This window comes from Paenibacillus sp. 10L310, from assembly GCF_056395745.1.
Genome location: NZ_JBFTKC010000001.1, coordinates 346030 through 403700, shown reverse-complemented (window position 1 = coordinate 403700; position 57671 = coordinate 346030). Strand labels below are relative to the sequence as shown.

Sequence of the window (57671 nt, the reverse complement as noted above, 5' to 3'; positions counted from 1 at the left end):
AGACAGACGCTGAACTTCAGCGGCTGCTTTTTTATAATTAATATTGAGACCCTTCGTTGGTTCAGATCCCAAAATAATGTTCTCTGTTACCGTGAACGGCTGTACAAGCTTAAAGTGCTGATGCACCATGCCGATGCCAAGATCGATCGCTCGGTTAGGACTGTCGATGATGACAGGCTTGCCATTCACTTCAATGGAACCTTCATCTGGCTGATAGAGACCAAAAACAATATTCATCAACGTTGACTTACCAGCGCCGTTTTCGCCCAGTAGCGCATGGATCTCGCCTTTACGAAGCTGAAGGCTGATGGCGTCGTTGGCAACAATGCCTGGGAAACGCTTCGTAATTTGTTTTAACTCAACGACGGGGGTTGCTGCACCCATGTAATCACCCTTATAACTGATATAGTGTGGTTCCGCAAACGTAAAAAAAAACGTCTATCGACGTACTTTCAAAGAAGACAGACCACGCTTAGCTGAAGTTTTTCTTGCGATAATCGAATGGTTCAGCTCCGCTAAGAACGTATAAATTCCATTATCTTAAGAAAAGCTCCTACCGGAGCGTTGGTGCACAGTGACCTTGTACAATTGTTATGATGACTTGATCAAATGTTCCTGTTCTTGCAATCATAAGGCCGGTCAAGACCGGCCCCAATGATTATTCTTTTGCAACGAAGATCAAATTACTCTGTAGGAACTTTGATTTCGCCGCTGATGATTTTTTCTTTGTACTCGTCCACTTTTGCAAGTGTATCAGCAGAAACATTTTTCGTGGAAGTATCAGCGACACCTACACCGTTGTCTTTCAAAGTCAGATTCTCAGCTCCGCCTTTGAAGGTACCATCGATGATTTCTTGGTTTACGCGCTTAACAGCTTCGTCAACTTTTTTGATCATTGAAGTCAAAGTGATTTCATCACCAAACTCAAGAGATTGGTCTTTGTCAACACCGATAACCCATACATCTTGACCTTGTTTCTTGCGAGCACTTGCTTCGATAAACACACCGTTACCTGTTGCGCCAGAAGCGTGGAAGATAATATCTACGCCTTCATTGTAAAGTGTTGCTGCTGCTGCTTTACCCAAGTCAGGTTTATCAAATGCACCTGTGTAGTTAGAAATGAATTTAGCGTCAGGGTTAACTGCTTTAACACCTTCTCTGAATCCAACTTCAAACTTTTTGATCAGTGGGCTTTGCATACCGCCTACAAAACCAATTTTGTTGGATTTTGTTGTCAGACCAGCCACAACACCAACTAGGTAAGATCCTTCTTCTTCAGCAAATGTTACGGATTTAACGTTAGGAGCATCAACAACACTGTCGATGATCGCGAGTTTAGCATCAGGGTTTTGCTCAGCTACAGTTTTGATTGCATCAGCCAATTGGAAACCGATACCCCAAGTCAGATCATATCCACCTTTAACGAATTCGTTCAGGTTAGGAATGTACTCTTCATCGGATTTACTTTGCAGGTATTTAACAGCAGTACCTGTTTCTGTTTCAGTCGCTTGCAAAGCTTCCCAAGCGGATTGGTTAAAGGATTTGTCATTAACTCCACCTACGTCAGTAACCATACCGATATTGAGATCGGATTTCGTTTCAGTGGGTGTGCCACCTGTATCTCCTCCGGCATTTGTTTCTTCTTTCGGTTTGCTACCACAACCTGCGAGCATAACCGATACCGCCAGCAACATTACCAAAGACAAGCTGAGCATCTTTTTCATTTCTCTTTTTCCCCCTTAATGATATATCCCTCATTCCAATCCAGCCTACAATTGAACGGTTAACAGATAGCAGGAATGACTTTTATGCAGAATGTATGGTTTCTTCGACATTACAAGCGCATTCTCACCCTTGAAGCATCCTATCATCTGTCGAAAAACCGAACATTATGACATGGAGAGAAAAATCTAGGACTAGCCTACTAGAGGTGATTATACAATCAACCAGTGTTAAAATCCAGATGTTTCATCACCAAATATCACATATTTTTGTTCTTTTTTTATTGAAAACGCTTAATAATTTAGCGTTTTAACACACTAACGTTACAACGATGTGATGTTATATAACAAAAACATATCGCGAACTTTAGTGATGAGAGGGATTTACCTGTTTTTATTTGTATTATTTCACCGTTCGTATTTTATGTATTCCCATGGACCGTTATTCACCAGTTATCTGGTTTCATTGTTCCCTTCCAGACTACAACCTATTCGCTCTAATCATTCAGAGATCCATCTTCGAATTTCTTCCAAGCCGTAAAAAAAGCCGCCATATAGGTACGGCGGCTTGTATCATACAATTTAAGCGTTGATTTTGCCTTTAGCTACAGTAGCCAAAGAGTTGAACGCATTGATGTCGTTAACGGCCAGATCAGCCAACATTTTGCGGTTCATGTCTACTCCAGCAAGTTTCAAACCATGGATCAGTTTGTTGTAAGACAAACCATTCATACGTGCTGCAGCATTGATACGAACGATCCACAGTCTGCGGAAGTTACGTTTCGTGTTGCGACGGTCACGGTATGCGTATACCAGGGATTTCATTACTTGCTCGTTAGCTGTTTTAAAAATACGGTGTTTGGAACCGAAATAACCTCTTGCCAGTTTCAAAACCTTTTTATGACGACGACGTACTACAAAACCGCCTTTTACTCTTGCCATATTAAAGAACCTCCCAAATAAATATAAATGTATCCGTGGTATGTGTACGGCCGTAGCCGATCCCCCATACGGAATCTACTAATTAGAATTAGCCTTTCAAGTTAGCCAAGCCTTGTTTCAAACGTCTAACATCCCCGGCAGCCATAACTGGGTTACCGTTCAGAACGCGCTTAGCACGTTTGGATTTGTGGGAAAGCAAGTGGTTTTTGTGAGCTTTGTAACGAAGGACCTTACCGGAACCGGTAATTTTGAAGCGTCCTTTCAAACTGCTGTGTGTTTTCATTTTAGGCATTTTGTGTTTCCTCCTCCAATGTTATCAGGCTTTAGGAGCCAAGATCATGATCATACTGCGGCCTTCCAATTTCGGTTGACGTTCAACAGTACAAAGTTCTGCAACTTCTACCTTAACGCGCTCCAAAATCCGTTGACCAATCGCGGCATGTGCAATTTCACGTCCGCGATAACGAACAGAACATTTCACTTTGTCGCCTTCGTTCAAAAACTTAACTACATTACGAAGCTTCGTTTGATAATCGTGCTCCTCAATATTGGAACGGAACCATACTTCTTTAATATCAACAATTTTCTGGTTCTTACGGGCTTCTTTATCTTTCTTTTGTTGCTCATAGCGGAATTTGCCATAGTCCATAATACGACACACCGGCGGTTTAGCCTGTGGTGCCACATTGACCAGATCCAAATTCAGGTCAATCGCCATTTGCAGTGCTTCGCGAATGGGCGTAATCCCAATTTGTTCTCCTTCAGCTCCGACAAGGCGTACTTCCTTCGCCCGAATCTCATCATTAATCATGTGATCTTTACTAATAATCGTCCACCTCCAGGTCATTTTGAATATCCAGTTACACAAAAATAAAAGGGATGCCGGTCAAGCTACCGACATCCCTGTAATCAACACAATTCTTCATGAGTATACACTTCATAAATTATTGGGATCGTTGACCAGCCAACATGTTTGTTGATCAGGTGAGAAGTCGGACTTCTGCTTGTGATTCCATTGCTATTCGCTTTAAGGCACTTGAATACTATATCACCCATGAAATACATTGTCAACATTTTTCACAACTTTTTTTTCGTGAATTACCCATTTGTGATATCAGATGTCAACAAAGTATCGCATGCATGTTCCTTACCCTTGTTTGCTTTGCACCTCATCCAACCGTACAACACGTGTATGTTGAGTGTGGCTCCACTGTTTGTTGTTCTGTGTAAAGAAAGCGTAGAACGTAATCGGGTACCAAGACAGCAGGTAGATCGGGAACAGAATCAAATATAGATAAACTTTGGCAAAGGTAACCTTCTCCAGCGCCATGGACAACAGGAACGTCAGAATGTTCAAACCAATAGCCACGAACCCAACCCATAACGGGAAGTATCCATAAATATTAGCAATGTGCGGACCACTGAATATCGCCATGTCTACCCACATCACAGCCGTCATCAGGAACGTAAGCAACACCACATAGACATTGGCTCCATAGATAGCAAGGTCGAATTTCACCAAGCTTCTTTCCTTAATGGACTGCCATAGCAGCGGGAAGAAGTATCTACGCGCAACTGTAAAGTGACCTTGCATCCAGCGCAGACGTTGTCTCGCTGAAGCTTTGAATGTTAATGGCTTCTCATCAAATACTTTGGCGTCATAGTTGAAAACAGGATACACATTACGTTGCACACTGCGCATCGTAAACTCCAGATCCTCAACCAGACTTGTTGCACCCCAACCAATTTCCTTCAACAGGTTGGTCTCAAAGCACATTCCGGTTCCTCCGAGGAAATTCGCCATATTCAAGTTATGACGAGACAACTGCCACAGACGGTTGATGTACCAGTAAGAAACACCGTAAGCTGCAGTAATCCAGGAATCCTCCGGATTTTTCGTATCAATGTATCCTTGGATAACACGTGAACCATTGTTCAAGTCATCATTCATCTCAAGCAAGAAGTTACGGTCAACCAGGTTATCCGCGTCAAACATAACAACTGCGTCATACTGACGTGGCAATTTCCACAGGTACTTAAGCATCCATTCGATGGCGTACCCTTTACCTCTTAAATCGGCATTGGTACGTACACAGGCGTTTAATCCATGCTCTCTGACAATTTGAGCCGTTCCATCCGTACAGTTGTCACAGATGACAAACACATCGTACAGATCTTCCGGATAATCAAGTTGTTTCAAGTTCTCCATCAAGGCACCAATGACTTGTTCCTCATTGTGTGCTGCGACGAGTACAGCGAATGATTTTGTCGCCGGATAATGTTTCTTTTTCTTTTTCTTAATCAGACCGAACAGCGAAAACGTGAATTGGTACACGGCTAGCAGTGCCAGAATGACCTGCATCGTGACGAATATAGCGTCCAACATCGTTCTCTGTTACCCCCTTTTTTTCAAAACCCAGTTTACTCAAGCATTTCTCTTCCTGATTCTGCAATTTATTTTTTTTTGATCTGCAGAATATGACCCTGTTCTTTTGTGTACTACGTGAATATATCAGGCAATGTTTCAAAGCTTGGTTGCTATCAGTTGGCTGCTTTATCGATTCTGTATCCTTTTCAGTCATTTGTCAAAACCCCAATTTCACTTTTTGAAGCAGAAATGTGATCTTTAAACGCTGAATAGACACTTCGTGATACCACAACCTCGCATTCATGCCTGTTATATCTTATTTTCAGCCGTTTACTTGATTTTTATTTCTAAAGTCCCTGCTTTTTTCATCAGCATGTTATTCTTCGTCAGAGGCTCTATAACAAATAACGCAAACAGACCTCAAAAAGTTTGAAACAGAACTCACATTTTTTTACCTCATTTCAGCCATGTTGAATCATTGTATCTTTTTTGGCTGACCCAAGTCAAAAAGTTAAGATGGGTATATATCCACTCTTTAACATGAATTTCACGTTCTTTACATGGGTTCTCCTTGAAAAGGACAACATTTAAAAATATGATAAACATATACCTGAAATAACCTCAAGTTCATGAAAAACGGTTATATACTAATCAGGACGAAACCGGATGCAGAAAATCACCGGAAATAATGCCGCCATTACGGGCGGCCTGACTGGCAGGAGGCCAATATGAGCCGTTTATTCTTAAAGTTTCAAGATTATGATCGAAATGTTTTTATGTGGATCAACGGCCGACTTCATAATCGTTTTATGAATTTTTGGCTGTATTATTTCACCCATCTGGGTGGAGCAACTTCATCTATTGCAATATCGTTGTTAATCTGGCTGCTTGCTCCAGCTCCATGGAGCACAACAGGACTCCAGGCATGTATCGCCCTTGCGGTCAGCCACATCCCTGTAGCTATCGCGAAAAAATTGTATCCCCGCATTCGACCTTATCTGGCCTTACCGGATACAATTACGTTCCGTAATCCCCTGACGGATCACTCGTTTCCTTCAGGGCACACAACTGCCATTTTTTCGGTCACAGTTCCCTTTATGACCACTGATCCAATCTTATTGCTAATATTGTTGCCTGTGGCCCTTATTGTCGGATTCTCTCGAATTTATCTGGGGTTACACTATCCTTCCGATGTTCTGGCGGGTGCCACAATAGGTACTTTAGTCGCACTTGCAACAGTTGCATTCTGGTCTTAAAGCCGATATGTTAGACTCAGAAAAACCTAGCAGGAACAGGTGAAGCAAGCGTGGAGAAAAAAAGAGTATTACTATTATCTGAAGGCTTTGGTACGGGTCATACTCAAGCCGCCTATGCACTGTCCAGCAATTTGCGAAAGCTCTCGCCAGACGTGCAGACAAAAGTGCTTGAACTGGGAAGTTTCTTAAATCCAAAGGTTGCACCTCTGATTATAACAGCATACAAAAAAACGGTTACCAACCAACCCAAACTTTTCGGATACGTATACAGACACCAATATAAAAAATCATTGAACAGGCTGACAACACTGGCGTTGCATAAACTGTTCTATACACACACACGTAGCGTTGTGCGCCAGTTACGTCCCGATGCGATCGTCTGTACACATCCGATTCCAAGTGCTGTCATATCCAGACTGAAGCGTCTGGGTGTACAGGTTCCCCTATGCACAGTCATCACCGACTATGATGCACATGGGACGTGGATTAACCGTGAAGTAGACCTTTATCTGGTTTCTTCAGATGAGGTTAAGTCCAAACTAATGCTACGAGGCGTACCTGCAGAAAACATTCGAGTCACGGGCATTCCGGTGCATCCAAATTTCTGGGAGCATCCCGGGCGAGAAGAGATCCGAAGCAGATTTAACCTCAAGAACATGCCTACTGTACTGGTGATGGGCGGCGGTTGGGGAATGCTCAGCGACAAGCTGGTCCATCCGCTGCTGACACGCTGGCATGAAGATATTCAAATCATTTTTTGTCTCGGTCGCAACGATAAAACACGGATCAGCATGGAACAGAACCCCATGTATCGCAAAGAAAACATTCACATTATGGGATACACCAACGAAGTGGACAAATTAATGGAAGTATCCGACCTTCTGATTACCAAACCTGGGGGAATGACTTGCAGTGAAGGCTTGGCCAAAGGAATTCCCATGTTGTTCCACAACCCTATTCCTGGTCAGGAAGAAGAAAACGTCCATTATTTTACGGCAAGAGGGTTGGGAGAACCCATAACTTCGCCCGACGTAGTGGTTAAATGGATGAACAAGCTGTTGCATCACTACCCGGATGTTGTACGTAAACGCAAACGTCATCTGGCGGAAATCGCCAAGGTTCATCCAATGCAGAGCGCTCAAAGTATTATTGATCTGCTGGAGGACGTTCGTCCTTCATCCGCAGAAGAGGCCCGTTTATGAATTTATCCCATTAGGATGTCGCTTCCCGCATTCTTCGTCCAATCATGCCTCTAACCAACGGCTTCAAACAAGCCTGCAACCACATTGAAAAGGTGCCTTCGAATCAGAAGGCACCTTTTCTTTATGAAGGAAAGTACAAACTATTGTATGCCTGTAGACTTCAAGTACTCCTGCCACTGCTTGGTGTATTCTGCCTGAATTTTTTCCAATCCTGCTTGTTTAGCCTTCTCCATAAATGTGTTCAATCCAGCCTCTACGTCTGCCACCAAACCTACATTAAGCGGATACAGATATTGTTTTTCCACTTGTTCCAATGCAGCCTTCTCGGCTTGGTACGGTGTCCAGTCTTCAGCAAATCCGGTATAAATATCCGGCTTCTTGATTTTGTCGAGATCTTCAAACATGGTCAGGACATCATCAAAGGTTTTATCATAGAGCATGAATTCCGAATTACGCCAAGCCCAGCCATTCATGCCTTCACGCGGGAAGCCGTTGGTTTGTGCATCTCCGACCATTTTGTAGTATCCATTATCTACCTCGAAGTTTTTGCCTTCAACGCCGTATTCAGTCAACCAATTATATCGTTTGTCTGTCACCAGTTTCTCATAAAATGCCAATGCTTTTTCCGGGTTTTTACTGCTACGCGGAATCGCAAAACCATTGTGGATCGGGTGAACCGGTTGTGCAAACCCTTTCGCATTCGGGTACGGGAAATAAGCCAGTTTCCAATCTGGATGAGTAGACTGCACCTTGATAACATCTGCATTAAATTTGTTCGGGTTCTCCCCGGACAGAACAACAGCCGCTTTTCCATTTTGCAGCAATGAGTTGGAAGTATCCTTTACATTCAGTACGTTTTTCGGGAAAAAGCCTTTATCCATCCAGCGTTTGTATGTTTTCAGGTCTTCCAGGTGTTGCGCGGATCCCCAGTAGGACGTCACGGTCGATGGTGAGTCATACATAATATCCAGTCCATATGGAAGTTGACCTGCCGTATTAACCAGCTTGGATGTCAATTGACGAATACCATGGGTATGGTTGGCATTGCTATCCGCAATCGGAATCATATTGGGTTCGTTGGCTTTGATGCCCTCCAGATACGCTTCGAGCGTCTCCAAGGATTCCGGTTTCGGAAGATTGTACTTCTCGCGCAAGTCCTCACGGTACGCAATCCCCTCGGTTACATACTCAATCCAAGTGGATGGAACAGTATAGATTTTGTCATTGATTTTGACAGCATTCCACATGTCATCAGGTACATGAGCTTTCAGCGCCGGCGCTGCTGTAGGCAGCATTTCATCCAGTGGCAGGAACGCGCCCTTCTTGGCATAGGACTGGTAGAATGTCCAATCCGCTGTGAAGATCAGATCGATCGGCTGTCCGGAAGACAGCAGGAGTTTATATTTTTGATCCCAGTCGGTCCAGGAGGTGTAGTTGAATTTCACATTGACGTTCAGATCAGCCTCCGCCAACTTATTGATCTCGGATTCAATGACAGGCAGATCTTTGGGAGCATCCCCAAGCATGTAAAATTGGAGCGTCACTTTCTCTCCTTTGTTCTCGGATGTTCCTCCCTGCTCGCTTCCTTGCGTCGATCCCCCCGAACCGTTATTACATGCGGCAAGTACCCCGGCGAACAACATCAGGGCAAGTACCAGAGACAGGTGCCGAATTGTTTTGTTACGCATACGCATCCTCCCTTTTTGTGGTGAACCTTTATATGTTAGCGCAGACTCGCCATGCTTCAGACCTGAAATGATGTCAATGGCCTGACGCCCACAGCGCGTTCACGTTCTAACCTTTCACTGCACCAATGGTGAGTCCTTTAACAAAATAACGTTGTACAAACGGATACAGGAACAAAATCGGTCCCGTTACAACGATGGCCATTGCCATCTTGGTTGATTCGGTAGGCACATCCTGACTGAGTGTGATCCCTGTGCCAATCGCCATCTGGTCAATGAATGTAATCGTGTTCATCGTGTTGTAGAGATAAAATTGAAGTTGGTACATATCCGGGTTGTTAATGAAGAGGGATGAGGTAAACCAGTCATTCCAGTAACCGAGTGCCAAGAACAGACCTACGGTGGCGATACCAGGCATCGCCAGTTTCAACACAATGCTGAAATAGATGCGGAAGTCATTCGCTCCATCAATTTTGGCGGACTCAATCAATTCATCCGGCACTGCCGAGCGAATGAAGTTTTTCATCAGGATAATGAGGAATGGCGTCATCAACCCCGGGAAAATAAGTACGGTGTACGTATCTGTGAGATTGAAGTAGTTCGCCAACATAATGTACCAAGGCACAAGTCCCCCACCAAACAGGGTTGTGAAGTAGATAAAAAACGAGAACGTGTTCCGATATTTAAAATCCTTACGCTGGAGCACAAATCCGGCCATCGTGATGAGGAACAGCCCAAGCGTAGTCCCCACCACCGTTGTAAAGACCGTTACCCCATAAGCCTTAAGTACCTTTGTAGGGAATGTAAAAACCATTTTGTAACCTTCCAGGGAAAAGTCCGTTGGAAAGAGGTGATAACCATCCCTCACAATGGACTCGTTGCTGCTGAATGAACCGGATAGAATCAGCAGAAACGGTAGCAGACACATGATCGATAAAATGATGATGAAGCTGTAGGAAATCAGTTGAAACATGAAAGTAAATTCCGAATCTCTGAGACGAGTATTCGTACGAGTGTGAGTATTCATTGGCGTGTTCATGATCGTTCTCCCTCCTGCCCTGCGGGCGTTCTAGAACAAGGCGTAGTCCTCATTTACTTTGCGGATAATATAGTTGACGGTCATGATCAAAATGAATCCAAACAAGGACTGATACAGACCAGCAGCCGTTGCCATCCCGATATCAAACGTTACTTTCAGTGAACGATACACATACGTATCAATAATATCTGTAGCATTGTACAGCACCCCGTTGTTACCGATCAGTTGATAGAACAGGTCAAACTGCCCCTTCATAATGCTGCCGAGCGAGAACAACAGCAGGATGACAAAGGTTGGCTTCAGCATGGGTACCGTAATGTACCAGATCCGCTGAAATATATTCGCCCCGTCGATTCGGGCAGCTTCATAATACTCGTCACTGATACCCGTTATAGCGGCCAGATAGATGACCATGCTGTATCCAAGATTTTTCCATAGATAAAAGATGATGATCAGGAACACCCAGATCCAGGGTGTGTTATAAATGTCGACCGGGCCGGCCTCAAAACGTTTGAGCACCGTGTTCACAAAACCCGACTCGTAGTTGAACATGTTGTAAGCGATTACACTTAATAGTACAAATGAGATGAAATACGGCAAGAACATGACGGATTGCGTGATTTTTTTGAATAACCTGCCCCGGATCTCGCTAAGCATGATCGCACAGAAGATCGCCAGACCGTTTCCTAATATAATGAAGGCGAGATTGTAACCCACGGTATTGGTTGTGAGCTTCAGCAACATTCCGGATTGCCATAGGAACTTAAAGTTCTCCAGACCGACAAATGGACTACCAAATAATCCGCCTTCAAAATCATACCGGGTGAACGCATAATAGATGCCGACCATCGGAAAATACGAGTTAATCAGAAAAAAGATCAGCGTGGGCAACAGCATCAGAAACATGATTTTGTTTTTGTTCAATTCTTTGAGCATGGCTCGATCCCTCCCGAATTTCTTGCGGTGCTGCGTGGTGGAGCTCTCTTTTTATTGTAGATGCTCTCTTCACTCACGGATACTGAAGCTTCCCTTCAGAAAATGAACGATTCTGCGAAATGAACTATGAACAAAATGAACGAACCATGAAATGAACAGACATTCACACACATCCGTTCACAAATGTTGATATCGTGCATAGGCTACACCTAGTGAACAATCCAGCGAAAGTTGAACTTTATGTAGAGAAAACAGGCAAAATGGCCTGTCCAGCATTGATGTAAACGCATACATAATATATAATTCAAGTTACTCTTGCTCTTCTGTACATCGATATATGAAGCCTCACATATGTATATGAAATTCTATGTTGTTCACCCAAAATAGGAGGTCTGAGGGGGAAACAGAATGCGTAAACGTTCAGAGGACAGTCAGAAGGTCTTCACACGGATTCTGATCGGCATTATTATCAGTACCGTCGCTACCTTACTTGTGGCTTCTTCTATTTTGTACGTCAACTATAATCGGATTGCTCTTCGCCAGGTGTATCGTACAGATATGAACAGTCTTACTCAAACCAGCCGTGAAGTGGCCAAAATGACCGAGACTGCGAAATCATTGTCATATCAGATTTATCAGGACTACACCATCTCTTCATTACTGCTTTATTCCAAACCAAATATCTATGAGATCACATCGGCGATGGAGCAGCTAGACAACTACCGTATGTCCCTTCCCTTTATCGAATCCATCTATGTATATAACTCCAAAAGTAATGAATTCTATATCAGTTCCAACGTGCGCAATGGGCAGCAGTCCATCTCGGAGATCGATGATCAGGGGATTACAAGCATCCTCCAACGCTTCCATGACTATAAACCTTTTGTGCCCATCCCGCGTACATATCAGGTCGGCTCTACCGAAGCAACAGAGGTTAACAGCTACACCTATCTCTGTTATGACACAATTAATGATAACGCGAAGCTAAACTATGCTGTCATCGTTAATATCAAGGATGATTGGCTCAGTCCAAATATGAATGCTGTGGATCAACCCGGCAAAACCTTTATCGTGAATGAGAATGGAGACCTTTTATCTGACTTTGGCGACCGTGCATTGATGAAAAATCTCTCCAGCGAAGCTTTTATGAAGCCAATTATGCAGGATACGGAGCAATCAGCTTACTTTACCGAGAAGGTCGACGGAGAAAAATCGCTCATCACCTATACCGCTCCCGATGATCTGGGTTGGCGTTATGTGAGAATAACACCTTATGATCTGATTACCTCAGATATACGGAGTATGCGCACACATACCGTTCTGTTTTGTGTTGGACTTCTCTTCGCAGGCTTGCTGCTCTCTTACCTTGTGTCCCGAAAACTATATCACCCTATTGATAAGGTGCTTGTTCGTTTACGTGTGATGGAAGCAGAGCGACGTGGCAGTCTTCATTTGTTACGGCAGGATTTTCTACGAGGGGCCCTACAGGGCCGCGAAACAGTAACTGGAGGTATGCTGGAAGAACGGATGAAGTTCTACGGCTCCTCCATTGATGTTCAGCGTGCATCCAGACTGGTATTACTGCGTATTGACCATTTTACCGAATTCAGCGAAACGTATCGTGATGAGACCCAACTTGTAAAATACGCCATGATGAACATCTGCACCGAGACAGCCGATCTCCACTACAATGCGGAAGCTGTGGACATGGGCGGTGATCTGATCACACTCATCTTCAATGAAAAAGCGGAAAGCCATGAACTTGAGCAACCTGCTCATAACCGGATCGAAGAGCTGCTACGTATGATGCAGGCAGCTGTAATGACCCATTTGAAATGCTCCATCTCCTGTACGATCGGCACGGAAGAAGATTCATTGGAAGACAGTATTGCATCCTACACCAGATCAGCCGAAGCCTCACTTCATCGTTTGTTCATGGGACCGGGCTGTCTGATCTATACCTCTGACATCATGGCTTATCACACCAAGGAGTACGCATTCCCAGCAGGTAAGGAAAGACAGCTTGTTGATCATCTAATGACAGGTAAGACGCGAGAAGCAAAACAAGTCTATGCAGACATCGTCGGCGAGACAGCCGCATATCCATTTACCGTCTTCCAGCTAGCTTTATCCCATCTGACGATGACACTGAACCATGTACGAAATACCCTCAAGAAGAATAATCAACTCACGCTTGATTCAGTCTCGGATGGTCTAATGCTGCCTGTCAAAGACGCGGAAGACATCAGTGAAGTACATGAACACTTCTATCGGATGTTTGATGAGCTTGGTTCCAAAGTCGAGGAGAAACGTACGCTGAAGCACGAAGAATTGATTCGTAAAATCAATGGCATTATTGAGCGGGACTATGCGGACCCCAATCTATGTCTAACTTCTATCGCAGATGAGTTGGGCATGTCGCCCATCTATGTAAGCAGGCTCTACAAACAGCTCACCCTGAAAGGGCTCACGGACGTGATTAACGAGACCCGAATAGCCAAGGCCCAGCATCTGCTGGTGGAGACGGAGAACTCCGTTGCCGACATTGCCGAGAGAACCGGATTCACCAACAGTTCATACTTCTATCGCATGTTCAAAAAGTTCAATGGTGTTACACCAAACGATTATCGCCGCAAAGAATTTCATTCAGAGAACTTTTGAAATCATACCATACCAGACTTGAGTTTATGGAGTAATGCATATGGATTGTTTATGCAAAAAAAGAGCGACCTATGAGAATGAATCATTCACCTCATGTGTCGCTCTTCTTTAATGAGTTTAAGTTAGATTTCGATTTATTCCTGTTCCTGATCTTCGCCAGACTCATCCGAAGCTTCACGAACTTTATACTTGTCCAGACGTGTCTGCTGATACTCACGCAGGGCCTCTTCACCCACAATCACTTCAACCCGGTGAATGTTCATACCTTTACCCATGAATTTCTGCTCGTACTCCGTCATCACATGTTCTTCATTCAAACCATCACGATGCAGATTCAAAGAAATATTGGTCATTTGCAGGCCGAAGTCGGCAATGGCGTTGAGTGAGAAATCAAACAGCGTCTCCGAATCGGTTTTGAAATGAATCTGACCTTTGGGATTAAGCAATTCCGTGTATTTCTTCAGGAAGCGCGGGTGCGTCAACCGACGACGTGCATGCTTTGCTTTTGGCCAAGGATCACTGAAGTTCAAATAAATGCGCTCCAGTTCTTCCGGTTCAAAAACTTCTTCGATCTGTTCGATATTTGCCAGCGCAAGCTTCAGGTTAGGGGGTGTCTCCACATCAGCCTGACTCCACGCATTACGAGCTTTCTCACTGGCACGACGCACCAGTTCATCATACATATCAATACCGATGAAATTAAATTCCGGATATTTATAACTCATTTGGCTGATAAATTGACCTTTACCCATACCAAATTCCACGAAGATCGGATGGTCATTGCCAAACAGTTCAGACCATTTTCCTTTATGTTGCTTGGGGTCCAGTACAACAAGATCAACTTGTTGCTCCAGATTTTCTCTTATCCCTTTTCTGCCACGTAAACGCATTTTATTCCTCCGTTTGTCCCATACTTGTCTCAGACTTATTTTGCCGAAGAACTGGCAAATTGTAAAGAGCAATGAAAAGGGAATCTTCGGATCTGCCACTTTGGGCAAATCTCAAAGATTCCCTCTTCGATTTATTTGGAATTGGGGTCCAACTACTTTAGTAGTTCATAGTCTACCTTATCTTGGTGTGAAAAATCAAATGTCTTTTCGAAAGCATCGCGAACTTTTTGTCTTGCAGCCGCTTTCACTTTCGGATTTCCATTAAAACGAACACCTGTTAAAGCCAGTGCTTCTTCTGCCGTCAATTCAACAGACACATGATTCAACTCATTGTTTTTAACTTGGGAATTCATTCATATCACCTCACGGTATAGTATGGTCCATGACGTCAACGTTGATTCAAATGCTATGATGAATAATACCCATTAGATGGTGTCTGACGCTGATTTAAATATAACATAAGGTGTAAACTATAGCAAGGAGAAAACCTTGATTTTACGGCCTATTTTTGCGTTTCGATTCCCTTTTTTTTTAGTTTTTTGATACAATGATAAAAGTTCATGAAGACACCTATAATCGCTATCCATCGTCTATGACGGAAATCGCATAGCGCTTCTTCTTTTGTTCACGTATGATTACGGTAATTCGACAGCCAAAGGAGTACCCTGAAGATGAATGCACCTGCATTACAGTCCCCTCTCCTGTGGGGAGATAAACGATTCCATACCTGGAATTATGAGATGCGAGATCAATTTAACAATAAGGTTTTCAAAGTGATGCTGGATGCTGGATTCACCTGTCCCAACCGCGACGGTTCCATTGCCAAAGGTGGTTGCACATTCTGCAGTGCGCGTGGATCAGGCGATTTTGCTGGCAGCAGACGTGAAGATCTGGTCACCCAATTCAATACAATTCGAGATAAACAGCACCTCAAGTGGCCTAAAGCCCATTATATTGGCTACTTCCAAGCCTATACGAATACGTATGCTCCGGTTGAGGAGCTGCGCGAATATTTTGAAGAAATTCTTGAGCAACCCGGTGTTGTTGGTTTGTCCATCGCCACTCGCCCGGACTGTTTGCCAGATGACGTTGTTGATTATTTGGCTGAACTGAACGAGCGCACCTACCTGTGGGTTGAGATGGGGCTTCAAACCATCCATGATTCCACATCAACATTGATTAATCGCGCGCACGACACGAAGTGTTATGAAGAAGCGGTTGAGAAACTGCGCAAACGGAATATACGTGTGTGCACACATATCATATATGGTCTGCCTCAAGAGACACATGAGATGATGCTGGACACTGGACGGGCAGTTGCCAATATGGATGTACAGGGAATCAAGATTCACCTGCTGCATCTGATGCGCAAAACACCAATGGTGAAGCAATACGAAGCTGGTCTTTTACGTTTTCTGGATCAGGACGAGTATATCAAGCTGATCGTAGATACACTGGAGATGCTTCCACCGGAAATGATCGTACACCGTCTTACAGGCGACGCACCACGTGATCTGTTGATTGGACCGATGTGGTCCATGAACAAATGGGAAGTGTTAAACTCCATTGATCGTGAGCTGCGAGAGCGGGATTCATGGCAAGGTAAGTATTGGAGGCGAGCATAGATGGGCTTTCTTTCGGTTCTCAGCTGTGCGCATCAGTGGATTGCTTCCCGTCTGCAGCCAGGTGATCTGGCGATAGATGCAACGGTGGGTACAGGAGCAGACACACTATTTTTGGCACAACAAGTTGGCCGGCGTGGTCAAGTCATTGGATTCGATATTCAAAGTGAAGCCCTCACGCTGGCACAGGCCCGGATTCGAAAACAAAATGATGAAGCCAAGCTTGGCTCCATCTCCATGCTTCAACTAAGCCATGATCGAATGGCAGAAGCAGTTCCTGAGTCATGGCTTGGTACGGTTGGTGCAGTTATGTTCAATCTGGGGTACCTGCCTTCAGAAAGTGCAGATTCCTCCATCATCACCGAGACAGACAGCACAATCGCTGCACTCGAAGCCGCACTCGCTTTATTACGTCCTCGCGGCATCATTACGGTTGTCCTCTACCCTGGTCATGACGGAGGGGCACAGGAAGCAGAAGCTGTATTGGACTGGTCCTCTGCCCTGCCGGTGGAACAGGCACAGGTTGTGATCTATCGCCAATTGCAGCGAGAAACTTCTCCTTTTCTGATCGGAATCGAGAAAAAATAATTTCCTTTGTTCACCAAATACAATAAACTAGACACAATCGCAAGGCGAGCTATTAACGGCTTGTTCTTACTGCGATCTGTGTTCTACATCTACATATGCAAACGTATTCACTTGTTTGCTCATGGCGACTACATGCCCATGACTGATTAAAGCGATCCACCATTTCATATACTAGAGGAGAGATTACTGATGTCTACGCCATACCCATTACAATTCCAACCTGAGTTCAAAGAACGTGTGTGGGGCGGTCGTGCGCTGGAGCAATTCGGCCTTACGCCCCCTGAAGGACATATCGGAGAAGGATGGATGATTGCAGATCATCCCAACGGTACAACCAAGGTATTAAATGGAGCACTGGCTGGCAAGGGTCTGGATGAAGTTCGTGAACAACTGGGCACCGAATGGCTTGGAACCAAAGGTGTCTCTGAAAAAGGCGGCCGTTTCCCCCTTCTGATTAAGCTGCTTGACTGCAACGATGACCTGTCCGTTCAGGTTCATCCAACAGACGAGTATGAGGCACTTCCTCCAGGCGAGCTTGGCAAAACAGAAATGTGGTATGTACTTGATGCAAAACCGGGCGCACACATCATCTATGGCTTGAATGAAGGCGTTGATCGGGCAACATTAAAAGAAGCATTGGAAAACGGCACGGTGATGGATACCCTTCGTCAGGTACCTGTAGAAGCTGGTGATACGTTCTTTATCCCTGCTGGAACAGTGCATGCGCTCTGCGCAGGTGTTGTTGTCGCTGAGATTCAGCAAAACTCGGATACGACCTACCGGATATACGATTATAATCGTCCAGGGCTGGATGGCAAACCACGTGAGTTGCATGTTGAAGACTCATTAAATGTCACCGCCTATGAGGGCGCAGGTGCCTCAACGATGAAAACAAATAACGCTACTCCTGGTGAATGGCTCAAGCTTGCGGAATGCCCTTATTTTGTGGTGGAAAAAGGAATTGTGACTGAACGGTGGGAACTCGCCACCAATCCTGACAGCTTCACGATTCTCGTTGTCTGTGAAGGAGAAGGAACTTTGGAGTGGGCACATGCTGAATCAGACAGCATTGAATTGAAAGCTGGACAATGTTATCTCTTGCCAGCCAATCTGGGTTCTTATACATTGAACGGGAATACCACTGTTCTTCGCTCTTATCTGCCCTAAATCAAGCTTATATGTAACCTGTGAAGGAGGAATTACACGAGATGCAGGAATCTACCTTTGCCTTGGTCGCTAGTGAAGGTACCCGTATTCATGTGTACCGCTGGCTTCCCGATCCGGAACGCAACGTTAAAGGTGTAGTGCAAATTGCACACGGCATGGGCGAGACAGCAGCCCGATACGCCGAATTTGCCGACATCCTTACCCAAAATGGCTATGCGGTTTATGCCAATGACCATCGGGGTCATGGCAAAACTGTGGAGAATGCCAAGTTGCTTGGTAATGCTGGTATCGATGCCTTCCGCTGGATGGCGAGTGATATGATCAATCTGGGCGAAGTAGCCGCCAAAGAGAATCCTGGGGTGCCCCTATTTCTAATGGGACATAGCATGGGCTCATTCTTGGTACAACATCTCATGTACGCTGGTCATGAGCAGTACCATGCCTTTATTTTATCCGGGACAAACGGCAGACGCGGTCTGCTCCGGTTTGGAGAGAAACTCGCCTTTTTACAATGCGGCATTCAGGGGGCTACCCACCCCAGCATGCTGCTCAACGCGATTGTATTTGGTGGATTTAATCGCTCTTTCCGCCCTGCAACGACACCGTTTGATTGGTTGTCCCGGGACTCACAAGAGGTTCAGCGATTCATTGATGACCCCCTGTGCGGAGCAGTCTGTACAGCAGGCTTTTTCCGCGACTTCTTCAAATTGCTGCTTGAAGTCCATCTTCCACACAATATGGAGCGCATACCCAAACACAAACCCGTATACCTGTTCTCAGGTGAGAAGGACCCTGTCGGACTTCATGGCAAAGGCGTTCTTAATCTGGTCTCGCAGTATAAGAAACTTCAGCTGGTGAATATTGAGTATCGCCTGTATCCGGATGGACGCCATGAAATGCTGCATGAGATTAACCGAACAGAAGTAGCCCAGCACGTTGTGAGCTGGCTAGAGCGGAATACCCCTGGCTCGAATACTCACCCTAGTCCGGTGAGCCCTACCGAGACGGCTGACTCTATATAATAGACTCGGAGACATATCAAGAGCAAAAAGAAACCCCTGAATCGGATGTACAGCTCACGCTGCGCTCCAGTTCAGGGGTTTTCTTGTTAAGCGATATGAATAATAGCTATAATCAAACGTTATGGATTAACCTTCAATTAACAGGGATTCCGGGTCTTCAAGCAGTTCTTTCACGGTTACGAGGAAGCGAACAGCCTCACTACCGTCGATAATCCGGTGATCGTAGGACAACGCGATGTACATCATTGGACGGTTCTCCATCCGTTCTGCATCAATCGCCACTGGACGAAGCTGGATCTTATGCATCCCCAGAATACCCACTTGAGGTGTATTCAGAATTGGCGTAGACAACAAGGAACCAAATGTTCCACCATTGGTGATGGTGAACGTTCCACCTTGCAGATCAGATAACGCCAGCGTGTTGGAACGAGCTTTGGATGCCAGGTCCGCAATGCTCTTCTCGATCTCGGCAAAGCCCAGACGATCTGCATCACGCACAACCGGTACAACCAGTCCTTCCTTCGCAGATACGGCGATGCCGATATCATAATACTTTTTGAGTACAACATCTTCGCCATCAATCTCTGCGTTAATTGTAGGGAATTTTTTCAGAGCCCCCACAACCGCTTTGGTGAAGAAGGACATGAAGCCCAGGTTAATCTCATGTTTCTCTTTGAACTTGTCCTTACGGCGTTTACGTACATCCATGATCGCAGTCATATCAACTTCATTAAACGTAGTCAACATGGCTGCTGTCTGCTGAGCCTCTACCAGACGTTTCGCAATGGTTGCACGACGGCGAGACATCCGCTGACGCTCCACTGGTTTGGTATAGGTAGAACTTCCAGCTGCCGGCGCACTTGGTGTTGCTGGAGCTTTACTCGCAGGTGGAGCAGCAGGTGCAGGCGCCTGATTGTTATGGCTCTTCACATCATCCTGGTATACCCGTCCAATCGGATCTTTGCTCTGAACCTGATCCAGTTCGATACCACGTTCACGTGCAAGCTTACGGGCAGACGGTGAAGCCGTCTTGGCACTATCGGATGACTCCGGTGCTGCCGCAACAGGTGCTGGTGGTGGTGTTGGAGCTTCAGGTGCTGGAGTAACGGCCTTTTTCTCTTCAGCTGCTGGTTCGGAAGCGGGTGCACCGCTTCCTCCTCCAGAACCAGCTGAGAGTGTACCGATCGTTTCACCGATCACAACCGTCTCTCCTTCCTGACGAATGATCTTCTCCAGCACGCCACTTTCTTCTGCGCTGATCTCAATATTTACTTTATCCGTTTCCAGTTCAAGAAGCACATCACCCTGATTAACGGTATCCCCTTCTTTAACCATCCATCTGGATACAGTTCCCTCAGTTATTGACTCACCCATTGCAGGTACTTTAATTTCACTCACAGCTGTTACCTCCCCAGTGGAATATTATTCTTCGTCGTTTGTTTCAACGCAGATGTAATAATCTGTTGCTGTTCCATACTATGCACAAGCTGATAACCGCTGGAAGGACTTGCGTGTTCCGGGCGACCTTCGTATCTAACGGTTGTGCCTTCCGGGGCAACTTCACGAAGACGAGGCTCCATGTATGTCCAGGCACCCATGTTTTTGTTTTCTTCCTGTACCCATACCAGTTCTTTTACATTGCTGAAACGTGCGAGTATGCGTTTAATCTCTTCTGCCGGGAACGGATATAGCTGTTCCACTCGAATGATGTGAAGCCATGACCAATCTGCTTTATCTTTTTCAAAAGCATCTTCCAGGTCAATGGCAATCTTGCCACTGCACAAAATAATGCGCTCTACGCGATCCGGCTGTGTACCCAGTCCGGCTTGCTCCAGCACAAGCTCAAACTTGCCTTCACTGAATTCGACTGCCGGTGAAGCAACACGCGGATTCCGAATGAGACTTTTCGGTGACATCATCACAAGTGGACGAGCATCTTCCGTTTCAGTCAACGAAGCTTGACGACGCAACAAGTGGAAGTACTGCGAAGCACTCGACAAGTTGGCAACCGTCATGTTGTCTTCTGCACAAAGCTGCAGGAAGCGTTCCAGACGAGCACTTGTATGCTCAGGTCCCTGACCCTCATTCGCGTGTGGAAGCAACATGACCAGACTGGATTTCTGAGACCACTTGGCACGACCCGCTGATACAAACTGATCAAAGATAACCTGTGCACAGTTGGCAAAGTCACCGAATTGAGCTTCCCAGATGACCAGTGTATCGGGTGAATATACGTTATATCCGTATTCGAATCCAACAACGGATTCTTCAGACAACGGACTGTTATAGATTGCAAAGGATGCTCTTGCCTGTGGCAAGTGATGTAATGGGCAGAACTTTGCTCCATTCTCCGAATCATGCAACACCAGATTCCGATGAGCGAATGTAGCACGCTCGGCATCCTGTCCACTAATCCGAATTGGCTTGCCATCTGCCAGAATGGTTGCAAATGCGAGTGTCTCCGCAAGGCTCCAATCCACTTTTTCCCCTTCGTTCAGGGAAGTGCTCCGGCGTTGCAAAATTCGCTGTAACTTCGGATACACATTGAAGTTCTCAGGCCATTTCAGCAGATCGGCATTAATGCTGCGAAGATTCTCAAGCGGTACCGCAGTCGGAGTAATCGTAACAGCCTCCGGCTCACTGATTTTCCGCTGATAATATTCATGTACTTCATTTTTCTTCATCTGGTCATAAGCTTCTTTTAATTTGTTCGTTACTCCATCGCGAATGCTCGTAATGGATGCATCATCGATAATCGATTCCTCTTTCAACTGATCCTGATACAAGTGGCTTACCGTTGGATGGTTTTTCACCTTGTCATAAACGATAGGTTGAGTTGTTTCGGGATCATCGGTTTCGTTATGGCCGTAGCGACGATAACCGATCAAGTCGATCAGGAAATCCTTTTTGAAGCGATTGCGATACTCGGCTGCCATACGAATGGCTGCAATACAAGCATCCGGATTGTCCGCATTCACGTGTACAATCGGAATTTCGTACCCTTTAGCAAGGTCACTTGCGTAGTACGTTGAACGGGAATCACTGCTATCTGTAGTGAAACCCAGACGATTGTTGACGATAATATGGATGGTTCCGCCATTCTGATATCCTGGCAGAGCTTTGAAGTTAAGCGTCTCTGCAACGATCCCTTCTCCAGGGAATGCTGCATCACCGTGCATCAAAATGGTAGCTGCCTTCGTCACGTCTTGCTTCGGATATCCAGGGTCACGACGGTCATCCTGAGCGGCACGAGCAAACCCTTGTACAACCGGATTAACGTATTCCAGATGGCTCGGGTTATTCGCCAGAGTAAGGCGTGCCTGCACAGTTTCCCCGTCTTTCACAAAACGGTTGGCACCCATATGATATTTGACATCCCCCGTCCAACCGTAGTTGATCCCAGTCGAACCTTCCGATGGAACCAAATCTTTGTTCGGAGCATGATGAAATTCAGAGAAAATCTTGCTGTACGGTTTGCCCAAAACATGAGCCAGTACATTTAACCGTCCACGGTGGGCCATACCCATCAGAATGTGGCTTGATCCGGCTTCTGCCATGATGCGAACAGCTTCATCCAGCATCGGCACAAGCACATCGTTACCTTCGATGGAGAAACGTTTCTGCCCAACAAATGTTTTGTGAAGATAATCTTCAAATTGCTCGACTTCAACCAAACGTTCCAGCAAAGCCTTACGTTCTTTCGGCGTAAGTGGAGCCGGTGATGTCCGAGATTCCGCACGACGATTCAGCCACTCACGCTCTTGAACTTCGTGCACATGACTGAATTCGTATGCCATGGGTCCAGTGTATATCTGACGCAAACGTTGGATTGCATCCCATCCGGTTGCTGTCTGCCCATCTGCACCTTCCCAGATCAGGGAAGCAGGCAAAGCTTTCAGATCTTCTTCGTTTAATTCAAAATGCTGAGGTTCCAGCAAAGATGTGTCTGTATCTTCACTGATTCCAAGCGGATCTATATCTGCAGCAAGATGACCATAGGTGCGGATGTTCCATACCAGTTTACCCGCTGTAACCGCTTTCTGTAATAGTTGAATGTCTACGCTTCCGGAAGCCGATTGGGCGTTGCCGGAATTCAAGGTTGTGCGTGCATCCCTGCCAGACATTGGCGGTGCACCCCATTGTTCAAATAGTTCACGATAAGCCGGTGTAACCGAACCAGGGTCTTGAGTGAATAATTCATATTGTTCCTGTACGTATCCCATATTGGGGCCATAGTAACTTTCCCAGGGCTTCTTGTTGCCTTCCACGATCGTCATCGACGTTCCCTCCGTCTTGATTTAGTCATAAGTTTTTGACGGAAATCATTGACTAAGCCGTAATTTGCGTTCGTTCAACATTTTAAGCGAAATTTTTCATGAAGTCCAATAATCGTGCTGTTGGTGGTAGTAACGTTAGTCCGACGCTCCCGTCAAGGTTTGTCTGCGTTTTCAAAATCAAAGTAAAACAATGATTGTATATACCGTCGCACAGATGTCGAATACTGTCCTGATCCGTTCGAAGGTTACACTTTCTCCACTTCTTCAAGTGAAGTCCATGTTCTACTATCTATTCTATAAACTTTTACGCTCAGGAGCATTTCCTATTTTTAGTTCAATTGATGCATAAATTAGATGAATCGAATAAATCGATCAATTTGGGTAGAACAACGAACGCTTAATTACAACAAAATAGGCATACGATCTACCATTTTACCTCCTTAATTGAATTGTGGTCCATTATGTGCAAAAACAAACCGTCAAGTTAAACATTAACCATTTGACGTCACATTCAACAAATAATTGGGGTTTTGTTCAGGAGACCCACAGCAAAAAGCTGGCCCAGACATAAATTATCCGAGCAGCTTCTTTGGATTCATCAAATTTAAGTTAACAATAAAGTTGAGGATGCACATCAAGATGTACTTTTGCTAATCATATACTCTGCAAACGGCGTTAGGGAAAGATCTCTAACTTGCTCCAGTGTAAACCAGTCCGCGCCCAACGAATCTTCACCATCGGGTTCTTTTTTGACATGATCCGGCTGACTGGCTGCGGTCAAAACAACATCATACAACATCCCGATATGGTGCAACTCTTCCGGCTCACCTTGATACACCCATTCCAGTACCGTAGACTCCGCAGAACGAATCATCACTTGTAGATGGGTCAGGCCCGTCTCCTCTTCAATCTCACGATGAAGAGCAGTCTCTGGCTGCTCGCCAAATTCCAGCCTTCCGCCTGGTAAATCCCATTGCCCCTGATATGCTCCGCGAGCCTTATGAATCAACAGGAATTGGCCCTCCCAAGCTACCAAGCCATATACCCCAATATGTGTATGCCGATTCACTTAAGGACTCTTCCTTTCGTTTTCATCCTCTGTAACAGCATCCAGATCTATGGCCATACGGATCATATCCACACAGCGGATACCATCCTCTATAATCTCTTCCTCATAATGCCTCACAAAGAAGTCACGATCAACCCCGATAATGCGGAAACCGCAACGTTGGTATAACTTCAATTGATGAAAGCTGGAGTTGCCCGTCCCAATCTCGAGAATTCGGCATCCCAATCTACGTGCAGCTTCCATCGCTTCCTTAATCATGTGTTTGCCTACACCTTGTCCCTGCAGTTCTTCCTGTACGGCAATATTAACAATCTCCGCAGTCTCTGGACGAGTCTTCAACAATACGAACTCCCCAACCATCTCTCCTTCATACTCGGCAATAAAACAAACACCCCGACTCAGGTATTCATCCACAATTGCTTTTGAAGGATCAGCCATCAACAAAAGTTCGTAGGGTCTCTCTTCTTCCCAGTCCAAAATCCGGAACGACAATTTCATGCCAATCTCCACCTTTTCATCGTACAATATTCATTTACGTTCTGTTTGCAGAAGCCTATGTATGGCAAATCTACAAATATATCATTCTTCATTTCAACAAACTAGTTTACTCAATCTATTAATCACACACTATTACCCACAGACTAGTCATCTCCTATAAAAATAGTAAACTTCATTATATCATAATATTTGGATATAAATATATAGATATGGATGATACATTATGAGGCATTATTTTTTATCCTAACCCAAGCTTAAATGCTCATGGATTAATTTCCATTCCCCATCAAGCGTATAAACAAACACATTCGTTGCCCGACCCTTGCCATAAGCCAGCTCTCCCTGATAAATTCCCTTCCAGTGGTAGGTATAAATACAAACGGCCTGCTCTTTGCTAGTCGTAATCCACTTAACATCTTCAGCACGATACACTTCTTCCTTGACTGTCTCCCAAGCGTTCTCAAAATACGCCCGAATTTCGTTAGGGGTAGTACAAGACGTTCCCGTAAACCAATATACGGCTTGTGGCGATAACCATTTACTGACTTCATCAAACTGATGTGTATTTGTCGCCGCAATGTATCCTTGCAGGGCATGCTGGTATCCCATGATTTTTCCTCCTTCTGACGGTTTAACTTATCGGGTCCCACTCTGTTCAAGTACGGAATCGCTATACACCATAAATGTTTCTTGCAACGTACGTCCGGATGACTTCTCCCAGATCACACTCCGCTCAAAAGTGCCTTTTTGGAAAAAACGTGGGAAACGTTCAGCGAACCAATCCTGCATAGGCAACTCAAAAACCCGCTTCATCGGCACCCATAACAGCTCGCCTTCGGGCGGATCTTGCAATAACCGACCCTCGAATGAAGTCGCCAAATAGTTAAATACCATGTACCGCAATCCTTGTTCGGGATCACAGAACTCATCAAGCCCTTTATACGTAATCTCATTAACTATTAGCCCCGTCTCCTCCAGAACCTCCCGCACGGCACCATCCACGATACTCTCCGGAAAATCTACCTTCCCCCCAGGAGCGATGTATCCCGGAAATCCTTTGCGGTCCGGCCGATTCATTAACAACACCTGATCATTCATTTTGTCCCATACCATACACATCGTTAATATTTCTATCCTAGTATCCATATTCGTCCTCCTGCTAACATGCGCTTCTCTGCTGTACACTAACATTTCTGGGAATAACCTGTGTTTTCCTTCTTTATTCCCACTCTGATTCATTCGTATTTTCACCGGTCTCACAGTATAGTCTATGATGATATAACTGCATACGAAAGGCGGACGCCCTGTACACCTGTACATCAGAAGCCCGCCTGTTTTGTTATATTCTATGTTGCTATTTCCTCAAGCCTGGAGTTTCCAGTTCTCAGTTCAATTCCGTAATCAACACCCGGCGTTCCTTCCATTCAGCCCGGCGATAAGCCTGTTGCATACCAAATTTGCGGATACTTGCCTTTGGTACCGATTTATATGGTAAAACGATCGTAAAGTCCTCATCAAACGGGAAAAAAGACAGGCCTACTTTTTCATTGGATAACCACTCTGCCTGAATCGGTTGTCTGGAACAGGCATCAAATGTACAACTGAGTCCTTCTGCAAAAAAATCATAACGCGCAGCAGGTGTTCCAGGTTCCTCCATACAGAGAAACAGACTGAGCTGATCACAGAAAAGCATAATCTCCACATCACTTTGCAGCCTCTGTTTCAGTGCTTCAGCATCACCACCAAGCTGTTTCTCCCAATCCAGCTGACGTTCGTGTTCTTGTTGCAGATAATCTCGGATGTCATCATCATCCTGAGCATTGGCCCCCAGATTTTTCTGAAATAGCTCCGTGTACATCAAGCTACACAATAATCCGGCGTAGAGGTTTTTCTGACGAACTTCTTCAATCCCTTTATGGTAGAATACAAAACGCGGACGCAATGGAAAGTCACGAAACGAATACGGCGATTGACTGTAATCATTCCAGAACGGAGACGAATCCAGTTCAATCCAGCCACGGTCATGTTCCTTGGCCGCTAGAATCAATTCATCCCGATGCGTAGCATCGGATAATAATTCATTTTTCCAGTGGGAAGCCATCTCTCCGGCTACTAATCCATGCTCATGCTGTGCGGTCAAAACAAAATCATGCTCTCTCTCATATACGATCATGTGCTGTCACCCTTCCGCATGGTATACGTTGACTTTAACATAAATTGGGTTAAACTTTCCTAGTAAGTTGTTTTTCGCTCCATTTTGACGAAAGGCATTATGAAAGGCACAATGTAAAGGTGTTGTCAGTTTCCTGAAATTTGATACACTAAAGGTTGTGTCCACAATTATATTACATACAGAAAGCGGGATCTCATGAATTTATACTCTCCTTACATCGAGTTTAACCGCAAGGAATGGGCTGAACTTAAAGAACATCAGACCACTCTTCCACTGACGGAAGCCGAATTAGAACAGTTAAAGGGATTGAATGAAGAGGTATCGATTCAAGAAGTCGAAGATATATATTTGCCTCTTACCCACTTTATTGACCTATATGCAAGAGTTTCACGAGAGCTGAATCAACTGACGGCCTCCTTTATGAAAAAAGAAGCCCTCCCCACCCCCTACATCATTGGAATCGGGGGTAGTGTTGCCGTGGGCAAAAGTACAGCGGCCCGCTTGCTACAGGCACTGCTCGCCAGAGGTAAGAATAGCCCGAAGGTTGACCTTGTCACAACCGACGGTTTCTTATATCCCAATGCGGTGCTGCAAGAGAAGGGCATCATGAACCGCAAGGGATTCCCGGAAAGTTATGATATCAAATCCCTGATTCAGTTCATGGGTGATGTGAAATCTGGCAAACCCGAAGTGAAAGCACCCGTCTACTCTCACCTCGCCTACGATGTCATTCAAGGAGAAGAGAAGCAGATCTGTCAACCGGATATTCTCATTATTGAAGGTATCAATGTACTTCAGATCAAAAAGGAAACGCCTTTGCTGGTTAGTGATTTCTTCGATTTTTCCATCTACATTGATGCGGAAGAAGAACATATAAGGCACTGGTACGTTGAGCGTTTCAAGCTACTCCGCAATACAGCGTTCCAGAACACGGATTCCTTTTTCCATCAACGATTTGCCAATATCGATGAAGAAGAAACCGTGCGTACGGCCAACCAGATCTGGCAAGATATCAATGCCAAAAACCTGCATGAAAACATTTTGCCAACCAAAGGACGTGCCAGACTGATTCTGAAAAAGGAAGCCGATCACTCCATTGGGCAGATTCAATTGCGCAAACTGTAGACAACACTCGTGCAGTAAACTTTGATGTTATATCTAATTACCCTTAAAAGGAGAGAAAAACACATTGCAAACCCTGATTATACTCGGCAGTATTATGATGTTCCTGGCTGTTGCTTTGGGTGCCTTTGGCGCACACGCGCTCAAGCGCAAACTATCGGCTGACATGATCAAAATCTATGAAACCGGTGTTCAATATCACCTCATCCACGGACTGGGCATCACCCTGATCGGACTGCTGGCAGACCGTCTTGAATCCTCTTCACTCGTCATGCTTGCCGGATGGCTGATGTTCGCCGGGATTATCCTGTTCTCTGGCAGCCTGTACGTTTTAAGTGTGACGGGTGTTCGCAAATTGGGAGCCGTTACCCCACTTGGCGGAGTCGCATTTTTGGCTGGATGGGTTATGATCATGATTGCTGCATTGTAGTATGCCCTGTGGATAAACGAAAAGAGTGTTCTGGCTGATATAATATCGCTGGAGCACTCTTTTGCTGTTTAATCTGTCCAGATTCTTCGAATGGTGGACAGCCCTGCATCCGGTCGTTGTCTCTCCAGCACAAACACATCCGGGTTAGACAGTTTGGTCCACTCTTCATAACCAAAGGATGGTTCATACTCACGAATAAGCAGTGATAACAAGTTTCCATGTGTAACCACGGCCCCGTGCTGTTCCGGTCTGCTCCACAACTCTTCCAGTAGTGCCAGCCCCCTTGCAGCCGCGTTTCTCGAAGATTCCCCGCCTTCTTCCATCCAATCCACATCATCGTATGTACGTTTCAGTACATCCATCCAGTTAGGCAGATCAAGAGAGCTAAGTACCCTCTCCTGGAGGCGTTCATCCGTATGTATATGTTGCAGCGTTGCTATGCCCAGTGGCATAGCCGTCTGAACGGCCCTTTTCCATGGACTGGAGACAATATACGTTATGGAATGATGAGCCAAGATATCTGCAAGTTTTTCAGCCTGCCTGATCCCTTCATCTGTAAGCTCTGCATGGGGTTCCTGCCCTGTGGCCTTGGCGTGACGGATAAGATAAATGGACTGCATAGCTATCACCTCCTATGGTGTAACTTACTTGGAGTTCATCTCAAGATATTGAAGTGCACTGTACATCTTCTCCTGCTCTTCCGGTCGGCCTGATGAACTGAGGAAAGTGACCTGTTCCCCTGTCCTGTCTCCATGTTGAGCCACCAGTCCAAGCCGCTGCTTCAGATGGTTCACTGTGCCTGTACTGCCATCAATAATCTGTATATGATCGGGCAGAACCGTGCGCAGAATGGACGTATAGAATGGATAATGCGTGCAGCCAAGCACCACTGTGCCATACCCTTGAAGATCAAGATCTGCCAGTTTGAACCGGAAATAATCAGCGATTTTGCGCGGATCAAAATCCAGCTGTTCACACCATTCCACAAGTTCCGGCAACGCAATGGAATCCACACTGTGGTGATCATCAACACGTGATACCAGTTCGTTATACTTGGTTTGGCTCAAGGTGAGGGCCGTGGCAAATACAAGCACTCTCTTTCCACTATCACGATTCATCTCCACGGCTGGTTTCACCGCAGGCTCCATGCCAATGATCGGGATATCATACTTGGCGCGCAGATCCTTCACAGCCAGACTTGTTGCTGTATTACAAGCAATCACGATGGCTTGAACATCCTCCTGAACGATGGCTTCCACACAATCAAAAATATGTCCTCTAACCTCATCCGCAGACTTCGTTCCATAGGGGACATGCAAGGTATCCGCATAATACAGAAATTTTTCTTCTGGAAACTGTTGTAATGCCTTATGCAAAACGGTTAAACCACCGATGCCTGAATCAAAAAAAGCAATTTTCTTATTCAAGGATTTCACCTCTATAATGTATTCTTTCGGGTTCCAAGAACCTCTCAATGCTGCTCATGCTGACTGGAGGTGAGGTTTGTACTTCCGGCTCATCACACACTACAGTGCTTGACGGCTTGCGGGAACCATTCCGGTTACGGATCGTTCTTCTGATCGGAGACAAAGGCGAACGCTATCGCTTCTTCAGAATCGATTCCGCCCCCTCCATTACTTCCGCTAAGTCAGGTACTATAGAGAAGATGAGCCATTATTCTACGCTCATTTTATACTGTCTGAGCCAGTCCTTACCACTATGCCACGCCTCTACAGGGTTAAGCTCTCCGAGCATTTCAGTACTTGCCTGAGCCATGATCCATTCCTTGAGACCATTATCCGGACTGGATTCGAGCTGCTGTAGCAGGAAAGGCAGTCCTGCCTCCCCCGTATTCAAGATGTCGTCGTAAGCCTCCCGGTTACCAGCAATATAATCATTCGGATTGCTGCTGGTCAGGAGGACAGGGTCGCTAACCATCTGCTGCAGGTTGCTTTCAATCGATGCTGTTAATGCTTGGTCTTCTGTCCGAATCGAACATGCTGCTACCGTCAATGCTGTGCATACGGATAACAAACCCAGAATCAGTCTTCTCCGATTCACTGTACCACTCCTTTCAACAACGAGTTAACGCAACAGATTCGACTTTCATGCTCAATCCCTCGGCCAACTACAGAACAAGTTCCCATTGTTCTTCGGTAAGCTCCTGACCTGACAACATCTGCTTGCGGACTTCCTTCATTTCAAAGCCCACAGATTGATATAATCTACGCGCGCTGATCAAAGACTCATTGGTCCACAGGATCACAGATGTGTAGTCCTTTTCTTTTGCAAAAAGAACTGCCTGTTTGATAAGCTCCCCGCCCATCCTGCACCACGTGCTTCCGGTTCGATCAGAAACCAGCGAAGTTGAGCCGTATTTTCATTCACCTGAGTAAGTCCTATGGAGCCGGAAGCTGTCTGATCTAACTCAACAATCCATAACATCTCCCTCGAATGATTGCCTTTAAGTCCAAACGAATTCACCGCGTTGGTGATAAATTCAGCAAAGCTATGATCATAATTATACTCGTTTCGATAAATTCGGATATGCGCTTCAATGACATACTTCAGATCCTTTTGTACGAAAGTGCGAATCATCAGACATCACAGTCCTTCCTCAAATCCACAGTTGTGATACTGAAATCCACACCGAACTGAATTAATCCGAGTTTACGGGCAACTTGCTGTGAAGCAAGATTATCCCAAGATGTACTGTAGATTGGCATGCGTCCACGCTCCTTGACATAATACTGCCAGCACTTTACTGTCTCCGCTGCATATCCATGTCCTCTATAACCGGGGGCCGTATACAGACTCGCTTCCGCCCCATGATCGGAGAGCCTTGCGGAGCAGCACACTGCCACAGCAGAATCCCCAATAACATAAGCGGCAACAGGGCTTTTTTCATATAAGTGATCTGTTAATTCAGGAAAATGCTCTGCCAGCAAATAACGCTGCTCCTGACCAATCAACTGAACCTTCTGATTCCACTCGTAAGATATCTCAGGAAAAGCATAGGCGGGTCCCATCCACACACGGTTAACTAGCTCAAAGGTTTCCACCTTGCGAATTAGTTTCGGAATATCCAACGGAAGCTCGCAATCCTTCCCCAACTCATCCATTAGATCCGGCGGTAACTGCTCATGATAATAGATCAGTGAACTGGCAGAAGTCATACCGATAAAAATGGCTGGAGCCTGCCCACCACCCGGCTCGTTGATGCTTAATAGACGCTGCTGCTCGCTGATCGTATATAAAGTACTCACCTGTATTTTCAACATTTCCATAGACGACAGGTTCGATTTTGGAACCATAACTAAGAAGTTAACCTTTGCAATAATCGTTTGCCTACACTGCCTTTACCAGCTTCCTGTTGCTCCAGAAATTCGGATAATTGACGTAATTCTGCAGGACGATATCCAGCCCCGCACCCGCAAATATGATAGGTATAACCATGACGGTACAGCATCATCACTTTGGTCCATTGTTTGGTATCATTTTGCTTGGGCGCCTGGAAATCGTGTCCCATGCTAACCATAGATGTGGCACATTGCGGGCATTTATATTCAAGTTGTGCCACCACCTCAGGGCTCAGGTCATGTCTGGAAACTTGTTTAAATGATTTGCGACAAATGAAACATGCATAGATGTCTTTATATGGTCCTGACAAGGCATATCTGCACATCATCTGCACCCCCTTAATAATTTCCATTATACGGGATTTCACACACGTATACGAATGGATTTTGCACATTTGCGAAAATTCCACCACTCACTCATTGACCTTAAATCGTAGCTTGTTTCCAGGCCTCACCAAGTTCCGCAATCGATGCGTACCGCTCGGACGGATCATCGCTCACTGCACGTATCACAACCTGATACAATGCTTCTCCGGCATCCCATCTGTCATAAGAACGATCTTTCTCCCCACCAAGCAACCCAAACGCCATTGCCCCCATGTTGAATACATTGGTAACCGCATCTATGGGTGCACCCAACTCAAATTCCTCAGGGGACATAAAGCGGGAAGATCCCCACATGCGCCCCATGGTATTGGTAAAAGAGCCCTTCCGATACAAGTCGATATCACAAATTTTCATAAAGTTTCTGTCAAAATCATAGATCAGACTGCCATCATACAAATCAACAGCCACATAACCTCTTCGTTCCACCTCGATATGAAAATTTAGAATCTGCTCCATTGCCCGAATGCGTGTCTCAACAGGAAGCTGTCTGAACCGATAGTAGGGCGAACGCGGATCTTCATATTTGGCCGGAGGCGGAAAATACCAGTGGGAATGCAAACACTCCCCATCCACCCAATCGAATACACAGGCATACCCCTCATCCGTTGCAAAATGATCCGTTAGTCGAATCAACGTGTCATGCGCCAAATCTTCGTAAACGGAAACAGATGATTTCAGATTACGAATGGCTTCCGGGGGACTTCCCGTATGATTCGCATGAATTGTATGTGCTCCCGCATATTTAACGAACAATCGCTTTCCATCCTTTTGCACAATACCAAAAGAGAGATTCCCTGAATCCTGCTGATCGAATACGCGAAAGACCGTACCCAAGGGCTGTAACCAGTCGAAAGAATGAGACTCTTTTAAGACAAAGGAAACACCGTCGATCTCAAGTTCAAATTGATCTGTCATCGGACTCCTCCTGTGCTGGTATCTTCATTCAATGTTGAATGCTCCGTGTAAAAGTAATTCATATGCGCCTCATCATATCCCTGACCGTTGACTTCCAATGCGTTACGCTCGATGCCGAAAACTTCAAATCCATATCGCTCGTATAAACGTCGGGCTGATTCATTCGTTGTCACTACACTCAGATTAATCTGCTTGATGCCTTCCAGATGTCTTCCACGATCCAGCACCTCGCGGAGCAAGAGCGAAGCCAGCCCACTTCCCCGATATGGCGGAGCAACATAGACGCCCCAGATCATGCCTTTGTGCCTGAGCTTTAGGCCATATTCTCTTTTGAAACCCATCATTCCCGCCAAGGTTCCTTCTTCTGTGTATGCTCCCAGAATATAATCATCCGGTTCATTATGTATGCGCTCCTGCACTTCACTCATGGGGAGTTGAATGGACAACTCGAACGAAGCCCCGAAGGCTTCAGGATGTGTTTTCAGTGCTTCCAGTCGCAAAGGCCAGTAGATGTCTGCTTCATCCCGCTGAATATTGCGAATGATATAAGTCTCTTGCTTGCGATCTGCATTCATTCTTCGACCACTCCCTGCATCTCATAAGGATAATCGATCTGAAGTTTTACATTCGCTGCCGCTTCCTGTCCTGCAAGCAACCCAACAACATAAATCCCAAGGTCAATGGACGTGGCCACACCACCAGCAGTTATTACATTTCCATCTTTTACAATCCGCTTCTGAATCACCTCGGTGACATACGGCTCAAGCAAATTATATGCACGGGGATGTGTTGTTGCTTTTTTGCCGGATAAAAAACCAGCCGCACCCAGCAGCAGAGAGCCTGTGCACACCGAAACCTTCAAAGGCACAGACTCAGCCTGTTTCAGCCAACCTACAAAGGCCTCGTCATATCGAAGCTTGCGCGTTCCCATGCCTCCGGGGATAAACACGAGATCATATTCCGATAGGTCAGGCTTCACTCGATCCACCTTCAACGTTAGACCAGACTCATCCGTGACCTGATCTGTCATGGCACAGGTTTCCCACGTCGTTCCTTTGGTAGGTTCAAAGAAATTCAACCGATTGATCACATCATAAAACCCTGCAAAATCAAGGAAAGTCAGTCCATCAAACAAAACGAATGCCATTTTCATTGGTAACCTCCGCGTTTTAATTTGGAGCATCCTGATTATGTTTCTGATTCCGATCCCGTTCCATTGCTTCCTTCACCCGGTCACGCGCTGGCAGCTTGCTATTGATATGAAAGAGCAGACCCACAATCGCAAGAAGTAAAATAATGACGATGAATTCGAATATGGCTAACCCCTCCCGTCTGCAAACTGTACAATTTTGGTTCCTGCCTAATCTCTATTTTAAACCACGGGCGATGATCCACTCCAGCCACTTCCAGGGTAGCAGTACTTTACCTATGATGAGCACAAGCGAACCTTTTCCCAAAGCATATCGAAGTCTTGGTGCACGCATCCGTGCAATTCGGCCAATCAGATCGGCTACCTCCTGTGGATCAGGTGCCGTCTCGCTCGCATGTTTGGAATAACGAAGAACCGCGTCCAGCTTATGCTTATACGGAGAGTCCTCGCTCCGGTGAATCTCACCCAAACCTTTATTCCAGATCGGTGTGCGATAAGAGCCAGGCTCAACTAATACCACCCGAACACCAAACGAAGACATCTCATGCCGCAAACTTTCCGTGAATCCTTCCACAGCGAATTTGGAGGCAGCATATGGCGCATACCCTGGAAAACCGGACAACCCACTGACGCTGGACAAATTTATAATTAACCCCTGCTTCTGTTCACGCATCACAGGCAGGACCGCACGTGTCACAGCGATTAATCCAAATAGATTCGTTTCCATCTGGCGCCGCCAATCCTCCATTGACACTTCCTCAATGAACCCGCCCACCGCAAATCCTGCATTGTTCACCAGCATGTCGATTCGGCCATTATTATGAAGTACGGACCGCACAGCTTTCTGCACCGATTCAGCATCGGTCACGTCCAGTTGCACATATTGCAAACGATCAGCTAACCCCGCCTGTTCAGCCAGTTTCACCAATTCTTCTCTTCGACTCAGATCACGCATTGTAGCAACAACAAGGTATCCCTGCTTGGCAAGGGTGATCGCGGTAAGCATACCAAAACCACTGGAGGTACCCGTAATTAAGGCCACCGGAGCGTTAGTTCCTTCCTTCGTCTTTTTCACTACATCAGAACCTGCATTAATCCGTCCCTGTCCGGCTTCTGTTAAGTTTTCCTCTACTGTCACGGTGTGTCCTTCTTTCCTCGGTAAATTGCTTACTTCCCGTTCCTACCTATACCGCACGGCCCCTGCTGCTTAATCCGCCACTCCATTATGCCGTCTCTCCACCCTGCGCAGCTTCGTAAGTCCCGGTTCAAACGTATACGGTACAAATCTGATCTCAGGTAAGGTGCATTCAAGCCGCTCTCCCAGCTTCATCAGTTCCAGCAGTACATTGGTCTCAACCTGAGCCATCACTGCGTTCCCGCCAAGTCGAAGGGATACCTCCATTGTTCCGTCCCCTTGCTGCACCACACGATAATGTTCAATATCCGGCGAAGCCGCAATGACCGAACGGGTAACGAAATCCGGAAAGACCGGTACCGCCTCACCCGTATGCATGTTTGAAAAATAAAGCGTGTCATCACAGCGGCCTTCAATCCGCTCAATGGCAGTAAACGGGGAACCACAGGCACATGGCAGCGCCGCCTCGGTCAGAATATCATTCAACCGATATCGGATGATCGGCTGTGATGTTCTGGAGAAGTCCGTAATAATGGGCACGAACCGTCGGGTGGCGGGATCAATGAACTCTTTTTCAATATGCACGATATCTTCATTCAAATGCAGTGTGCCATAACGACAGGTTGCACCCAGGAACCCTTCTGTGCACTGATAGACTTGATGAACGGTCTGTCCGAAGACCCGCTCCAACACCTTGCGATCCAGGGGGTCCAGCACCTCGGCAACAGAGATGATTTTATCCGGTACAGCAGTCAGATATCCTACCACATACGCATCCGCCAACAGACGCAGCATGGATGGAGGAGCCACCCACACGGTAGGTTGGTAGGTTTCCAGCCGCTTAACCAAGGTCTCCACACGTTCCAGCAGATCAAAGTACTGAAACTGCAATTTGCCACGTTGCACCGATTCATACAGATTACTGTTGGCCCGCAGGAAAAACGCAATCTTCGCAGGTTTCCACAGTCCACCAGGCAACAACTTGGCCAGCACCGTACCCGTCCACGCATCCTGCTCCCGATCACTCACCAGAAATATCCCCCGGTTCCCTGACGTGCCCGAAGACAGTCCAACCGTCACGCCTTGAATGGAAGGTTTGAAATCACGTGTTTCTTCACTTTCACCTGCAAGAGCCAGAGCTTTGTCCTTGGTAATACCCACCGTGTTCAGTGTATCAAAATGTTCCATCATGGTTGATTTGTCAATCAACGGAAAGCTTCTCCAGTCGGTTGCGTCCACGCCACCCCACCACTTCCGGTAAAACGGAGATCGGGCACGGATCTGATGAACATGCCGAATAATCCGGCGCTCTTGCCAGCGCTCAAGTTGTTCTCGTGTTTTCCATGTTCGCAGCCCACGTGCGAGTGCATAATGAACCACAATACGAAAGGTATTACTCATCGTTTCGGCCCTCCTGTACCCCAAGCGTCCAGTACATCTCGACAATGACTCGGCACAATCCGAATGTGGGGAAATTGCTGATGCAACTGAACCAGCTTGTCAAAGTTACGATGGTATTCCTGTCGATTCGACATAATGATTCCAGCAAGAATATTCGGTCTGCGCTGTTCCCGAAAAGCCCGACTCGACCATACCGCGTCCGCACAGAGAAAATAGTCATGTTCTTCTGTACGCAACAGGAGTCCCATCATGCCTTCCGCATGACCGGATACATCCACCCCAAGCAGACTGCCATCACCAAAGATGTCGTAGACCTCATCAAAAGGGAAAGCTTCCCCCGCTCTTATCCATCGCTCAGGCTCACACGTAACTGGCAATGATCTGACTATAAAATCCTCGGGCAACAGCCCCGCAAGAAAACCTGCTTTTACAGCCGCAATCGGACCAAGTGAGCGCACAGCATCATAGGCTCTTGGCAGATAGATGAATTGTGCCTCCGGGAAATCTCGTACACCCGCGATATGATCGCCGTGAAAATGCGAGAGGATGATATACCGAATATCCGAAGCTTTCAGTCCAATTCGAGCCAAAAAATGAACGGCACTATCCTCTTCACGATAGACCACAGGTGTAATATGACGATACAGTGCGTTAGGCAAATGAGCCGTTTCCTCGAAAAAGCGGGAACTATATCCCGTATCCAGCAGGATCGGTCCATGTACGGGATGAATGATGCAGGCAAATCCTGCCGGGAAAGGTACTGGGCTCAATCGACCACCACGCAGCGTCAGAAACTCTGGATGTGTACAGTAACCCGCCGCACCCAAGTATAGTTTCACCGGAGTTGTTGTCAGCATGATTCAGCCCTCCACCAGTCTGCAAATTGTTGCAATCCCTCTTCAATGGACACCCGAGGGATGTATCCCAATTGCTCCCGTGCATCCGTAATATCCAACGTCTGTGGGATGGATAAGGAGCCGACTGTATACCGTGTTAATACAGGTTCACCCAACGCAGGAATATAGCCATGAACTCGCTCCAGCAACGCTGCCACACCATATGCCATCCGATAAGGAATGTTTCGACGACGCAAGGGCATATCCAGCATGCCAAACAGGCTGCTCACCAACTCACTGAACGCCCTTGGATCGCCATTGGAAATATTGTAGGCTCTGCCAAGTGCTTCTGCACCGACATCGCGGCACAATAATAGGGCATCCACCACATTATCCACACATGTCAGATCGATTAACGCCTGTCCACCACCGATCATGGGCACGCCTGATTTTGCGTTTGCTACGACAATTCTGGGAAATAACGTCTGATCATACGGACCAAAAATGGCTCGCGGTCGAATCATGATCGATGGAAGTCCCTTCGCATGCCCCTCCATTACAACCTGCTCAGCGAGAAGCTTCGTGGCTGCATAATGATTGGCTGGTTTGGATGGCAACGGATCATTCTCATGTACGTTATATCGCGGATTGTAATTAAAATATATACTCGGAGTTGAGACATGTATGAATCGCTGTACTTCATTATGCAGGCATACATCTACAAGATTCTGCGTCCCTTCCACATTGCTGCTATAAAAGTCACGATATCGGCCCCATGGCGAGGATAGAGCTGCACAGTGAAACACCACATCCTGTCCCGTACACGCTTCGTTTACTGTTGCCTGATCCCGTATATCTCCACTCAAGAATCGGATTCCTGCCAACTCAAGTTCTGCACCAACCTTTGGCTGTCGGCCCATCCCAGTGACTTCCCATCCCTCTTTGGCAAGCCGCATCGCGAGGTGCCTTCCCAGACATCCCGTAGCTCCTGTAACCAATGCTCTATTCATTGTTGTTACCGTTCCATTCTATGTCATGAGTCAAAGCTTCAGTCAGCGAGCACTTCTGTGATCTTGCCAGACGCCATGCAGCTAGCACCACTTCGAATTGTTCAAATACAGGCTGGATATCCTGCCCTACATAGACCACATCCCTGGTTCCACGCCACGCAGCTATCCATGCACGGAATTTCCCTTTGCCAAAGATCTGCTGTACTCCGCTTCCCAGCATGGGGAGCATGAGCATGGCTTTGCTGCCCCGTGCGGGCGTGATCATTTTTCTTTCTTTTACCAACGTCTCCGGTTCAGTTAGTGCACGCACCAAGTCATCTCCGGGGTGAAACAGATGAATCCCACTCGTTGCCCTCGGATTACACTCAATCGCGTACACTCGCCTGTCCTGACCTTCTATAAAATCAAACCCAATCTGTCCACTAAAACCCGTTGCCTCAATAAATTGTCTAACCCACGCAAGGGCACCTTCATGTTCCACCTGTTCAAAAAAAACACTGGCTCCCACGCTTCCTGTACGATAGCGACTGTCGTAAGTGGCATGTGCAACCAGTTGCCCTTCATGCGCTATGCTGTATGTACATAACATCTGACCAGGAATGTAGGCCTGTGCAACCCAAGGTGAAATAGAGGATAATTCCGCGTCGTCCGGAGGGTCGTTACGGAAATGTCGACGTTTCTTTTCGCTTACGTTTCCTTGCTTATCACTCCCTGCCCCAGCGTCATCGGTCATGAGTGTTGGCATGCGAACTTTAGATGCAAAGCGGGAATACACCGGTTTCCACACCCAATCTCCTACTTTTTCTATAACAGACTGGGCTTCCATCCATTCCTGCCGACTGTGGATCAGACGTGTATCCGGAACCGAAAGACCGAGTGACCTTGCAAGCTGGATAAATTCATATTTATGGTGCAACTCATGCAGCTGCTCCAAGGTTGTAACCAGAACACGGCAATATACACGCAGTCTGTCTGCCCCTTGAGCAACATAAAAGACTTCTTCACACATCGGAATCAACAGGTCGATCTGCCAATCCTGTGCCAACCGTTCCAGCTCTGCCAGATACGCACGTGTGTTATGACGCGGCGATGGGACCACAGCGCACTGTTCCACTGCACTGGATGATCTGGTCAGATGCCGTAAGGCACTCTCCGCAACATAGACCCGATGGCCTGCCCGATGAAGCATGCGTGCCAGATCCAGCGTTACGGGAGCCCTTCCGCCTGTAAGCAGCACACGGAGAGAAGCAACTGTACGATGTCTGGTTTCCCCAGATCTAGTAGTCAAAAATGAGTCCTCCCAATGATAATCCGGCAGCCGTGCCAATCATCAACACCCGATCACCACGCTGAATACGCTGTTGTCTAATCGCTTCATGCAGACCCATCGGGATCGATGCCGCAATCGTATTGCCGTGATTTCGTGTGATGTCCATAAACCGATCTTCAGCAATGCCAAGCTTCTTGCGAATCAGTCTCATCGCCATGGCACTTCCCTGATGGGGAATGATCAATTGGAAATCCTCCATTCGATTCCCGGTCGCCTGCAGCATATCACCAATGAAGCCAGGCAAAAGTCTGGAAGCCATGCGGAAGATCGCCTGTCCATCCATATGAAAAAGGTAGGGTTCAGGCTGATCCGCCTTATAATTCGAAGCATGCAGCCGTGTACCTCCACCTGCAATCTCCGAGAAGCGAGCACCTCGGCTGTAGGTTTGAAGGGAAGCATGTACAATCTGAGAGGATGACCCTTCAGGCGAACGCTCAATAATAACAGCGGCCGCTCCATCTCCGAACAGGGCCGCACTTTCTTTATCCGACCAATTCAGTCCGGCTGAGGCAATCTCAGTGGCTACGAGCAGTACTCGCCGGTAACGTCCGGCATCTACCATATAGGAAATCACATCCAGTCCGTTCAGGAAACTTAGGCAGGTTGCATCCATATCAAAAGCAGGTACGCCCGAATCTTGCTGCCCCATGGCCTGCTGGATAAATACCGCCGTACTTGGCAACGGTTGTTCCTTCGTGCCACTGGTACACACCAGACAGTCGATATCACTGAATTGTAATCCTGCATCCGCCAGTGCAGCTTCCGCAGCCCGTGCGCCCATGAAAGAGGAGGTTTCTTCACCCGAAGCATAATGACGTACACCTACGCCTGTAGCTTTGCTAACCCAGCCCGTAGGCACGTCCAAGCGGCGATCCAGTTCCTCATCGGTGACTTCCTGTTCAGGCAGGTACTTCCCTGTTCCCGCGATCCTTACTCTTCTAAGTTGCATTTCCCCAACCTCTTTCTGTTCATCTGACTGATTAATTTGAAATTTACACTCCACCTCAAATGGCGAAACACCATGAAGTAGAAGCTTTGAAATATACAACAGGAAGGGCAGATGCCTCTGCCCTTCCTGTTGTATTTTCTTTTGTTATGAAGTGTTATTTCTTCTTATTCAAAATCTCGGCAAGAGCGGTATCTAGTGTACCGTATGTGAACGTGAAGCCTTCCCTCTCCATTCGCTCGGGAATCACCCAACGGCTTTTGAGAACCAGTTCCGTCTCGGTCTGAATAAAACGTGCGCCCAGTTCAAGCATCCAGCGAGGAGAAGGTAGTCCAATCCGCACACCCATCTGTTCTCTCAGACGCGCCATTAGCTCCCGATTCGTTACCGGATGCGGAGAGGACGCATTGAACACACCATTCAAGTGTGGATGCTCTTGCAGATAAATTACCATGCGGAAGAGATCCTCGATATGAATCCAGCTGAACTGCTGTGTTCCTGCGCCTTGAGATCCTCCGAGTCCAAAACGGACGAGGTTCGTCATGGGCACCATCACGCCACCCTCGCCCAGCACAATCGCGATCCGCAGTGCAATCTGACGCGTAGACGGCAGACTGAATTCAAAGAAAGCCTGTTCCCATCCCTTGGCAACGTCGACCGAGAATCCGGAGCCTATCTCGCCCTCTTTTTCCGTCATGGGACGATCTTCAGCATGTCTGTATATGGTCGCTGTACTCGAATTAATCCATAGTTCAGGAGGATGATTACAAGCCAGGACGGCTTCGCCGAGAATGCGCGTTGTCCGGGTTCTGGATTCCAGAATGGCTTTGCGATTCTCCTCCGTATAACGGCAGTTCACCGATTTACCTGCCAGGTTAATCAATATTTCTGCTTCTTCCAGTGCCTCTATAATTCCTGCACGATCCTCCCAGGCAATATGACCGGGCTGACGCGAGATAATTAATACCTCATAACCTAGTTTCTTGAATCTTTGGGCAAAATCCTGTCCAACAAATCCCGTTCCACCAGCTAATACAACCTTCTTCACGGTATCCCCTCATTTCCCATACTGGGTAAAGAATTCGCAAGATATAGATTGGAATGTTTCTATGCATGCAAAATACAGATATTAGATTAACACCGCCGGTGACCCGTTGGTTTGATTTATTTCGCACCCAGAGCTGCGTACAAGCGATCCCGCTCTTCGATAGCCCATGCGTTTGCAGGGTTTTGTTCCAGCTGATATCGGAGTTCATCATAAAAATCATGGATCATGAATCCATCTGGCAGATTGCCAAGCATGGCTGTAAAGTTATACTCGGGCAGTGTTCTCTTTCCTTCACTGATCTGCTTCAGCCAGTCCATCCACTTTGCAAGAGTAAGCACTTCCTCCTGCCATAACTCAGCCTGTAACCCAAGCGCATCCTGAAGTTGCTCGTACGCCAATGGATCGGCGAAGACCCGGCAGGCCTGAACAGCTAGTTCGTACAACTCGGTCACTGCACGGCGTACCTCATGTTCAAGTTCGACCTCCAAGCCTCCCATGTAATCCTGAACCTGGATGCCCTGTCCATCATCATATAATAGTGGTGCCTGCGCCAACAGGCGTACAATCTCTTCCATCGCTTGCATTGAAACTCGCTTCTGCTCATAAAGAGCAGGTAATTGATATGCTGTAATAATCATTCACTCCTACATCGTTCTTCTATTAATGACCTATATTATAACATGGTTTGGCAATCATCTATCAGGATAACTTGACTATCCACTACAAGTTGTAGTAGTTTATACGTACTACGTAGTGTAGTAATACGTACGTTATGGACGCATAACGATGTTAAGGAGTGTTCACTGTGAACCAGATTCAAAAATTATCCGAAACAGAAATGGAGTTAATGGTTGTTATATGGTCATGCGCCCCACCGGTCACCTCGACAGAACTATTAGACATATTTGCTGAGAAAGGGAAAGCGTGGAAAGCGCAGACCATGTCTACCTTTCTGTCACGGTTGGTGGATAAAGGCGCACTTACCGTCACGAGACGTGGACGAACCAATGATTATGAACCTCTTCTAAAGCCCGAAGATTACAAACTACAGGAAACGCAGCACGTTCTTGATGGACTCTACCAAGGTTCAGTTAAAAATTTGGTTTCGGCCATGTATGACGGTGACAAACTTTCAGACGATGACATTTCAGAATTGAAAAAATGGCTTTCGGAAAAGTAGGTGCAGATGATGAATATCTTTTTTGAGATTCTGTGCAGCCTGACCGTGGCGGGAAGTATCGTTTCTGTTTGTATTTTGGCACTACGACTTATACCCGGTTCTGTTTTTCCGAACAAGTGGCTCTACAGACTCGGTAAACTGGCTATCTTGTTTTATCTGTTCCCGGTCTCTCTTGGCCTTTCATGGCTTTTGGATATTGCATTCCATACGACATCAACTATACCGGGTACGGAGAATGCAGCAACTTCGGGCGTACTTGCAGGAACATTTATCCCGGAACAAACCATTTCGGTAACCACAGCCTGGTTCTTGTTATGCGTCTGGGGCATTGGAGTCATTGGTTTTTCTGCATGGCAGGTGTACTGTTATCGAAGATTTCTGAATGAATTATCTCGTACACGTACCCCAGTCCTCTGTCATAGTGAAGCAGCTGTACAGCTACCATTAATCAAAGAGGCTTTGGGTCTCAAACGTAATATCACGCTTGCTCACAGCACGCTAGTACGAAGCCCTATACTGGTTGGCTTGTTTAAACCAACGATATATCTGCCACCCGAAAATACGGTGAAAATGGACATCAGCATGGTAATTCATCATGAGTTGGTACATCTAAAACATAAAGATCTGTGGGTCAAAGCTTTGACCTTGGGGGTTAGTGCCCTGCACTGGTTCAATCCCCTGATTCATATCATTCGCCGGGACATTCATACCTGGAGCGAGTTGGCCTGTGATGAAGATGTGGTGAAAGAGATGTCCCACGAAGAACGAAGACGATATGGTGAGACAATTTTAAATGTGATGGCGGGAACCAAGAAAATGCCTGCTCAATTTTGTTCGTCCCTATCGGGTGAAGGCAAACAATTAAAAAGGAGATTGATGATTATGTTTAATGTAAAGAAACTGAAAAAGAAACATTGGATGTTAAGTATGGGAGCCCTCCTGCTTATTACAGGTGTAAGTACGTCCACCGCCGTATGGGCATCAAACCACACAGTTAAAGTGGAGGCTGAGGCTTCTGAAGCTGTGACTGCTCCTTCTACGGGTGGATCTTCTGAAATCGTAGCTTCTCCCAACAAGGTTGGAATTTCCGAAGCTGTAACTGCTCCTTCTACTTCCGAAACTCCTGAGATCGTGGCTCTCCCTGAGGATGAAGTTTCCGAAGCTGTGCCAGTTCCGTCTGTTACTGTACCTTCTACTACTGTTCCATCTACTACTGAACCTTCTGAGGCTAAAGTTGTAGAATCAGCCACTGTTCCTTTTACCGGTGAATCTCCTGAAATGGTAGCTCTCCCTGGGGATAAGGTTTCAGTAACTGTACCTGCTCCTTCAGAAAAATAACCTATCGTTAAGGAGCAATAGCCATCCTTATATGGAAACAGGACGAAGCATAGATCATAGATCTCCGCTTCGTCCTGTTTCCGTTTTTCTGTCATGTGCATTAGAGAAATGTTTTGATCGTAGCAAAATATTCGCGGATCATGTTGACGGGTTTCAGATAACCCGGTGACGGAGCCGATATGCCGTATTCTGCTGCATAACCGTTCTTGGCAGCGATGTATTTGGAACGGAACATATGATAGTCACTGGTGACAATCATGATCTCAGGGTGCTCTAACCCGGATTCAAGAATGATTTTTTTGGAAAAGGCCAAATTCTCCTGTGTACTTGTGGAGCGATCTTCCATAATCACTTGGGCGGGGTTAATCCCCTGTTCAATCAGATAGTTTTTCATGGCGAGCGCTTCAGGAATGGATTCTCCAGGTCCCTGCCCACCCGATACAATGACCGGTGTATGAGGGTGGCTGCGAATATAGTCCAGACTGGCATCTAACCTTTGTTTCAGGGTCAATGACAATTCCGTTCCACGGATGCCTGAACCCAGAATAATGACATAGTCCGCTTCTTCCGGATCATTCGAACCAAGCTGTGTGAATACAAGGGCTTCGATAATGACAAAAGAGACGACAGCCACGCTAATTCCGGTAAGGATAATCCGTTTCAGAATAACATGCTTCTGATAGTCAATCCGTCTTAGAACGATAAAAGCCACCGTGATCATTCCGAAAAACATGACTGGAAATCTTTGGCCCCAGAAGGCCAGGAACGCCACAAAACATACCAACAGGACAAGATCAATGATCAGTCCATTTTTTTGTAAGAACTTTTTTATCAAATCCCTAGACACTCCTTCTTGTACCCGCTATTCCGCAAATCACTTATTATTCAATAATTACGAATATATCCTGCACCTATGTAACTTTGAGGCAAATGGAGACTACGAACTCTCCGCAGGTCATGCATTAATTGCTCGTGTTGGATGATCGTCTGAATGAATGGGTCCTCATATAACATATCTGCCTCCTGCGGTTTACCTCATTGTCCTCTTATAGCTGTTAACCTTCGTTCCAATATATCATGTTTACCTGGCTGCAATAAAATGAACAACGCTTGAACATCCTCTGTACAACTTCGAACTCTGATTAACCACAACCAAATAACCCATAAACAGCTTCGGTTATCCGAATGTTTATGGGCGACAATGATCGAGTTTGAAACGGTTAAAATTTATTTAATCGGTATCCAGATTTGTGGCGGTTGATTGGGCCCCGGGTATACTTCCAGCTCCGGCATATATGCGTGCTCATAAGGGTTGGATGGAAACCATTCCGAAATAATCCGTTTCCACAGAAGCTGCATGCTCTCCGGCATCGGGCCTTCTACCTCAAATACACTCCATTTGGAAGCAGGCATGGTAAAGCTTGATAATCCTTCCGGTACTTTACCATCGTAAGTCGTAGCAATCCAGTATTGCATCTGTTTCTCCTGAATTTCGCTCTGATCCACAACGACACCGAGTAAACCTGGAATATCCCCGTTGTTCAGTTCAAACAAACGATCCTCTGTACCGCTTGTCCACGCTTCCTGCCACATCTTCCCGATGCCTTGCAGATGTTCTCCATCTGCATATGAGAAAGTTTGCTTTACTCCGACCAACGTAAATTCGGGATGTTCAACAATTTTATATTTCATCGGCTCTGCTCCTTTTAGACTCACTTGAATCACCAGACGATTATACGATTGGACAGCGTTACTATTCTTACGAGCCTCACTGGGTGCGATCCCATGTTGTCTACGAAATGCTTTGGAGAAAGATTCCGGTGTGTCGTAACCGTATTTAAATGCCAGATCAATGATTTTGTGATCACTTTGAAGCAGCTCATGTGCCGCCAGTGTCAATCGTCTGCGTTTTATGTACTCGGCTACAGTAACATCAGTTAATAAGGCAAAGGTACGTTGAAAATGAAAAGGAGAGATATGGGCCTGCGCTGCAATCTGCTCCATCGTCATATTTTCGAGTAAGTGGTCTTCCATATATTGAATAGCGACCTGTAATGCGTTGATCCAGTTCATGTAATAATCACTCCTTGATGTCTAATATAACGGATAAACCACCCAAAAACCTGTCATGTTGTGCTCTCATATGTCCGGTTAATGTGCAACGACGTTGTTCATATAACGCCCTGCCCAGGCTTTGAACTAACCAAAGACAAGAGGAGTCACAACATTTGACAATGTAAAAGATATATTATAGCCTACAAGTATAATGATCGTTCTATCTTATTATGAAGGGAGAGTATCACTGATCATGAGCAGCAAAAAGGAAATGCTTTTGAACGTGGCTGAAGAATTGTTCTACCTTCACGGCTTCCATTCCATCGGCTTGAAGCGGATTATCACGGAGGCCGGGATTGCCATCATGACGTTATATAATCATTTTGAGTCCAAGGATGATCTCATTGTCCAGGTACTCTTGCGACGCGAACAGCGTTATTTAGAACAGCTCAGGCAATATGCAGACAATAAAGCACAACCTATGTTCCTCAATCTGGCTGAAGGACATGCAACCTGGTTGAAGGAACACGAATCAAGAGGTTGCTTATTTTTACGCGCCAAAGAAGAATTCGGAGGTCATGCAGATCATATCATCGTGCAGACAGTAAATGCGCATAAAAGACATATGCGAACTTTAATCCAAACATTGGCGCCTGTTGCAAGTGATCGAGATCTATTGCGATTCTCCCTGCTGCTGGAGGGTTCCACGGCACTTGCTGAGACAGAAAATGTAAATGACGTCTGCCTTGAACTGATCCATATGACGCAGACCAGTTTCAAATAAAGCTATTCCGGGTGAGTTAATATTTCAACTCACTTTTTTATTTAATAAGAAATATAATGATCGTTCTATCTAAAAGGCGGTGGATTTAATGAAAAAAATTATCTTTCCAGGCATTGCACTTATCGCTGTATGTTATGCATTCGGGCGATTCAGTTATGGATTGTTTATGCCGGAAATTTCGGAAGCCTTACAATTAAATGATGCAGCCTCTGGCGCGATTAACTCAGGAACGTATATTGCCTACTGTCTGTCCCTTCTAACTGCACCACTGTTGATTAATCGCAAGGGACATCATTATGTCATTCAATTGGCAGGGATCAGCGCAGTGCTCGGATTAACCGGCATCGCCTTGGCTCAGAATGCATGGGTTCTTACATTTAGTATATTTCTAGCAGGTTTGAGTACAGGCTGGGCCTCTCCAGCCCTCGGTAACACGGTTAATGCCGAGCTTGCTCCCGAGCTACAAGCAAGAGGCAACAGCTGGATTAACACAGGGACCAGCTTCGGAATTGTAATATCAGGTCCACTCTACTGGCTGTTCACGGATTACTGGCGTCTAACCTACATCCTGTTTGCTGTAATCGGTGTTGTGGTTCTTTTGTGGAACAGACGTGTTATTCCGGCAACCAAGACACTGCCTTGTACCAAGTCTCTCTGGACATGTATGAAACCTACCAGACCAGGGTCTGCTCTGCTCATGGCTTGTCTGTTGACAGGTTTCAGTTCTGCAATCTACTGGACCTTTGCCCGGAACTTCCTCACAGACGAGAAAGGGGCCTCCGATTCGGAAGCCGTGTTGTTCTGGATTGTGATGGGGGTTATGGGGATACTCGGTGGATGCGCTGGTCGCATTATTGAACAGTTCGAGATTGGGTGGTCCTACCGAATAGGCATACTTTTATTGGCTATTTCGCTCGGGGTTATCCTTCTGCCTTCAATGACTGCCAGTCTCATCTCTGCGATCATATTTGGCAGCACGTATATTTTCCTGACCAGTGTATTTATCGTTTGGGCGACGAGACTATTCAGTCCAAATGTGTCCATCGGAATTAGCCTTGCCTTTCTCGCGCTGGGTGTTGGGCAATTCCTTGGATCATCTATGGCAGGTTATACGATCGAAGTGTTTTCCAATACAACGGCATTTCTGGCCTTTGCTATACTCGGTCTGTTCGGAATGTTAATTCGGGTGAAATAAATGACAGAACAACCTTCTGATCGCTGTCATTTTACCCGGCGAACACTTCCGGTCACTCCATGTTGAAGCTGTACGTCTGTAAAAGTAACCGTGGTCCCTTGCCCAATGGGGGATTGGGCCACAATGCCAACTTTGATCTCTTCCGCGCAGTCGAGTCCGAAATAACGAACCAGCTTCCACTTCTCTCCATCCTGAGAATAATGGAAAGCAAAGCTGTTGCCTGCCCGGGCTACACGTAAATAAGGCTTGTTAACGTCTACGGGTGCTGATACACAATCATCCGAGTTACCACGAGTAACGACACTAAGAATAGACGGCTGTTCTTCAAAATATTCGAAGCAGACTTTAGCCCAATTCGTATCGTCCACCCTCACCATCAGGCAGCCTGAGTCATACTGTTCTTTCATGTCGACCTGTACTCGAGTGACGATGCTGAAATCTCCCTTGACTATCGTATGTAAAAATGGAGCTGAAGCTTTCACCGGCTCACCTCCCGGATCAATGAAAAAGTCACTGATTGGCGAAACGGTTATCGTTACTTTGCCGTCTTCAATGGACCAATCTGCTGGCTCGTTCAGCCATCTCAGGTTGGCAGATAATGTTTGACCTGAACAATGTTCGAATAGATTCGTCATGTGGCACACCCTTTGTCTCTGAGTTCTGATTCGCTGATTCCTCTATATTATCTATTCGGTACATAACGGAACGAATCCTCTCGGATCAGTTCAAAGAAAAAAAGCGACTCACATGAGTCGCTATCCGTTTCTTTTATACTCCAGACCTATAGCCATGCTGTGTATCCAGTATAGGAACCATCACCTTTAATACTGAGAGTGAGCTTGATGTTAATAGGCTGTATGTTATTTCCTTCCCAAATATCCCAGCTAAGTTTAACCGTTCCTGTAGCCCAAATGCCACCAGGGTACCCAGGGTTACTAGTTACGCTAAGAGTTTCACTATCAACTCCCCAAAGGCTATACCATACTTTATCGAAAGTACCATAGGGGGATCCCTCATTCCATGTGACTTTCGTTCCATTTGTGTTATATTTTTGATTAAGTGTATAAATCCACATATTTCCGCCAGTAATAACGCTTTCTCCCTTCATTGTTACACTAGCTGTATATTGACCAGCCGCCAACATTGGGGAGACTTCACCAGAAGAACGATTTTGAGTCGTCAAACTTGGCGTAACAGTAACGCTGACTTCAATCGCACTTCCATCTTCAAACTCATGTCTCGTAACGGGGTTCTTATCACTTATTTCTATGCCATCTAAGACTTCAGCGATTTTTTCTAAATTATTTGCATCAAGTTCTTTAATTTCCTGTAGTTTCTGAGGATCCTGAATCTTTTGGATACTGTTGGTTACATTTACATTTTGGGGTGTAGCCTCATCAGCAAATGCAGCAGTTCCAAGAGAGAACATCAGTGCCGCAGCCATGGTACTACTAATCAAAGTTTTTTTCATATTAATTTCCTCCTTTTTATATTATATCAATAAATGACAAATATTATAATATCATTAATTCCAACATATTTCCATATAAATATGTTAAAATACAAAATAAGGAGGTGTTAACAGTGAAGAAATTCAGGATATTAGATTATGTTGTTGTGTTCTTTATTACTTTGATCATTGGTGTCGTTAATATAGTTAAAACAGATAACTACTTACCTGTAATCGCACAACTCTTGATGTATGTTGTCATTTTTAGCTTGGTGGTGGGAACTGTTACCAACCTGATATTTAGATCTTGGTCTAAAAAGAAAGAAAATTAATTTATGTGATTCTTGGGATTTTATTTTTTAAGGGAATAATTCACTACAAAGATATACTTATGCGGCCTTGATGTATGAGTATTTTGAAGGATTATTAGCAACAAAGAAATAGCAGGCTACCACATCTTTAGCGAAAAACTAAAATAACCATTCCTCGATTCAAGAAGGAAATGGTTATTTTTGTTACCAGCCACTTAACCCACTACACCAGAACGTTCAATGCTCTCAACGAAATACCTTTGCACAAACAGATACAAAATAATTAACGGTGCAATAGCCAGCAAAATGCCTGTATCCACAATCATCGCCACATAGTTTGGATCGGCCTTGATGCCCGAGTTCGAGCCAAAGCCCATCAGCTGCGGAATCAACTGGTTCGCCTGAGCAGGTAAGGAAGCCACTTTCAGCGAGATCAGTGGACTTTCACTCATGAATAATGCCGAATAGAAGGTATCGTTATACTGCCATACAAACGAAAACAGAATAACCGTAATCAACGGCGAGATTGCATTGGGCAGCATGATTCGAGCAAACGTTTTGAATCCACCTGCGCCGTCAATCAATGCAGCCTCCTCGATTTCCTTTGGCATGCCCTTGAAGAACTGACGGAAAATATAGATGAACAGCCCCGCCTTCAGCCCTCCCGCTGTAGCAGCCGTGATCATGGAAGGCCAATACGTATTCAGCAGATTGATGCCATTTTTTCCAGAGAACAACTGGATGATGCCCAGAAAGTCAAAGCTGCGGAAATGCAGATACATCGGCACCATAAGTGTGCTTGTCGGCACCAGAATCGTCAGAATCACAAGGATGAAGAGTACATTACTACCCGGAAACGAAAACCGGGCGAAGCCATATCCGGCAAGTGCACAGGATATCGCTGTCAGAAGCGTTGTGATGGTAACAAACAATAACGTGTTCGCCAGCAGAGGCAGGTAATCCATCACTTGCGCCGCTAGCCGGATATTATCCAATGTAAAGTGCTGGGGAATCATATAGATCGTTGGATTGTAGATATCCTGTTTATCCTTAAACGCAACTGACACTTTGAGAAATAACGGGTACAAAATAATAAATGAAATGCCGATGACCAGTGCATATCTGAATATGGAATAGAGAAGGTCCGATGTTTTGTTTCGCACCCGATGCATGTGATACTTCTGCTTCGGAACTACCACCATGCGATCTGTCCCTGATGCAGCCATAATCTGAAGCCTCCCTTAATGTTAACCGTCAGTTGTAGTGAACCCGCCGTGACAATACCCAGCCCACTACGATCAGTACAAGGCCAATCACCAGTGTGTACAGCCAGGACATCGCCGAGCTTAAGCCAAAGTTCTGCGTTTTGAATGCGGTTTGGTAGATGGCCTGTGTGACTGGACTCCCGGCAAATGAATCAATGATCGTATAGATGACATTTGTCAGAATCAACGGACTGACCATGGGAAATGTAATTTTCCAGAATGATTCATAAGCTGTCGCCCCTTCGATCTTCGCAACCTCATACATCGATCCCGGTACCGATTGCAGCGCGGCGAGGAAGATCAGAATCTGAACACCTGAGCTACTAATAATCTCATATATCCGCATGATGGCTTCTACAATGTAATCCACATAGGCCATCGGTAATCCCACATCCGCCAGCATCCGCACAATGGATACCACGTTGAACGAAGCACCGCCATCGGCTGATGCATCCACCGCACTCGCATCCCCCATCAGATTGATTAATCCCGCAGACTCAGCTGCTGCGACTGCACTCGAAGCCAGAATAACCGGCAGGAAAAAGATTGCACGTGCCATCGTTCTGCCTCTGAACTTCTGGTTAAGCAGTGTGGCCGTGAACAAACTGAAGAACAAAATCATCGGCACGTTCAGTACCATCGCTCCAACTGAATCCACCAGAATCCGGTTGAATGTAGCGTCAACCAGAAGCGCATCCTTGAAGTTTTTAAATCCAACGTATTCCAGAACGTACCCGCCCGGAGCAACGGACAGATTACTCAGACTGAATCGAATCGATTGCAGGAGCGGTGTGGCAAAGAGGAAGATGAAGCCGACCAGCCACGGAGAAATAAATGCAAGTCCAAGCAACGCTCTCCGTGACTTCAGCGATAATCGAATGGTTCTCATCGGCTCACTCCCTCCACCACATAGTCCGTCCCGCCAACCGTTGTTCCATCCACGTTTACTGCATCCGCATTGTAATTCACAAGGATGGATGTACCGCCAGTATAGGTGATCCGGACCACGCCATCCTGGATGCGTTCATGCTTGAGAATCTGCTCATTCGCCAGATTTCCCAGCACTTCATTGGCCTGCTTATACAAGGTAACGGCTTCTTCCACCCAATAGCTGTACTCCGTTGCGTATGCCGAATCATAATTCGTCAGCTTCAGCCTGGATGATGGTTCATAGGTCCATTGAAAATATGGAGCTGCCCCAAGCTCCAGGCTGCGCAGCAACTGTTTGCGGAGATCCTGATCCCCCGACGTGTTCATTGGAGATGCCGCATAGTTCATGTATCCATGAATGACCATCGCATAAAAAGGAACTTCTTCATCGGTAATATTGAACCGACTCGATCCTGCGGGCACATTTACAACATGTTGCGCACTTCCCCAAGCGTAGCTATTTGCTGCGGATACCATCAGGTTCGGATAGGACTGTTCCAGCTTGCCCAGCTGCTCCTTCACAATGTTCTTCGCCGTCTCCCGATGAATCACCCGACTATCCCGATAATCGGAAGTCAGGACCTGCCCGAGATCACGAAGGGATAACCCGCCGAGATCCAATTTATTGAATTTGTCAGCAAACTCACTCACTACATAAGGAAGCTTGGCCGCTGAGAGCAAATAATAGCTGTCCCTACTCTGATCCATGCGATTAAGTGCAGGATTGTACGGATACAATTCTGCTGTCTCCTTTGTTACAAACCGCGCTGCATCCGAGGAAGGAGCAAAGCGCATATCATCGTGATACATGTGCTGGAAAGCCACATCCGGGAACAGAGCTCCACCCGACTGCTCCAGCTTGGTGGACAACGCCTGCAGTTCGGAACGACTGCCCACTTCACTGTCCAACTTCACCTGGGTTGGCGTATGATGACTGATGCCGCCGCCAAACCATCCTTGATACCGCATTTGTACACGTTCAACACCATCCTGCTGTAACTTTGCTGCCATTTCTGTAGCCTGTTCGTACGTGGTCATGGCTAAAGTGGTCCGATAGGGTACACTCAGGAACGAAGCCTTTTTATCCACTGCACCAAGCACATCCACATAAAACGGCAACTCCGTCTGTTCTGGGAGCGGCTTCAGTACATCCTGCTCTATCAACTGCTGCTGATACAGGCGGGCCATACCCGAGTAACTGGCATCTTCTCCATGAAGGAAATGATAACGGACCTGAATATCTCCACGGTAAGGCTCTTCGCTAAGCAGCTGAATCTCCTGCATTTTCTGCGAGGTGTACATTTCCAATTCATCCTCCCCGCGTAGGGAGAAGGTCGCGTGTACATGGTTGTAGCTATTCTGTCTGCCTCCAATATCCGCAGAGATACTGGCAATGCCGTCCCCTTTTTCAATCACCGCAAACCAGGCATTCTCCCCGTTCTTCAGACCAAACACAGGCATATACGCGGATTCACTAACCTGAGGACGACTGAGCGAATTATCATTTGGATCTGCGCCATAGACACGCTGTACATACTGCTCTTCCTGGGTTTTTCCGTTGTTCAGATGGATCAGACTGCCGGAACCATCAGGTACGAGCATATAACCCTCACCCTTTGTATCCGCAGCACCAAAGTAAGCGAGCAAGTCAATGTTCCGAATGCGGTATTGCCCACTTTCTTCTATTTGGCTTAGAGGTACAGTCACAACGAGTGCCCCCTGCTCAAGTCGATATTCCACAGAAATGACGAAGCTCGGCTTATCCGACACACCTCCGCCTTCGACTCCGTTCTCCTGATTGTCAAAAGCCAGATCGTCCGCCGTATACCCCGCCGTCTCAAAGGCACCCAGCATCTTGTTCAGCACAAGTTGCTTCGAAATCTGTCCATCCAGCCGTTCCAGAATATCCGGATTGCTCTTGGTTGGATAATATCGGGCAGATGTGTACCTTGCGACAGTAGCATCCAGCTTGGAAAGCACTCTCTCCTCCAGCCGCTGCTTGCTAATCAGTTTGGGCAGCGCATCAATGCCAAGTGACGTATCCCCAAGCGTATAGTTCACCCGAATCCCCTGATCGATGTGGCCCACTGTGAATTGTTTGTTGCTAATGCTGGAGCTGAAATTCGGAAAGTTCTCCAGTGTGCCCATCGCATCCCGGAAAGACACATTCAACTGGGAGGACAGCACCTCTTTTTCATACGCGGAAGCAAGACCGTCCTCAGCCCGTTCTTTCGGGTTGCTATACCAGATCTCTCCACTTTTCCCGTCACGTACTGCAATTTCCGTGGTCTCCTCGTTATAGTACAGGGCGAGTCCCTGATCTTCAGCGACCAGTTGCATACCAGGCACACCCTGCGAGGAGTCGCTAAGGAACTGCAACGGTTCTTCCGTGACGGGCATGGCTTTGGTTGTCGTATCCAGATAAGCCGCGGCTTCTACGGCAGGAACTCCCCTGTTGTTTATATACAGCAGCCCGGCTGCAATCATGATTACAGCTGTACCACCAGCCAGCACCGTATATAATCGTTGCCTTTTGTTCACGGATGCCGCCTCCTTTAGGTCCGAAAAATCAACTCGCGGTAAATGTTATAACCGAATTCGTACAACTGTTGCAACATGCTGAAGACCAGCGCGCCAAGGAATACGATAATGCCCATCACAATGAGCGTCAGCACCATCGTAATGATTGTTCTAATCACCGTGTACTGGTGTACCGTCATCATGCCAATGAACAGAAGCAGTACAAACCAGAAGAACGCGATACTATTGAACAGATAATAAAAAGCAGTCTCCTCCTGCACCATAAAACGGCTGATCACGATCATTGGGGCATAGATCAGAATAACCGGAATGAGCGAGTAACCTGTCGCCAGAACGATTTCCTTGAACTTGCCTTCCCCTTCCATCAAAGTTGTTACCGCCCAGTTGGCCATGCACCATAGAAAGAAAGGTACTGCAACCGTGGCGATTTCGATGATGCTATTAATCGTACGAGGATCGATGTAATTAACGAGAAATCCTGCGTACTGCTTTTGCAAAACCATCATAACAATGGTAAGCGCCAATGCTGCAAAAGCAACAAACAGCCGTCCCCGGTTATCCGACTTGAGGTCCCAGAATGCATCAATGGGGTGAAAAATGAGATGCAGCGGAAACTTAATGAAATCCTGCTTCACGATCAACCTGCCTCCTCCGTCTCCATTTAACTGCTACCCGGGTCAGGATCAGAATGACAATCAGCGCGATTGCAACGGTCAGGAATGTACCAAAATGTTCTTTCATCATCTCCCGCCGATGCCTCTTGAACGCGACAGAATAACTCTTGCGGTCCATTCCAAGTTCGAAGTAACCTAGCGCTTCCTCGTTTTTCTTCTCCATTAATAAGGACTTGCCGATACCGATATAAGCGATGTCATAGTTGGCATTCAGCTTCAGCACTTCTCTCCATATATTCACGGCCTCCGTGTCCTCGCCCCGATAGTGGAGTACCACCGCTTCATTCACACGGGCACCAAAACGGGTTGGCGCATAAACGACAAGGTTGTTTTTGCCCCGATCCAGAACCAAGTGATGCTCACCCGATTGTTCAATCGCGACAGGTGTTTTGAGCGTGCCCACCTGATTTCCTTTGCCACCGTATATGTAGAGCAGATGACCTTCATCGTCGTACGTGAACACCCGGTTCTGTGTCGCATCCAATACACTGTACATGCCGTCGCCCAGCACTTTCACATCGATCAGTTTGGATGGACCCGGATTGTTGCGGAACCGGATATCACCTTTGACATCGTAATAACCAAACCGTTTCAGTACATCTTCACCAGACGGGTTAAGCCGCTTAATCGGTTCATTCGAGCCGGGATCAATATTCGTTGCATACACAAATCCTTTGTGGTCGATATCCGCATTGGAGAACTCCGTTGGGACAAACAGGACCATCTGTGCACGCTGGGCTTTGGTGGATAACATGCGCCAGATATATTCGCCGTAGTCCCGCTCCACTTTGTTCGTACCGACGTATCCGATAAATTTCCCACTCTCGTCAAACTGCATGATACCTTCGTAGACCCCTTGCGCCACAACGTACACTCGGCCTACATGGTCAACCGTCAGCTTCAAGGGCTGAAACTGGAATTGGGTCGATAGGATATCCGACTCGGGCTTCGTGATGGTTTGAATCAGCGTCCCCTCTCCATCCAGGACAACCACACGACCGTTGCCTGTATCGGCGACGTATATGCGTTCTTGTTCATCCACGAATAATCCGCCCGGAAGGTTAAAGGTCTCCTTGCTACCATCCATCATGAATCCATCAATGACGCGCAGCAGCTTAAAGTCTGGGTCCAATACAACAATTCGGCTGTTGCCACTATCCAAAATATAGATCAATCCGGAGGGTGAAACGTTCACATCACCAGGGTCTTTAAACTCACTAATGCCGAGATCACGGCCTGATATGGTACGCTCGGGCAGATAGGCATCTGGTGAAGGTACAGCCTCTTTCCAGTAGTTGTAGTTATAACTCTCATACGGCGCCGGGGAGGCCGCCGCAGGCACGGCATTCACCAGCAGCAGAGATACTGCCGCCAGGAGAACAAGCCATCTTTTCACTCTGCGTGCCATATCGTTCCCCCTTAATCCTTCATGCCCGAGCTCGCCATCGTCTCAATGATTCGGCTCTGAGAGAAAATAAATAGCGTGATCGGCACACTCATCAAAATCAGTGCTACCGCAGCACCCGCTCCTGCCCGGGATATTCCGCCCTGAATAATCTGACCTGCTGCATAATGCAGGGTCTTGAGCTGCTCGCTGTAGATGTACCCATTGCCATCACTGCCCCATAACATCTGGAACAGCAGTATGATCAATGTAAGCCAGGCTGGTTTCACATTGGGCATGACAATGGACCAGAAGATTCGGTATTCACTGGCACCGTCAATCTTGGCTGCTTCCAGCAGTGCATCCGGGATCTGCTCCA

The 57671-nt window shown here is 46.3% G+C and carries 60 protein-coding genes (2 of these 60 only partly in view); 14 read left to right on the top strand and 46 right to left on the bottom strand.

Translation table 11 applies throughout. From position 1 onward, the window contains the following. The 6 genes from AC1DE7_RS02130 to AC1DE7_RS02105 form a co-directional block, all read right to left on the bottom strand. Positions 1-384: the 5' portion of an ABC transporter ATP-binding protein gene (locus AC1DE7_RS02130; protein WP_127544457.1), read on the bottom strand. The gene continues 1155 nt to the left of window position 1, outside the view; 384 of the gene's 1539 nt are visible here — the first part of the coding sequence; its start codon is at positions 382-384; its stop codon lies beyond the left edge, outside the window. Positions 385-683: 299 nt separating this feature from the next. After that, positions 684-1724 carry a BMP family lipoprotein gene (locus AC1DE7_RS02125; RefSeq protein WP_127544459.1) on the bottom strand — a complete coding sequence of 347 codons (1041 nt, stop codon included), beginning with the start codon at positions 1722-1724 and terminating at the stop codon, positions 684-686. A 579-nt stretch (positions 1725-2303) separates the two neighbouring features. Next, on the bottom strand, positions 2304-2663 hold the full coding sequence (gene rplT / locus AC1DE7_RS02120) for a 50S ribosomal protein L20 (RefSeq protein ID WP_017689664.1): 360 nt from the start codon (positions 2661-2663) through the stop codon (positions 2304-2306). 88 nt (positions 2664-2751) lie between these two features. Beyond that, entirely contained in the window at positions 2752-2955 is a 204-nt protein-coding gene (rpmI, locus tag AC1DE7_RS02115; protein WP_017689665.1) for a 50S ribosomal protein L35, read from the bottom strand. Between the two features lie 24 nt (positions 2956-2979). After that, complete coding sequence (infC, locus tag AC1DE7_RS02110) at positions 2980-3474, bottom strand: translation initiation factor IF-3 (protein WP_017689666.1); 495 nt, start codon at positions 3472-3474, stop codon at positions 2980-2982. A 336-nt stretch (positions 3475-3810) separates the two neighbouring features. Continuing rightward, positions 3811-5049 (bottom strand): glycosyltransferase family 2 protein, encoded by a 1239-nt coding sequence (locus tag AC1DE7_RS02105; RefSeq protein ID WP_036610177.1) that lies wholly within the window; start codon positions 5047-5049, stop codon positions 3811-3813. 710 nt (positions 5050-5759) lie between these two features. On the opposite strand from AC1DE7_RS02105, the gene AC1DE7_RS02100 reads away from it, so the two are divergent. Next, positions 5760-6287: a phosphatase PAP2 family protein gene (locus AC1DE7_RS02100; protein WP_017689668.1), complete on the top strand. Its 528-nt coding sequence runs from the start codon at positions 5760-5762 to the stop codon at positions 6285-6287. A gap of 50 nt (positions 6288-6337) precedes the next feature. Continuing rightward, positions 6338-7489: an MGDG synthase family glycosyltransferase gene (locus tag AC1DE7_RS02095; protein WP_076327057.1), complete on the top strand. Its 1152-nt coding sequence runs from the start codon at positions 6338-6340 to the stop codon at positions 7487-7489. A 140-nt stretch (positions 7490-7629) separates the two neighbouring features. Here the strand turns inward: AC1DE7_RS02095 and AC1DE7_RS02090 are convergent, their stop codons facing one another. From AC1DE7_RS02090 to AC1DE7_RS02080, 3 genes are all read right to left on the bottom strand, one after another. Continuing rightward, positions 7630-9183 (bottom strand): ABC transporter substrate-binding protein, encoded by a 1554-nt coding sequence (locus tag AC1DE7_RS02090; protein WP_477533645.1) that lies wholly within the window; start codon positions 9181-9183, stop codon positions 7630-7632. 100 nt (positions 9184-9283) lie between these two features. Beyond that, complete coding sequence (locus tag AC1DE7_RS02085; protein WP_373865007.1) at positions 9284-10147, bottom strand: carbohydrate ABC transporter permease; 864 nt, start codon at positions 10145-10147, stop codon at positions 9284-9286. 96 nt (positions 10148-10243) lie between these two features. After that, on the bottom strand, positions 10244-11149 hold the full coding sequence (locus tag AC1DE7_RS02080) for an ABC transporter permease (RefSeq protein WP_017689672.1): 906 nt from the start codon (positions 11147-11149) through the stop codon (positions 10244-10246). Positions 11150-11557: 408 nt separating this feature from the next. Between AC1DE7_RS02080 and AC1DE7_RS02075 the strand changes: the two genes are divergently transcribed. Then, complete coding sequence (locus AC1DE7_RS02075) at positions 11558-13810, top strand: AraC family transcriptional regulator (RefSeq protein WP_477533644.1); 2253 nt, start codon at positions 11558-11560, stop codon at positions 13808-13810. A 134-nt stretch (positions 13811-13944) separates the two neighbouring features. Here AC1DE7_RS02075 and trmB read toward each other — a convergent pair whose 3' ends face one another. Both trmB and AC1DE7_RS02065 read right to left on the bottom strand, forming a co-directional pair. Then, entirely contained in the window at positions 13945-14700 is a 756-nt protein-coding gene (gene trmB / locus AC1DE7_RS02070; RefSeq protein ID WP_076252463.1) for a tRNA (guanosine(46)-N7)-methyltransferase TrmB, read from the bottom strand. A gap of 152 nt (positions 14701-14852) precedes the next feature. Continuing rightward, the gene (locus AC1DE7_RS02065) at positions 14853-15053 is read right to left on the bottom strand and encodes a hypothetical protein (protein WP_036610190.1); all 201 of its coding nucleotides are present in this window, start codon (positions 15051-15053) and stop codon (positions 14853-14855) included. Between the two features lie 318 nt (positions 15054-15371). Here AC1DE7_RS02065 and mnmL point away from each other — a divergent pair, with 318 nt between their 5' ends. The 4 genes from mnmL (at position 15372) to AC1DE7_RS02045 (ending at position 19099) form a co-directional block, all read left to right on the top strand. After that, the gene (gene mnmL, locus AC1DE7_RS02060) at positions 15372-16325 is read left to right on the top strand and encodes a tRNA modification radical SAM protein MnmL/YtqA (protein ID WP_036669734.1); all 954 of its coding nucleotides are present in this window, start codon (positions 15372-15374) and stop codon (positions 16323-16325) included. Continuing rightward, entirely contained in the window at positions 16326-16910 is a 585-nt protein-coding gene (gene mnmM, locus AC1DE7_RS02055; RefSeq protein WP_036610195.1) for a tRNA 5-(aminomethyl)-2-thiouridylate-methyltransferase MnmM, read from the top strand. A gap of 189 nt (positions 16911-17099) precedes the next feature. After that, positions 17100-18077: a type I phosphomannose isomerase catalytic subunit gene (locus AC1DE7_RS02050; RefSeq protein WP_339307605.1), complete on the top strand. Its 978-nt coding sequence runs from the start codon at positions 17100-17102 to the stop codon at positions 18075-18077. A 41-nt stretch (positions 18078-18118) separates the two neighbouring features. Next, positions 18119-19099 (top strand): alpha/beta fold hydrolase, encoded by a 981-nt coding sequence (locus AC1DE7_RS02045; protein WP_477533643.1) that lies wholly within the window; start codon positions 18119-18121, stop codon positions 19097-19099. A gap of 126 nt (positions 19100-19225) precedes the next feature. On the opposite strand, the gene odhB is transcribed toward AC1DE7_RS02045, so the two are convergent. The 7 genes from odhB to AC1DE7_RS02010 all read right to left on the bottom strand — a co-directional run bounded on the left by odhB (position 19226) and on the right by AC1DE7_RS02010 (position 27116). Beyond that, positions 19226-20497 (bottom strand): 2-oxoglutarate dehydrogenase complex dihydrolipoyllysine-residue succinyltransferase, encoded by a 1272-nt coding sequence (gene odhB / locus AC1DE7_RS02040; RefSeq protein WP_076252469.1) that lies wholly within the window; start codon positions 20495-20497, stop codon positions 19226-19228. A gap of 5 nt (positions 20498-20502) precedes the next feature. Continuing rightward, positions 20503-23376 carry a 2-oxoglutarate dehydrogenase E1 component gene (locus AC1DE7_RS02035; protein WP_047842236.1) on the bottom strand — a complete coding sequence of 958 codons (2874 nt, stop codon included), beginning with the start codon at positions 23374-23376 and terminating at the stop codon, positions 20503-20505. Between the two features lie 634 nt (positions 23377-24010). Continuing rightward, positions 24011-24445, bottom strand: coding sequence for an NUDIX domain-containing protein (locus AC1DE7_RS02030; protein ID WP_477533642.1), 435 nt, complete (start codon positions 24443-24445; stop codon positions 24011-24013). Next, positions 24446-24943: a GNAT family N-acetyltransferase gene (locus tag AC1DE7_RS02025; protein ID WP_036610208.1), complete on the bottom strand. Its 498-nt coding sequence runs from the start codon at positions 24941-24943 to the stop codon at positions 24446-24448. Positions 24944-25186: 243 nt separating this feature from the next. After that, positions 25187-25552, bottom strand: coding sequence for a YybH family protein (locus tag AC1DE7_RS02020; RefSeq protein ID WP_340903166.1), 366 nt, complete (start codon positions 25550-25552; stop codon positions 25187-25189). 27 nt (positions 25553-25579) lie between these two features. Continuing rightward, entirely contained in the window at positions 25580-26089 is a 510-nt protein-coding gene (locus tag AC1DE7_RS02015; protein WP_127544479.1) for an 8-oxo-dGTP diphosphatase, read from the bottom strand. A 238-nt stretch (positions 26090-26327) separates the two neighbouring features. Beyond that, on the bottom strand, positions 26328-27116 hold the full coding sequence (locus AC1DE7_RS02010; RefSeq protein ID WP_477533641.1) for a DUF3891 family protein: 789 nt from the start codon (positions 27114-27116) through the stop codon (positions 26328-26330). Between the two features lie 195 nt (positions 27117-27311). On the opposite strand from AC1DE7_RS02010, the gene coaA reads away from it, so the two are divergent. Next, a complete protein-coding gene (gene coaA, locus AC1DE7_RS02005) occupies positions 27312-28241 on the top strand; it encodes a type I pantothenate kinase (RefSeq protein WP_036610217.1) in 930 nt (309 codons plus the stop codon). 64 nt (positions 28242-28305) lie between these two features. Next, a complete protein-coding gene (locus AC1DE7_RS02000) occupies positions 28306-28668 on the top strand; it encodes a DUF423 domain-containing protein (RefSeq protein WP_477533640.1) in 363 nt (120 codons plus the stop codon). A 68-nt stretch (positions 28669-28736) separates the two neighbouring features. Here the strand turns inward: AC1DE7_RS02000 and AC1DE7_RS01995 are convergent, their stop codons facing one another. The 18 genes from AC1DE7_RS01995 to AC1DE7_RS01910 all read right to left on the bottom strand — a co-directional run bounded on the left by AC1DE7_RS01995 (position 28737) and on the right by AC1DE7_RS01910 (position 42823). After that, positions 28737-29288 (bottom strand): histidine phosphatase family protein, encoded by a 552-nt coding sequence (locus tag AC1DE7_RS01995; protein ID WP_477533639.1) that lies wholly within the window; start codon positions 29286-29288, stop codon positions 28737-28739. A gap of 24 nt (positions 29289-29312) precedes the next feature. Beyond that, positions 29313-30095: a glutamate racemase gene (murI, locus tag AC1DE7_RS01990; RefSeq protein ID WP_339286291.1), complete on the bottom strand. Its 783-nt coding sequence runs from the start codon at positions 30093-30095 to the stop codon at positions 29313-29315. A gap of 247 nt (positions 30096-30342) precedes the next feature. Beyond that, positions 30343-30729 (bottom strand): hypothetical protein, encoded by a 387-nt coding sequence (locus AC1DE7_RS01985; protein ID WP_076327069.1) that lies wholly within the window; start codon positions 30727-30729, stop codon positions 30343-30345. 67 nt (positions 30730-30796) lie between these two features. Next, entirely contained in the window at positions 30797-30934 is a 138-nt protein-coding gene (locus AC1DE7_RS01980) for an N-acetyltransferase (RefSeq protein WP_477533638.1), read from the bottom strand. Then, positions 30931-31266 (bottom strand): GNAT family N-acetyltransferase, encoded by a 336-nt coding sequence (locus tag AC1DE7_RS01975; protein ID WP_339188686.1) that lies wholly within the window; start codon positions 31264-31266, stop codon positions 30931-30933. The genes AC1DE7_RS01980 and AC1DE7_RS01975 overlap by 4 nt, the downstream gene beginning before the upstream one ends. Next, positions 31266-31934: a GNAT family N-acetyltransferase gene (locus AC1DE7_RS01970; protein WP_477533637.1), complete on the bottom strand. Its 669-nt coding sequence runs from the start codon at positions 31932-31934 to the stop codon at positions 31266-31268. The genes AC1DE7_RS01975 and AC1DE7_RS01970 overlap by 1 nt, the downstream gene beginning before the upstream one ends. Before the next feature lie 50 nt (positions 31935-31984). Then, positions 31985-32356 (bottom strand): hypothetical protein, encoded by a 372-nt coding sequence (locus AC1DE7_RS01965; protein ID WP_477533636.1) that lies wholly within the window; start codon positions 32354-32356, stop codon positions 31985-31987. Between the two features lie 97 nt (positions 32357-32453). Further along, positions 32454-33329 (bottom strand): serine/threonine-protein kinase, encoded by an 876-nt coding sequence (locus tag AC1DE7_RS01960; protein ID WP_477533635.1) that lies wholly within the window; start codon positions 33327-33329, stop codon positions 32454-32456. Continuing rightward, positions 33326-33904 (bottom strand): GNAT family N-acetyltransferase, encoded by a 579-nt coding sequence (locus tag AC1DE7_RS01955; RefSeq protein ID WP_076252494.1) that lies wholly within the window; start codon positions 33902-33904, stop codon positions 33326-33328. Before AC1DE7_RS01955 ends, AC1DE7_RS01960 begins: the two co-directional genes overlap by 4 nt. Then, complete coding sequence (locus AC1DE7_RS01950; RefSeq protein ID WP_017689696.1) at positions 33901-34482, bottom strand: DJ-1/PfpI family protein; 582 nt, start codon at positions 34480-34482, stop codon at positions 33901-33903. Before AC1DE7_RS01950 ends, AC1DE7_RS01955 begins: the two co-directional genes overlap by 4 nt. A 214-nt stretch (positions 34483-34696) precedes the next feature. Beyond that, entirely contained in the window at positions 34697-35617 is a 921-nt protein-coding gene (locus AC1DE7_RS01945) for an SDR family oxidoreductase (RefSeq protein WP_477533634.1), read from the bottom strand. Between the two features lie 69 nt (positions 35618-35686). Further along, positions 35687-37015 (bottom strand): F390 synthetase-related protein, encoded by a 1329-nt coding sequence (locus AC1DE7_RS01940; protein ID WP_076327074.1) that lies wholly within the window; start codon positions 37013-37015, stop codon positions 35687-35689. Beyond that, positions 37012-37872: an MBL fold metallo-hydrolase gene (locus tag AC1DE7_RS01935; RefSeq protein WP_339188702.1), complete on the bottom strand. Its 861-nt coding sequence runs from the start codon at positions 37870-37872 to the stop codon at positions 37012-37014. The genes AC1DE7_RS01940 and AC1DE7_RS01935 overlap by 4 nt, the downstream gene beginning before the upstream one ends. Further along, entirely contained in the window at positions 37866-38861 is a 996-nt protein-coding gene (locus AC1DE7_RS01930; RefSeq protein ID WP_477533633.1) for an NAD-dependent epimerase/dehydratase family protein, read from the bottom strand. Before AC1DE7_RS01930 ends, AC1DE7_RS01935 begins: the two co-directional genes overlap by 7 nt. Further along, positions 38854-40149, bottom strand: coding sequence for an ATP-grasp domain-containing protein (locus tag AC1DE7_RS01925; RefSeq protein ID WP_477533632.1), 1296 nt, complete (start codon positions 40147-40149; stop codon positions 38854-38856). Before AC1DE7_RS01925 ends, AC1DE7_RS01930 begins: the two co-directional genes overlap by 8 nt. After that, a complete protein-coding gene (locus AC1DE7_RS01920; protein ID WP_477533631.1) occupies positions 40139-41140 on the bottom strand; it encodes a beta-ketoacyl-ACP synthase III in 1002 nt (333 codons plus the stop codon). The genes AC1DE7_RS01925 and AC1DE7_RS01920 overlap by 11 nt, the downstream gene beginning before the upstream one ends. A 154-nt stretch (positions 41141-41294) precedes the next feature. Further along, positions 41295-42185, bottom strand: coding sequence for a TIGR01777 family oxidoreductase (locus AC1DE7_RS01915; protein WP_477533630.1), 891 nt, complete (start codon positions 42183-42185; stop codon positions 41295-41297). Positions 42186-42301: 116 nt separating this feature from the next. Then, positions 42302-42823, bottom strand: a complete 522-nt coding sequence (locus AC1DE7_RS01910) for a hypothetical protein (RefSeq protein WP_100529546.1) — start codon at positions 42821-42823, stop codon at positions 42302-42304. Between the two features lie 167 nt (positions 42824-42990). Between AC1DE7_RS01910 and AC1DE7_RS01905 the strand changes: the two genes are divergently transcribed. Further along, positions 42991-43365: a BlaI/MecI/CopY family transcriptional regulator gene (locus AC1DE7_RS01905; RefSeq protein WP_017689706.1), complete on the top strand. Its 375-nt coding sequence runs from the start codon at positions 42991-42993 to the stop codon at positions 43363-43365. Positions 43366-43371: 6 nt separating this feature from the next. After that, a complete protein-coding gene (locus AC1DE7_RS01900) occupies positions 43372-44703 on the top strand; it encodes a M56 family metallopeptidase (RefSeq protein WP_477533629.1) in 1332 nt (443 codons plus the stop codon). A 100-nt stretch (positions 44704-44803) separates the two neighbouring features. Here AC1DE7_RS01900 and AC1DE7_RS01895 read toward each other — a convergent pair whose 3' ends face one another. Further along, positions 44804-45538, bottom strand: a complete 735-nt coding sequence (locus AC1DE7_RS01895) for a YdcF family protein (protein ID WP_477533628.1) — start codon at positions 45536-45538, stop codon at positions 44804-44806. Positions 45539-45930: 392 nt separating this feature from the next. Then, the gene (locus AC1DE7_RS01890) at positions 45931-46776 is read right to left on the bottom strand and encodes an AraC family transcriptional regulator (protein ID WP_477533627.1); all 846 of its coding nucleotides are present in this window, start codon (positions 46774-46776) and stop codon (positions 45931-45933) included. Between the two features lie 235 nt (positions 46777-47011). Here AC1DE7_RS01890 and AC1DE7_RS01885 point away from each other — a divergent pair, with 235 nt between their 5' ends. Continuing rightward, on the top strand, positions 47012-47542 hold the full coding sequence (locus AC1DE7_RS01885) for a TetR/AcrR family transcriptional regulator (RefSeq protein WP_076318278.1): 531 nt from the start codon (positions 47012-47014) through the stop codon (positions 47540-47542). A gap of 88 nt (positions 47543-47630) precedes the next feature. After that, positions 47631-48737 (top strand): MFS transporter, encoded by a 1107-nt coding sequence (locus AC1DE7_RS01880; protein ID WP_340019815.1) that lies wholly within the window; start codon positions 47631-47633, stop codon positions 48735-48737. 26 nt (positions 48738-48763) lie between these two features. Here AC1DE7_RS01880 and AC1DE7_RS01875 read toward each other — a convergent pair whose 3' ends face one another. Both AC1DE7_RS01875 and AC1DE7_RS01870 read right to left on the bottom strand, forming a co-directional pair. Then, on the bottom strand, positions 48764-49372 hold the full coding sequence (locus AC1DE7_RS01875; protein WP_076318276.1) for a DUF1349 domain-containing protein: 609 nt from the start codon (positions 49370-49372) through the stop codon (positions 48764-48766). 146 nt (positions 49373-49518) lie between these two features. Then, positions 49519-50208, bottom strand: coding sequence for a hypothetical protein (locus AC1DE7_RS01870; protein ID WP_477533626.1), 690 nt, complete (start codon positions 50206-50208; stop codon positions 49519-49521). 113 nt (positions 50209-50321) lie between these two features. On the opposite strand from AC1DE7_RS01870, the gene AC1DE7_RS01865 reads away from it, so the two are divergent. Beyond that, entirely contained in the window at positions 50322-50519 is a 198-nt protein-coding gene (locus tag AC1DE7_RS01865; protein WP_477533625.1) for a hypothetical protein, read from the top strand. Between the two features lie 194 nt (positions 50520-50713). Here the strand turns inward: AC1DE7_RS01865 and AC1DE7_RS01860 are convergent, their stop codons facing one another. The 6 genes in view from AC1DE7_RS01860 to AC1DE7_RS01835 are tightly spaced (at most 28 nt apart) and all read right to left on the bottom strand, a layout consistent with a single transcriptional unit that may run on beyond the window. Further along, positions 50714-51724 (bottom strand): carbohydrate ABC transporter permease, encoded by a 1011-nt coding sequence (locus AC1DE7_RS01860; RefSeq protein WP_477533624.1) that lies wholly within the window; start codon positions 51722-51724, stop codon positions 50714-50716. Between the two features lie 28 nt (positions 51725-51752). Continuing rightward, positions 51753-52652 (bottom strand): carbohydrate ABC transporter permease, encoded by a 900-nt coding sequence (locus tag AC1DE7_RS01855; protein ID WP_315373128.1) that lies wholly within the window; start codon positions 52650-52652, stop codon positions 51753-51755. Further along, a complete protein-coding gene (locus tag AC1DE7_RS01850; RefSeq protein ID WP_477533623.1) occupies positions 52649-55234 on the bottom strand; it encodes a DUF5696 domain-containing protein in 2586 nt (861 codons plus the stop codon). Before AC1DE7_RS01850 ends, AC1DE7_RS01855 begins: the two co-directional genes overlap by 4 nt. Before the next feature lie 14 nt (positions 55235-55248). After that, the gene (locus tag AC1DE7_RS01845) at positions 55249-55869 is read right to left on the bottom strand and encodes a YIP1 family protein (RefSeq protein WP_074094245.1); all 621 of its coding nucleotides are present in this window, start codon (positions 55867-55869) and stop codon (positions 55249-55251) included. After that, positions 55850-57316 (bottom strand): gluconolactonase, encoded by a 1467-nt coding sequence (locus AC1DE7_RS01840; RefSeq protein WP_477533622.1) that lies wholly within the window; start codon positions 57314-57316, stop codon positions 55850-55852. The genes AC1DE7_RS01845 and AC1DE7_RS01840 overlap by 20 nt, the downstream gene beginning before the upstream one ends. Before the next feature lie 11 nt (positions 57317-57327). After that, a protein-coding gene (locus tag AC1DE7_RS01835; protein ID WP_017689719.1) for a carbohydrate ABC transporter permease crosses the window boundary here: on the bottom strand, positions 57328-57671 show its 3' end. The gene runs 520 nt beyond the window's last position; only the last 344 of its 864 coding nucleotides appear in the window; the start codon falls outside the window, past its right edge; it ends in the stop codon at positions 57328-57330.

Excerpts from the sequence above, each read along its gene's own strand:
- AC1DE7_RS01875 (WP_076318276.1), bottom strand. The coding sequence starts at position 49,372 with ATGACGAATCTATTCGAACATTGTTCAGGTCAAACATTATCTGCCAAC.
- AC1DE7_RS02090 (WP_477533645.1), bottom strand. The coding sequence starts at position 9,183 with ATGCGTATGCGTAACAAAACAATTCGGCACCTGTCTCTGGTACTTGCC.
- AC1DE7_RS01920 (WP_477533631.1), bottom strand. The coding sequence starts at position 41,140 with ATGCAACTTAGAAGAGTAAGGATCGCGGGAACAGGGAAGTACCTGCCT.
- AC1DE7_RS01910 (WP_100529546.1), bottom strand. The coding sequence starts at position 42,823 with ATGATTATTACAGCATATCAATTACCTGCTCTTTATGAGCAGAAGCGA.
- rplT (WP_017689664.1), bottom strand. The coding sequence starts at position 2,663 with ATGGCAAGAGTAAAAGGCGGTTTTGTAGTACGTCGTCGTCATAAAAAG.
- AC1DE7_RS01900 (WP_477533629.1), top strand. The coding sequence starts at position 43,372 with ATGATGAATATCTTTTTTGAGATTCTGTGCAGCCTGACCGTGGCGGGA.
- AC1DE7_RS01860 (WP_477533624.1), bottom strand. The coding sequence starts at position 51,724 with ATGGCTGCATCAGGGACAGATCGCATGGTGGTAGTTCCGAAGCAGAAG.
- AC1DE7_RS01890 (WP_477533627.1), bottom strand. The coding sequence starts at position 46,776 with ATGAACTGGATCAACGCATTACAGGTCGCTATTCAATATATGGAAGAC.
- AC1DE7_RS02015 (WP_127544479.1), bottom strand. The coding sequence starts at position 26,089 with ATGGATACTAGGATAGAAATATTAACGATGTGTATGGTATGGGACAAA.
- AC1DE7_RS01975 (WP_339188686.1), bottom strand. The coding sequence starts at position 31,266 with ATGATTCGCACTTTCGTACAAAAGGATCTGAAGTATGTCATTGAAGCG.
- AC1DE7_RS02065 (WP_036610190.1), bottom strand. The coding sequence starts at position 15,053 with ATGAATTCCCAAGTTAAAAACAATGAGTTGAATCATGTGTCTGTTGAA.
- coaA (WP_036610217.1), top strand. The coding sequence starts at position 27,312 with ATGAATTTATACTCTCCTTACATCGAGTTTAACCGCAAGGAATGGGCT.
- mnmM (WP_036610195.1), top strand. The coding sequence starts at position 16,326 with ATGGGCTTTCTTTCGGTTCTCAGCTGTGCGCATCAGTGGATTGCTTCC.
- AC1DE7_RS02075 (WP_477533644.1), top strand. The coding sequence starts at position 11,558 with ATGCGTAAACGTTCAGAGGACAGTCAGAAGGTCTTCACACGGATTCTG.
- mnmL (WP_036669734.1), top strand. The coding sequence starts at position 15,372 with ATGAATGCACCTGCATTACAGTCCCCTCTCCTGTGGGGAGATAAACGA.
- AC1DE7_RS01995 (WP_477533639.1), bottom strand. The coding sequence starts at position 29,288 with ATGCAGTCCATTTATCTTATCCGTCACGCCAAGGCCACAGGGCAGGAA.
- AC1DE7_RS01930 (WP_477533633.1), bottom strand. The coding sequence starts at position 38,861 with ATGAATAGAGCATTGGTTACAGGAGCTACGGGATGTCTGGGAAGGCAC.
- trmB (WP_076252463.1), bottom strand. The coding sequence starts at position 14,700 with ATGCGTTTACGTGGCAGAAAAGGGATAAGAGAAAATCTGGAGCAACAA.
- AC1DE7_RS02105 (WP_036610177.1), bottom strand. The coding sequence starts at position 5,049 with ATGTTGGACGCTATATTCGTCACGATGCAGGTCATTCTGGCACTGCTA.
- AC1DE7_RS01885 (WP_076318278.1), top strand. The coding sequence starts at position 47,012 with ATGAGCAGCAAAAAGGAAATGCTTTTGAACGTGGCTGAAGAATTGTTC.
- AC1DE7_RS01940 (WP_076327074.1), bottom strand. The coding sequence starts at position 37,015 with ATGAGTAATACCTTTCGTATTGTGGTTCATTATGCACTCGCACGTGGG.
- AC1DE7_RS02080 (WP_017689672.1), bottom strand. The coding sequence starts at position 11,149 with ATGCTCAAAGAATTGAACAAAAACAAAATCATGTTTCTGATGCTGTTG.
- AC1DE7_RS01960 (WP_477533635.1), bottom strand. The coding sequence starts at position 33,329 with ATGACAGATCAATTTGAACTTGAGATCGACGGTGTTTCCTTTGTCTTA.
- AC1DE7_RS01965 (WP_477533636.1), bottom strand. The coding sequence starts at position 32,356 with ATGATGTGCAGATATGCCTTGTCAGGACCATATAAAGACATCTATGCA.
- AC1DE7_RS01950 (WP_017689696.1), bottom strand. The coding sequence starts at position 34,482 with ATGAAAATGGCATTCGTTTTGTTTGATGGACTGACTTTCCTTGATTTT.
- infC (WP_017689666.1), bottom strand. The coding sequence starts at position 3,474 with ATGATTAATGATGAGATTCGGGCGAAGGAAGTACGCCTTGTCGGAGCT.
- AC1DE7_RS02125 (WP_127544459.1), bottom strand. The coding sequence starts at position 1,724 with ATGAAAAAGATGCTCAGCTTGTCTTTGGTAATGTTGCTGGCGGTATCG.
- AC1DE7_RS02100 (WP_017689668.1), top strand. The coding sequence starts at position 5,760 with ATGAGCCGTTTATTCTTAAAGTTTCAAGATTATGATCGAAATGTTTTT.
- AC1DE7_RS02085 (WP_373865007.1), bottom strand. The coding sequence starts at position 10,147 with ATGTTTCAACTGATTTCCTACAGCTTCATCATCATTTTATCGATCATG.
- AC1DE7_RS01955 (WP_076252494.1), bottom strand. The coding sequence starts at position 33,904 with ATGAATGCAGATCGCAAGCAAGAGACTTATATCATTCGCAATATTCAG.
- AC1DE7_RS02020 (WP_340903166.1), bottom strand. The coding sequence starts at position 25,552 with ATGGGATACCAGCATGCCCTGCAAGGATACATTGCGGCGACAAATACA.
- AC1DE7_RS01870 (WP_477533626.1), bottom strand. The coding sequence starts at position 50,208 with ATGAAAAAAACTTTGATTAGTAGTACCATGGCTGCGGCACTGATGTTC.
- AC1DE7_RS02010 (WP_477533641.1), bottom strand. The coding sequence starts at position 27,116 with ATGATCGTATATGAGAGAGAGCATGATTTTGTTTTGACCGCACAGCAT.
- AC1DE7_RS01880 (WP_340019815.1), top strand. The coding sequence starts at position 47,631 with ATGAAAAAAATTATCTTTCCAGGCATTGCACTTATCGCTGTATGTTAT.
- AC1DE7_RS01935 (WP_339188702.1), bottom strand. The coding sequence starts at position 37,872 with ATGCTGACAACAACTCCGGTGAAACTATACTTGGGTGCGGCGGGTTAC.
- rpmI (WP_017689665.1), bottom strand. The coding sequence starts at position 2,955 with ATGCCTAAAATGAAAACACACAGCAGTTTGAAAGGACGCTTCAAAATT.
- AC1DE7_RS01855 (WP_315373128.1), bottom strand. The coding sequence starts at position 52,652 with ATGAGAACCATTCGATTATCGCTGAAGTCACGGAGAGCGTTGCTTGGA.
- AC1DE7_RS02025 (WP_036610208.1), bottom strand. The coding sequence starts at position 24,943 with ATGAAATTGTCGTTCCGGATTTTGGACTGGGAAGAAGAGAGACCCTAC.
- AC1DE7_RS02050 (WP_339307605.1), top strand. The coding sequence starts at position 17,100 with ATGTCTACGCCATACCCATTACAATTCCAACCTGAGTTCAAAGAACGT.
- AC1DE7_RS02045 (WP_477533643.1), top strand. The coding sequence starts at position 18,119 with ATGCAGGAATCTACCTTTGCCTTGGTCGCTAGTGAAGGTACCCGTATT.
- AC1DE7_RS01840 (WP_477533622.1), bottom strand. The coding sequence starts at position 57,316 with ATGGCACGCAGAGTGAAAAGATGGCTTGTTCTCCTGGCGGCAGTATCT.
- AC1DE7_RS02035 (WP_047842236.1), bottom strand. The coding sequence starts at position 23,376 with ATGACGATCGTGGAAGGCAACAAGAAGCCCTGGGAAAGTTACTATGGC.